Source organism: Pseudomonas sp. W5-36 (assembly GCF_046540455.1).
GTDB classification, from domain to species: Bacteria; Pseudomonadota; Gammaproteobacteria; order Pseudomonadales; family Pseudomonadaceae; genus Aquipseudomonas; species Aquipseudomonas graminis_B.
Genome location: NZ_JAXCIQ010000005.1, coordinates 114,684 through 172,354, shown reverse-complemented (window position 1 = coordinate 172,354; position 57,671 = coordinate 114,684). Strand labels below are relative to the sequence as shown.

Annotated in this window: 46 protein-coding genes (2 of these 46 cut by a window edge); 30 read left to right on the top strand and 16 right to left on the bottom strand. The window is 61.6% G+C overall.

The genetic code is table 11. The annotated features are described in order from the left end of the window. The 16 genes from SLW74_RS11290 to SLW74_RS11215 form a co-directional block, all read left to right on the top strand. Positions 1-828, top strand: the 3' portion of a protein-coding gene (locus SLW74_RS11290; RefSeq protein ID WP_410928905.1) for an ABC transporter ATP-binding protein. It extends 915 nt beyond the left edge of the window; only the last 828 of its 1,743 coding nucleotides appear in the window; its start codon lies beyond the left edge, outside the window; the stop codon is at positions 826-828. 262 nt (positions 829-1,090) lie between these two features. Beyond that, complete coding sequence (locus SLW74_RS11285) at positions 1,091-1,813, top strand: thermostable hemolysin (RefSeq protein WP_410928904.1); 723 nt, start codon at positions 1,091-1,093, stop codon at positions 1,811-1,813. Beyond that, positions 1,803-3,284 (top strand): AMP-binding protein, encoded by a 1,482-nt coding sequence (locus tag SLW74_RS11280; RefSeq protein ID WP_410928903.1) that lies wholly within the window; start codon positions 1,803-1,805, stop codon positions 3,282-3,284. Before SLW74_RS11285 ends, SLW74_RS11280 begins: the two co-directional genes overlap by 11 nt. Beyond that, positions 3,281-3,976, top strand: a complete 696-nt coding sequence (locus SLW74_RS11275) for a TenA family transcriptional regulator (protein ID WP_410928902.1) — start codon at positions 3,281-3,283, stop codon at positions 3,974-3,976. Before SLW74_RS11280 ends, SLW74_RS11275 begins: the two co-directional genes overlap by 4 nt. Then, a complete protein-coding gene (locus SLW74_RS11270) occupies positions 3,963-4,772 on the top strand; it encodes an SDR family oxidoreductase (RefSeq protein WP_410928901.1) in 810 nt (269 codons plus the stop codon). The genes SLW74_RS11275 and SLW74_RS11270 overlap by 14 nt, the downstream gene beginning before the upstream one ends. After that, complete coding sequence (locus SLW74_RS11265; protein ID WP_410928900.1) at positions 4,769-5,410, top strand: tetratricopeptide repeat protein; 642 nt, start codon at positions 4,769-4,771, stop codon at positions 5,408-5,410. Before SLW74_RS11270 ends, SLW74_RS11265 begins: the two co-directional genes overlap by 4 nt. A 10-nt stretch (positions 5,411-5,420) precedes the next feature. Beyond that, entirely contained in the window at positions 5,421-6,083 is a 663-nt protein-coding gene (locus SLW74_RS11260) for a response regulator (RefSeq protein WP_065988854.1), read from the top strand. Beyond that, positions 6,080-7,456, top strand: a complete 1,377-nt coding sequence (locus SLW74_RS11255) for an ATP-binding protein (protein ID WP_410928899.1) — start codon at positions 6,080-6,082, stop codon at positions 7,454-7,456. Before SLW74_RS11260 ends, SLW74_RS11255 begins: the two co-directional genes overlap by 4 nt. 127 nt (positions 7,457-7,583) lie before the next feature. Continuing rightward, the gene (locus tag SLW74_RS11250) at positions 7,584-16,229 is read left to right on the top strand and encodes a GH36-type glycosyl hydrolase domain-containing protein (protein WP_410928898.1); all 8,646 of its coding nucleotides are present in this window, start codon (positions 7,584-7,586) and stop codon (positions 16,227-16,229) included. A gap of 64 nt (positions 16,230-16,293) precedes the next feature. Next, complete coding sequence (locus tag SLW74_RS11245; RefSeq protein ID WP_192130315.1) at positions 16,294-17,016, top strand: Crp/Fnr family transcriptional regulator; 723 nt, start codon at positions 16,294-16,296, stop codon at positions 17,014-17,016. 95 nt (positions 17,017-17,111) lie between these two features. Continuing rightward, the gene (locus SLW74_RS11240) at positions 17,112-17,873 is read left to right on the top strand and encodes a YoaK family protein (RefSeq protein ID WP_192130314.1); all 762 of its coding nucleotides are present in this window, start codon (positions 17,112-17,114) and stop codon (positions 17,871-17,873) included. An 88-nt stretch (positions 17,874-17,961) separates the two neighbouring features. Then, a complete protein-coding gene (locus tag SLW74_RS11235; protein ID WP_192130313.1) occupies positions 17,962-18,237 on the top strand; it encodes a metal/formaldehyde-sensitive transcriptional repressor in 276 nt (91 codons plus the stop codon). 20 nt (positions 18,238-18,257) lie between these two features. Beyond that, complete coding sequence (gene dmeF, locus SLW74_RS11230) at positions 18,258-19,193, top strand: CDF family Co(II)/Ni(II) efflux transporter DmeF (RefSeq protein WP_065988848.1); 936 nt, start codon at positions 18,258-18,260, stop codon at positions 19,191-19,193. 35 nt (positions 19,194-19,228) lie between these two features. Beyond that, positions 19,229-19,582 carry a hypothetical protein gene (locus SLW74_RS11225; RefSeq protein ID WP_065988847.1) on the top strand — a complete coding sequence of 118 codons (354 nt, stop codon included), beginning with the start codon at positions 19,229-19,231 and terminating at the stop codon, positions 19,580-19,582. Between the two features lie 6 nt (positions 19,583-19,588). Beyond that, positions 19,589-19,759 (top strand): DUF1289 domain-containing protein, encoded by a 171-nt coding sequence (locus SLW74_RS11220; protein WP_410928897.1) that lies wholly within the window; start codon positions 19,589-19,591, stop codon positions 19,757-19,759. 142 nt (positions 19,760-19,901) lie between these two features. Then, entirely contained in the window at positions 19,902-22,361 is a 2,460-nt protein-coding gene (locus SLW74_RS11215) for a mechanosensitive ion channel family protein (RefSeq protein ID WP_065988845.1), read from the top strand. A gap of 32 nt (positions 22,362-22,393) precedes the next feature. On the opposite strand, the gene SLW74_RS11210 is transcribed toward SLW74_RS11215, so the two are convergent. Together SLW74_RS11210 and SLW74_RS11205 are read right to left on the bottom strand one after the other, a co-directional pair. Next, positions 22,394-24,031 carry an EAL domain-containing protein gene (locus SLW74_RS11210; RefSeq protein ID WP_410928896.1) on the bottom strand — a complete coding sequence of 546 codons (1,638 nt, stop codon included), beginning with the start codon at positions 24,029-24,031 and terminating at the stop codon, positions 22,394-22,396. Positions 24,032-24,129: 98 nt separating this feature from the next. Further along, complete coding sequence (locus SLW74_RS11205) at positions 24,130-24,534, bottom strand: hypothetical protein (RefSeq protein ID WP_296311974.1); 405 nt, start codon at positions 24,532-24,534, stop codon at positions 24,130-24,132. A 357-nt stretch (positions 24,535-24,891) separates the two neighbouring features. Between SLW74_RS11205 and SLW74_RS11200 the strand changes: the two genes are divergently transcribed. The 5 genes from SLW74_RS11200 to SLW74_RS11180 all read left to right on the top strand — a co-directional run bounded on the left by SLW74_RS11200 (position 24,892) and on the right by SLW74_RS11180 (position 30,915). Beyond that, positions 24,892-25,584, top strand: coding sequence for a bacteriorhodopsin (locus tag SLW74_RS11200; protein WP_065988843.1), 693 nt, complete (start codon positions 24,892-24,894; stop codon positions 25,582-25,584). A gap of 26 nt (positions 25,585-25,610) precedes the next feature. Beyond that, positions 25,611-26,444, top strand: a complete 834-nt coding sequence (locus SLW74_RS11195) for a Brp/Blh family beta-carotene 15,15'-dioxygenase (RefSeq protein WP_410928895.1) — start codon at positions 25,611-25,613, stop codon at positions 26,442-26,444. A 335-nt stretch (positions 26,445-26,779) separates the two neighbouring features. Continuing rightward, positions 26,780-27,631 (top strand): phosphate/phosphite/phosphonate ABC transporter substrate-binding protein, encoded by an 852-nt coding sequence (locus SLW74_RS11190; RefSeq protein WP_410928894.1) that lies wholly within the window; start codon positions 26,780-26,782, stop codon positions 27,629-27,631. Between the two features lie 31 nt (positions 27,632-27,662). After that, complete coding sequence (locus SLW74_RS11185; RefSeq protein WP_410928893.1) at positions 27,663-30,581, top strand: putative bifunctional diguanylate cyclase/phosphodiesterase; 2,919 nt, start codon at positions 27,663-27,665, stop codon at positions 30,579-30,581. A gap of 94 nt (positions 30,582-30,675) precedes the next feature. Further along, a complete protein-coding gene (locus SLW74_RS11180; protein ID WP_065988840.1) occupies positions 30,676-30,915 on the top strand; it encodes a hypothetical protein in 240 nt (79 codons plus the stop codon). A 21-nt stretch (positions 30,916-30,936) separates the two neighbouring features. On the opposite strand, the gene SLW74_RS11175 is transcribed toward SLW74_RS11180, so the two are convergent. The 9 genes from SLW74_RS11175 to SLW74_RS11135 all read right to left on the bottom strand — a co-directional run bounded on the left by SLW74_RS11175 (position 30,937) and on the right by SLW74_RS11135 (position 41,629). Further along, positions 30,937-32,091: an ATP-binding protein gene (locus SLW74_RS11175; RefSeq protein WP_410928892.1), complete on the bottom strand. Its 1,155-nt coding sequence runs from the start codon at positions 32,089-32,091 to the stop codon at positions 30,937-30,939. Positions 32,092-32,304: 213 nt separating this feature from the next. Next, the gene (locus SLW74_RS11170; RefSeq protein WP_065988838.1) at positions 32,305-33,138 is read right to left on the bottom strand and encodes a phosphodiesterase; all 834 of its coding nucleotides are present in this window, start codon (positions 33,136-33,138) and stop codon (positions 32,305-32,307) included. Between the two features lie 22 nt (positions 33,139-33,160). After that, complete coding sequence (locus SLW74_RS11165) at positions 33,161-34,192, bottom strand: ABC transporter ATP-binding protein (protein WP_410928891.1); 1,032 nt, start codon at positions 34,190-34,192, stop codon at positions 33,161-33,163. Then, the gene (locus SLW74_RS11160; RefSeq protein WP_410928890.1) at positions 34,189-34,983 is read right to left on the bottom strand and encodes an ABC transporter permease; all 795 of its coding nucleotides are present in this window, start codon (positions 34,981-34,983) and stop codon (positions 34,189-34,191) included. Before SLW74_RS11160 ends, SLW74_RS11165 begins: the two co-directional genes overlap by 4 nt. After that, positions 34,980-35,801, bottom strand: a complete 822-nt coding sequence (locus SLW74_RS11155) for an ABC transporter permease (protein WP_197985849.1) — start codon at positions 35,799-35,801, stop codon at positions 34,980-34,982. Before SLW74_RS11155 ends, SLW74_RS11160 begins: the two co-directional genes overlap by 4 nt. Before the next feature lie 48 nt (positions 35,802-35,849). After that, on the bottom strand, positions 35,850-36,854 hold the full coding sequence (locus tag SLW74_RS11150; protein WP_410928889.1) for an ABC transporter substrate-binding protein: 1,005 nt from the start codon (positions 36,852-36,854) through the stop codon (positions 35,850-35,852). Beyond that, a complete protein-coding gene (locus SLW74_RS11145) occupies positions 36,838-37,869 on the bottom strand; it encodes a substrate-binding domain-containing protein (RefSeq protein WP_410928888.1) in 1,032 nt (343 codons plus the stop codon). The genes SLW74_RS11150 and SLW74_RS11145 overlap by 17 nt, the downstream gene beginning before the upstream one ends. 279 nt (positions 37,870-38,148) lie before the next feature. Further along, positions 38,149-40,731: a M10 family metallopeptidase C-terminal domain-containing protein gene (locus tag SLW74_RS11140; protein WP_410928887.1), complete on the bottom strand. Its 2,583-nt coding sequence runs from the start codon at positions 40,729-40,731 to the stop codon at positions 38,149-38,151. Between the two features lie 151 nt (positions 40,732-40,882). Further along, a complete protein-coding gene (locus SLW74_RS11135) occupies positions 40,883-41,629 on the bottom strand; it encodes an SDR family oxidoreductase (RefSeq protein WP_065988831.1) in 747 nt (248 codons plus the stop codon). A 100-nt stretch (positions 41,630-41,729) separates the two neighbouring features. Here SLW74_RS11135 and SLW74_RS11130 point away from each other — a divergent pair, with 100 nt between their 5' ends. Beyond that, positions 41,730-42,635 carry an AraC family transcriptional regulator gene (locus SLW74_RS11130; protein WP_065988830.1) on the top strand — a complete coding sequence of 302 codons (906 nt, stop codon included), beginning with the start codon at positions 41,730-41,732 and terminating at the stop codon, positions 42,633-42,635. Positions 42,636-42,729: 94 nt separating this feature from the next. Then, a complete protein-coding gene (locus SLW74_RS11125) occupies positions 42,730-43,209 on the top strand; it encodes a DinB family protein (protein WP_410928886.1) in 480 nt (159 codons plus the stop codon). A gap of 133 nt (positions 43,210-43,342) precedes the next feature. On the opposite strand, the gene SLW74_RS11120 is transcribed toward SLW74_RS11125, so the two are convergent. Further along, a complete protein-coding gene (locus SLW74_RS11120) occupies positions 43,343-43,657 on the bottom strand; it encodes an RcnB family protein (RefSeq protein ID WP_065988829.1) in 315 nt (104 codons plus the stop codon). Between the two features lie 266 nt (positions 43,658-43,923). On the opposite strand from SLW74_RS11120, the gene SLW74_RS11115 reads away from it, so the two are divergent. After that, the gene (locus tag SLW74_RS11115) at positions 43,924-44,481 is read left to right on the top strand and encodes a GNAT family N-acetyltransferase (RefSeq protein ID WP_065988828.1); all 558 of its coding nucleotides are present in this window, start codon (positions 43,924-43,926) and stop codon (positions 44,479-44,481) included. Positions 44,482-44,583: 102 nt separating this feature from the next. Next, positions 44,584-45,762 carry an MFS transporter gene (locus tag SLW74_RS11110; RefSeq protein WP_410928885.1) on the top strand — a complete coding sequence of 393 codons (1,179 nt, stop codon included), beginning with the start codon at positions 44,584-44,586 and terminating at the stop codon, positions 45,760-45,762. A gap of 44 nt (positions 45,763-45,806) precedes the next feature. Here SLW74_RS11110 and SLW74_RS11105 read toward each other — a convergent pair whose 3' ends face one another. Next, positions 45,807-46,181: a MerR family transcriptional regulator gene (locus SLW74_RS11105; protein ID WP_065988826.1), complete on the bottom strand. Its 375-nt coding sequence runs from the start codon at positions 46,179-46,181 to the stop codon at positions 45,807-45,809. A gap of 68 nt (positions 46,182-46,249) precedes the next feature. Between SLW74_RS11105 and SLW74_RS11100 the strand changes: the two genes are divergently transcribed. Then, positions 46,250-46,705, top strand: coding sequence for a hypothetical protein (locus SLW74_RS11100; protein ID WP_369319631.1), 456 nt, complete (start codon positions 46,250-46,252; stop codon positions 46,703-46,705). Between the two features lie 52 nt (positions 46,706-46,757). Here SLW74_RS11100 and SLW74_RS11095 read toward each other — a convergent pair whose 3' ends face one another. Then, positions 46,758-47,645, bottom strand: a complete 888-nt coding sequence (locus SLW74_RS11095; protein ID WP_410928884.1) for a LysR family transcriptional regulator — start codon at positions 47,643-47,645, stop codon at positions 46,758-46,760. Positions 47,646-47,748: 103 nt separating this feature from the next. Here SLW74_RS11095 and SLW74_RS11090 point away from each other — a divergent pair, with 103 nt between their 5' ends. The 3 genes from SLW74_RS11090 (at position 47,749) to SLW74_RS11080 (ending at position 49,631) form a co-directional block, all read left to right on the top strand. Continuing rightward, entirely contained in the window at positions 47,749-48,411 is a 663-nt protein-coding gene (locus SLW74_RS11090) for an NADPH-dependent F420 reductase (protein ID WP_410928883.1), read from the top strand. Between the two features lie 95 nt (positions 48,412-48,506). Beyond that, on the top strand, positions 48,507-49,136 hold the full coding sequence (locus SLW74_RS11085) for a LysE family translocator (RefSeq protein WP_410928882.1): 630 nt from the start codon (positions 48,507-48,509) through the stop codon (positions 49,134-49,136). Between the two features lie 60 nt (positions 49,137-49,196). Further along, positions 49,197-49,631, top strand: a complete 435-nt coding sequence (locus tag SLW74_RS11080; protein WP_410928881.1) for a GNAT family acetyltransferase — start codon at positions 49,197-49,199, stop codon at positions 49,629-49,631. 87 nt (positions 49,632-49,718) lie between these two features. Here SLW74_RS11080 and SLW74_RS11075 read toward each other — a convergent pair whose 3' ends face one another. Further along, positions 49,719-50,069 (bottom strand): DUF305 domain-containing protein, encoded by a 351-nt coding sequence (locus SLW74_RS11075; RefSeq protein ID WP_410928880.1) that lies wholly within the window; start codon positions 50,067-50,069, stop codon positions 49,719-49,721. 453 nt (positions 50,070-50,522) lie between these two features. Here SLW74_RS11075 and SLW74_RS11070 point away from each other — a divergent pair, with 453 nt between their 5' ends. Then, positions 50,523-53,009: a PAS domain-containing protein gene (locus SLW74_RS11070; RefSeq protein WP_410929050.1), complete on the top strand. Its 2,487-nt coding sequence runs from the start codon at positions 50,523-50,525 to the stop codon at positions 53,007-53,009. 30 nt (positions 53,010-53,039) lie between these two features. Here SLW74_RS11070 and SLW74_RS11065 read toward each other — a convergent pair whose 3' ends face one another. Further along, positions 53,040-57,671, bottom strand: the 3' portion of a protein-coding gene (locus SLW74_RS11065) for a DUF4011 domain-containing protein (RefSeq protein ID WP_410928879.1). The gene runs 594 nt beyond the window's last position; 4,632 of the gene's 5,226 nt are visible here — the last part of the coding sequence; its start codon lies beyond the right edge, outside the window; it ends in the stop codon at positions 53,040-53,042.

Sequence of the window (57,671 nt, the reverse complement as noted above, 5' to 3'; positions counted from 1 at the left end):
GTCGAGGGCGTGAGTTTCGAGCTGCGTCAGGGCGAAACCCTGGGGCTGGTGGGCGAAAGCGGCTGCGGCAAGTCCACCACCGGCAAGGCCTTGATGAACATGCTCAGCTATCAGGGCAGCGTGAAATTGCTGGGGCAGGAACTCAACGGTTTGCAGGGTGACGCATTGCAGCGGGTGCGCCGCGACGTGCAGATGGTGTTTCAGGACCCGTACGCTGCGCTCAATCCGCGCAAGACCGTCTTCGATCTGGTGGGCGAGCCGCTGCTGATTCACGACAAGATGCCCGAACCCCGGCGGCGCGAGCGTGTGGCGCAATTGCTGCAGCAGGTCGATCTGCCACGGGACGCCCTTCAACGCTATCCCCATCAGTTTTCCGGCGGGCAACGCCAGCGGATCTGCATCGCCCGGGCGCTGGCGCTGAACCCCAAAGTCATCATCGCGGACGAATCGGTGTCGGCGCTGGACGTGTCGGTTCAGGCGCAAGTGCTGGCGCTGCTGGAACGGCTGCGTGCCGAGCATGGGCTGAGCTACCTGTTCATTTCCCACGACATGGCCGTGGTCGAACGCATCTGCCACCGCGTGGCGGTGATGTACGGCGGCCGCATCGTCGAAATCGGCGCCCGCGACCAGGTGCTGCACAATCCGCAACACCCTTATACCCGCCGCCTGCTCGCTGCAGTGCCGGTGCCGGAAGTGGGCCGGCGCCGGGATTTCAAGAGCCTGCTCAAAGAGCTGGAACGGCCTGACCCGATCAAGGCAGCGGATTTTGTCGCACCGGCACAGCGGTTTTCGGCGGTGGCGGCGGATCACTGGGTGGCGGTGGAGTGATGATGGCAGTGACCGCTTAACGCTTTTCAGCCGACCACGGCAGCATGCGGCCCAGGGTCTTGTCGCGGACCATGCCGGGGCGCTCGCTGAGTGGGGGAATGTTTCTTGATGCCGCGAACCTTGAGGCCCCTGTCTTAAGGCAGTCTGAAGACGTCGCAAAGATCAGCAGGAAAGCCAGGCCAGGCAAATTTCTCACCTTCAGACTTCGTTAAGAATCGACCCAGATACTCCACCCCATCACCACTGGGGAGGAGCCACACCCATGCAGGGTCTGGACTGGAATAACCGATTACCACCGAACTCAATGCCGTCCAGCGCGCTGCCTCTGGATTTCCTGCCTATGGAATTCGGCGCGGCGCAATCACCGGCACTCTCGCTCAATCGTGCGCTGTCTCAGGAGCCACTGCGCGACGCCTACGAGACGTTCATCCAGCATCGCTTCCGCCAGGCGCACAACGCCGAGATCCGTAGCTTCATGCCGGAGTTGTTCGGACTCCACGACAACACCGGCACGCTCTGTGCCGTGGCCGGCGTGCGGGTGGCGACCTCCGGGCCGCTGTTCCTGGAGCACTATCTCGACCAGCCCGTCGAGCACATGATCGAAGCCCGTGCCGGCCGGCCGGTGGACCGTCAGGGCATCGTCGAAGTGGGCAACCTCGCCGCCAGCAACCTGGGCAGCGCGCGGCTGAGCATCATCGCCGTGACCTGGCTGCTCGCCATGAGCGGCCTGGAATGGGTGGCCTTCACCGGCAACGCCGGACTGGTGAACAGCTTCAATCGCCTCGGCCTGCGCCCCCTCACGCTGTGCCTCGCCGACCCTCTGCGCTTGGGTGAAGACCGGCACGCCTGGGGCAATTACTACGACTCTCAACCCAGCGTGCACGTCGGCGACATCCGCTCCGGGTTCCTGCACTTGAGCAGCAGCGGCGTGTTTGAACGCTTCGGGTTGCCCCTGACCCTGGAGGACAGCTGCCATGTCGCCTGAACTGAGCAGATTCCGCCAACGCATCGCTGATCTCGCCGCCGGGCAGCCCGATGCGTGTGCGCTGTGGGGCGACGACCTGAAACTGAGTTATGCCGAGCTGGATGCCGAAATCAATCTGCGCCAGGAGAGGCTCAAGGACCTGGACGCAAGGGTCGTGGCCCTCGCCCTGGAGAATGGCCCGGACCTGTTGATCTGGGACCTGGCGATTCTGTTCGCAGGACTGGCCTGTGTGACGCTGCCGCCGTTCTTCAGCGCAGCCCAGCGCCGTCATTGCCTGGAGCAGAGCCAGGCTGACGTGGTCATTGCCGACGACGAGTACGCCAGTGAACTCGCCTCCTCGGCATTCCGTCATGAGGAGGGGTTCTGGCTGCGCACGAACCGTCAGCCGTCGCCCCTGCCCGAGGGCACAGCAAAGCTCACGTTTACCTCTGGCACGACCGGCACCCCCAAAGGCGTCTGCCTGGACGCCACCAGCGTGCTGACGGTGGCCATGGAGGTGCAGCGCGCCAGCGAGTCTCGCCAGCCCGCCCACCACCTTTCATTCTTGCCTCTGGCCATTCTGCTGGAAAACGTCGGCTGCTATGCCGCGCTTTACGCCGGGGCGATGCTGAGCCTGCCAAGCCAGCGAACCCTGGGCATTCAAGGGGCCAGCGGTGTGGAATTGCCGCGTCTGCTGTCGACGCTGGCGGTGCGACAGCCCCACAGCATGATCCTTGTCCCGCAGCTATTGCTGTTGCTGGTCAGCGCCTGCGAGATGGGCGCGTTTAACCCGGCAGCGCTGCGTTTCATCGCGGTGGGCGGCGCCAAAGTCACCCACGAACTGTTGCTGCGCGCCGAAGCCCTTGGCATTCCGGTGTACGAAGGCTACGGCCTGTCGGAGTGCGCGTCGGTCGTGGCCCTCAACCGCCCGGACGCCCACCATCCCGGCAGCGTTGGCAGACCCCTGCCCCATGTGCAGATACGCCTGGCCGAAGACGGCGAGGTCCTGATTCGCGGGTCGCGGATGCTGGGCTATCTCGGCGAGGCAGAACCCACACCGGAGTGGTGGCCGAGCGGTGATCTTGGTGAGTTTGACGCCAACGGTTACCTCTACCTTCACGGCCGCAAGAAGCATCAGTTCGTGACCAGCTACGGTCGCAACGTCAACCCTGAGTGGGTCGAGGCGGAGCTGACCCAACGCGGTCGGATCGCCCAGGCGTTTGTCTACGGCGAAGCCCTGTCACGCAATCATGCGTTGCTGTGGCCGCTGCGCCCCGACACCACCGACCTGCAGATCAAACAGGCTGTCGAGCAGGCCAACCAGGCACTGCCGGACTACGCACGCGTCCACAGCTGGACCCGTCTCGATCAGCCCTTCACCACCGCCAATGACATGGCCACCGCCAACGGCCGACCCCGGCGCGACACCATTCTGGCGAACTACCGACATCTTTTCACCGAGCCCACGCGAGCAAAGGATCTTCAATCATGAGTTTTTTCCAAACGCTGCAAGACGCTACCCGCACCGAGCGCGAGACCCTGTTCAACCTGCCCGTCATTCATCAGGCGCTGCACGGTGAAGTCTCGCTGGAGAACTATCGCGCTTTCCTGACCCAGGCCTACTACCACGTGCGGCATACCGTGCCATTGATGATGGCCTGTGGCGCGCGGCTGCCTTCCCGGCTGGAATGGCTGCGGGGCGCGGTGTGCGAGTACATCGAGGACGAATACGGCCACGAGCAGTGGATCCTCAACGACCTGCGCGCCTGCGGTGGCGATGCCGATGCCGATGCCGTGCGCGAGGGTACGCCCGGTCTGCCCATCGAGCTCATGGTCGCCTACCTCTACGACCTCATCGCCCGGGGCAACCCGGTGGGACTGTTCGGCATGGTCAACGTGCTGGAAGGCACCAGCATCGCCCTGGCGACCCATGCCGCCGGCAGCATTCAGCAGCGCCTGGCACTGCCGGCCACTGCATTCAGCTACCTGAGTTCCCATGGCAGCCTCGATATCGGCCACATGGAGACCTATCGCACGCTGATGGACCGCCTTGAGGATCCGGAGGATCAGGCGGCCGTGATCAAGGCCTCGAAAGTGGTCTACGGCCTGTACACCGACATGTTTCGTCAGTTACCCCTCGCCCATGCCGAACCGTTGAAGGAGCGCGACCATGCGGCTGTCTGAAGCGCGCGTGGTGCTGACCGGCGCCAGTGGCGGCATCGGCATGGCCATTGCTCAGGCGCTGTGCAGCCATGGCACCGAAGTGCTCGCCGTTTGCCGCCATCAGGAGCCGCTGTTGCCGTTGCAACAGCAGTACCCGCATCTGTTGCACTGGGTGAAGGCCGATCTGACCACCGCCGAAGGTCGTCAGCACGTGCTGATGACGGCGCAAGCGATGAGCGGGGTCAACCTGCTGATCAACGCCGCCGGCGTCAATCATTTCGCCATGCTGGAGCAGTTGCCCGGGCACGAGATCGATTCGATGCTCGACATCAACCTGAACGCGCCGATTCAGCTCACCAGCCTGCTGTTGCCGCTGCTGCGCCAGGCCAGCCGCGCCATGGTGGTGAACGTCGGCTCAACCTATGGCTCGATCGGCTATGCCGGTTACGCCACGTATTGCGCGAGCAAGTTTGCGCTGCGGGGGTTTTCCGAAGCGCTGCGCCGTGAGCTGGCGGATACGCGGGTGGGCGTGCTGTACGTCGCGCCCCGCGCTACCCGCACAACGATGAACAGTCCCGCAGCGCGCGCCCTCAACTCCGCCCTGAAAACCGCCGAGGACGATCCGCAGACAGTCGCCGCCGCGGTTGTTCGCGCCATTGTCGGCAATCAGCGCGAGCTTTACATGGGCTGGCCTGAACAGTTCTTCGTACGCCTCAACAGTCTGCTGCCTGCCGTGGTGGACCGCGGGCTGCGCAAACACCTGCCCCTCATTCGCCGCTTCAGCAGCGCCACTCACGAAAAGAGCACCAAGCCATGAAACGTCTACTCGTCGTACTGCTCGCCACCCTCGCCCTACCGGTATGGGCACTGGATGCACCGGACAAGCAACGCCTGACCGGGATTCAGCAGGAGTGGGCACGGATTCAATACCAGTTGCCGGAAGACCAGCGCGTCGCGGCATTTGAACAGTTGGCCGCCACGTCCGCCGCTTTCACCCAGCAGCGTCCCGCCGTCGCCGAGGCCTGGATATGGTCGGGCATTGTCACCAGCAGTTGGGCCGGTGCCCAGGGCGGACTGGGTGCCCTGAGCAAAGTCAAAACGGCCAAAGCCGACCTCGAGAAAGCCATGACGCTGGACCCCAATGCCTTGCAAGGCTCCGCCTACGCCAGCCTGGCTGCGCTGTACGATCGAGTGCCCGGGTGGCCCATCGGGTTCGGCGACCCGGATAAGGCCCAAGCACTCCTGGAGCAGGCGCTCAAGCTCAATCCCGACGGCATCGATCCGCTGTACTTCTGGGGCGATCATCTCTACCGCCAGGGTCACTATGCCCAGGCGAAGGACGCGCTGGAAAAAGCCTTGCTCGCCGCGCCCCGGCCCGGTCGCGAAGTGGCGGACAGTGGACGCCGTAAAGATATCCAGCTATTGCTGGTGGACGTAAACAAGAAACTGAAATGACGGAGCATTCATGCGTTTGCTGCTGGTTGAAGACGATGTCGCCCTCGGCGAGGGCATTCATCAGGCGTTGAGTCGCGAAGGCTACACGGTGGACTGGGTGAAAGATGGCGCCAGCGCCCTCCATGCCTTGTTGAGCGAGGTCTTCGATCTGGCCATTCTCGATCTCGGATTGCCCAGGCTGGACGGCCTGGCGGTGCTGCGGCGCCTGCGTGAAAGTGGCTCGGCGCTGCCGGTGCTGATCCTGACCGCACGGGACGCCACCGAAGACCGCATTGCCGGCCTCGACGCGGGGGCCGACGATTACCTGATAAAGCCCTTCGACCTGTCCGAACTCAAGGCCCGCCTGCGGGCGCTGTTGCGGCGCAGTGCCGGGCGCGCGCGGGTCACGATCGAGCACGCGGGCATCCGCCTGGACCCGACCACCCAGCAAGTCAGTTACAAGGATGATCCCGTCGCCCTCACCCCCAAGGAATATCAGCTGTTGTACGAACTGCTCTCGCCACCGGGCCGGGTGATGACCCGCGAACGCTTGATGCAGTTGCTGTACGGCTGGAACGAAGAAGCAGAGAGCAACACCCTCGAAGTGCACATCCATCACCTGCGCAAGAAGTTTTCCAGCGAGCTGATCCGCACCGTACGCGGCGTCGGCTACCTGGTGGAGGATCGCCCGTGACGTCGATCCGCCGCCGCACGCTGACCCTGATCCTTGGACTGGTGCTGATCGGCCTGCTGATCCTGACCCTGGTCAACCTCCATGACAGCAACCACGAAATCGCCGAAGTCTACGATGCCCAGCTCGCCACCAACGCCCGGTTGCTGCAGGGCGTGATGCGCATGCCCCTGGCGCGGCAGGAGCATGCGCAGTTGTACCAGGCGTTCAATCAGGCCCTGGCTCAGGCCGAACCGCGAGTCGATGGCCACCCCTACGAGAGCAAAATCGCTTTTCAGGTCTGGGACCTTCAAGGCCGGTTGCTGGTGCACACCCCCAGCGCACCGACCCTGACCCATGCGCCTCAATACACCGGCTTCAGCGACATCAATGATCTGGGCAAACATGAATGGCGCACCTTCGTGCTCAGGGATGAGCAGCATGACCTGGTGATCTGGGTCGGCGAGCGCGACGACGTGCGCTCGGACCTGGTCAACCGCATCGTCCGCCACACGGTGATCCCCAATCTGATCGGCAGCCTGCTGCTGATGGGCGCGATCTGGCTGGCCATTGGCTGGGGCCTCAAGCCGCTGGCCGATCTGGCCGCCACCCTGCGCGGTCGTCATCCGGGCTCCCTCGAACCCTTGCAACTGGCGCCCCTGCCCAGCGAGCTCGAACCCATGCAAGCGGCCCTGAACCGATTGCTCGGACAGATTCAGGAGGTGCTGAGCCGTGAACGGCGCTTCATCGCCGACGCCGCCCATGAAATGCGCACGCCGCTGGCGGTGCTGCGGGTGCATGCACAGAACGTCCTCGAAGCGCGCGACGACGCGCAGCGCAATGAGTCCCTGAGCTACCTGATCGTGGGCGTTGATCGGACGACACGCCTGGTCAATCAACTGCTGACTATCGCGCGACTGGAGCCCGGCGCGGGGCCCGTACCGACGCGCAGCGCTGACGTGGTCGCTGCCGTGCGCGACAGCCTGGTGCAGATGACGCCGTGGGTATTGAGCCGAGGGCTGGAACTGGTGTTCGAATGCGCTGAGCCGTCCCGTGAGGTGACGACCGATTTCGCTGCCATCGACATCGCGCTGCAAAACCTGTTGACCAATGCCGTCAATTTCTCGCCTGCAGGGGGGCAGGTGAGTGTGACCCTGGGCTTCGGCGAGGGCGCTTTCCGGCTCAGCGTTGCCGACGAGGGGCCTGGCATCGACGAAGCCGAGCGGGAGCGCCTGTTCGAACGCTTTTACAGCCGCGGCAATGATCAGGGCGTCGGCCTGGGCCTGACCATCGTGCAAACCATTGCGCGGCGCCTGGGCGGGGAAATCATCATGGAGAACCGCGCCGGGAAAGGCTTGCGCGCGACGCTATGTGCGCCAGCGAACAGACAGCCCTGAGAAAGCGTACTCACACTGTCGTGGTCTGAACGCATCGTTCACCAGGGCACATCAGTGCCGGCGCTCCGCTGCGCACACCGCCCAAAACGCTGCGTCCGCCGGAGTGCAAGTCATTTCAGGGAAACTAATGACGAGCACATGGACACGCACCAAACAGGCGATCTCACGGGTCAGGCTGGCGGGTCGCGCCGGGGCCCACCCGAAGCTGGCGTTCGCCTACGAGCGACTGCTGCGCGCCGAACTCTTCAACGCCGACCAGATGGCCAGCCACGGCATAGACCTGGCCACTCAGCATCAGCTCGGTGCAGTGACCACGCGGGACTTCCTGCTGGGCAGGCTGGATGACAACGAGGCATTGCTCAAGGAAAGCTGCAGCGCGTTGACTGAGGCCCAGGCCTCCGACCGCCGGATCACCCCCGCCGCCGAGTGGCTGCTCGATAATTTTTTCCTGATTGAAGATCACATCCGCACAGCCAGGTCGCACCTGCCCCAGGGTTACAGCCGTGAGTTGCCGCGCCTGAGCAATGGGCCCTCCAGCGGTTTGCCGAGGGTGTACGACATTGCCCTGGAGACCATTTCCCACGGTGATGGCCGCTTTGACGAACTGAGCCTTACGCGCTTCGTGGTGTCGTACCAGACGGTCATGCCGTTGGCGCTGGGCGAGTTGTGGGCCATCCCGATCATGCTGCGCCTGGCGTTGATCGAAAACCTGCGGCGGGTGGCCTCCCGGGTCATGGCCAACTGGGACGATCGCAACCTGGCTGATGACTGGGCCGAGCGGCTCATCGAGGTGTCCGAGCACGACGTGAAAAGCGTGGTGCTGACTGTCGCTGACATGGCCCATTCGTCCCCGCCCACGACCGCTGCTTTCGTTGCCGAGTTCGCCCGTCGGTTGCAGGGTCAGAGCGCTGCCCTGGCGCTGCCGCTCAACTGGATCGAGCAGTTGCTCGCCGAGACCGGTTCGAGCATCGAGCGGCAGGTACAATTCGATGCGCAGCAGCAGTCGGCGGATCAGATGTCCATCAGCAACAGCATCGCCAGCCTGCGCCTGCTGTCAGCGACCCCCTGGCGTGAATTCGTCGAAGGGATGAGCCATGTCGAGCAGACCCTTCAACAGGACCCGGCCGAGGTCTATCCGCGCATGGACTTCGCCACCCGCGACAGCTATCGCCACGTCATCGAACGGCTGGCCAGGCGCAGTGGACGCACTGAAATGTCCGTCGCGCAGACCGTTGTGGCGCTCTCCCGAGAACACCGGGACGCGTCAGCCGGAGACGATCTTGCCCGCCATATCGGGTATTTCCTGGTCGGCCCCGGCATTGGGGTGCTCGAGCAAAAGCTGGGCGCCCGTGTGCCCTTTCACGAACGCTGGAAACGCCTGCTGCAAAGCTCACCGCTGACGTTTTACCTGGCACCTGCCGGTGCCCTGACCATTATTTTTGCGCTGCCGCTGCTGTCTTCGGCACACCGGGACGGGCTGCCCGATCTCGCGCTCATCGCACTGGCAGTGCCCTGCCTGGTCATGACCAGTCGCCTGGCCTTCAGCCTCATCAACTGGCTGGTCACCTTCAGTCTGCTGCCCGCTATGCTGCCGAAGATGGATTACGCCAACGGGATTCCCGATGAAGCGCGCACGCTGGTCGCCATTCCGACGCTGATCGGTTCGCGCGCGGACGTCGACGACCTGGTGGAAGGCCTGGAAGTCAGGTTCCTCGCCAATCGCGACAGCAATCTTTTCTTCGCGCTGCTGACCGACTTTCTCGATGCGCCGGCCGAAGTGCAGGCAGCGGATGCAGACCTGCTCGACTATGCTGCGGCGGCGATCAACCGACTCAACGGCAAGTACGCGGACGAACTGCCCGCGCGGTTTTTCCTGTTTCACCGCCCGCGCCGCTGGAACGCCAGTGAACGCGCCTGGATGGGCCACGAGCGCAAACGCGGCAAGCTGACTGACCTCAACGCCTGGCTGCGGGGTGCGGACGACAACCGTTTTACCACCATCGTGGGCGACACCTCTGCCCTTGGCGCAGTGCGTTATGTGCTGACCCTTGATACCGACACGCTCCTGCCGGGAGAGGTTGCCCGCCAGTGCGTGGCCGCCATGATGCACCCGCTGAACCGCCCGGTGTTCGACGCGCGACGTGAGCGTGTCATTTCCGGGTACGCGCTGTTGCAACCCCAGGTCGGCATCAGCCTGACCAGCACCCCCCGCTCGATCTATTCGCGCCTGTTTGGCAGTGGCGGCGGCGTTGATCCCTACACCCGGGCGGTCTCGGACATTTACCAGGACCTGTTCAAACAAGGCTCGTTCATCGGCAAGGGCATCTACGATGTCGACGCGTTCACCAGTGCGCTGGAGGGCTGTCTGCCGGACAACCAGGTCCTCAGTCACGATTTGATCGAGGGCTGCTACGCCCGGTCGGGCCTGCTCAGCGATGTGCAGTTGTACGAGCAATACCCGTCTCGCTACAGCGTGGACGTCAAGCGACGCCATCGCTGGATTCGCGGCGACTGGCAGCTGATCCCCTGGATTCTGCCCTGGACCCTGAATACCCGCGGCCAATGGGCACGCAACCGTCTCGATGTCATGGCCCGCTGGAAGATTCTTGACAATCTGCGCCGCAGCCTTGAGCCGGCGGCAGTGTTGCTGATGCTGGCCTGGGGCTGGTTCGCCAGCAGTGAACCGCTGGCCTGGACCTTGGCGGTGGTCGGCTTGTTGGTCATGCAACCGTTGCTCAGGACCCTGACCGACGGGTTGCAACCGCCGTTGAACGTGCCTTACCGGCAATACCTGGCCGCGCTGTGCAGGAGTCTGGGGCAGGACCTCGCCCAGATCGCTGCCACCGTCGCATGGTTGCCGTTCGAGATGTATTACAGCGTGGGCGCCATTGCCCGTTCGCTCTGGCGCATCCTGTTCAGCCGTCGCCTGTTATTGCAGTGGCAACCCTCCCGGGAAGTGGAGCGCAACACGCAGAACCCGCTGCCGGGGCTCTACCGCGAAATGTGGGCAGGCCCTGCCCTCGCCCTCTGCGGGTTGGCCGGTTTGATGAATGACCCGCTGGCTCTGCTGATTGCCATGCCGTTCCTGCTCGCCTGGGCTGCCGGCCCCTGGATCGCCTGGCGCCTGAGCGCGATGCCGGAAAATGCCGTGTTCGAGCCCTCGGTGGACGCACTGCGCTTCCTGCAGGTGCTCTCGCGGCGGACGTGGGCGTTCTTCGATGACTTCGTCGGGCCCCAGGACAACTGGCTGCCCCCTGACAATGTTCAGGAGGAGCCGAAATCGGTAATCGCCCACCGGACCTCGCCGACCAACATGGGCATGGCGCTGCTCGCGCATCTGGCCGCCCACGACTTCGGTTACCTCAGCACCGACCGACTGCTGCAGCGCTTGTCCGCATCGCTGGACACCATGGACAGCCTGGAGCGGTACCAACGACATTTCTACAACTGGTATGACACGCAGACACTCAAGCCCCTGCGCCCTCAGTACATCTCCACCGTTGACAGCGGCAACCTGGCCGGGCACCTGCTGACCCTGCGCGCCGGCTTGATCCAGCTGCCCGACGCTGCGATGTTCGATGCCGCCATGCTCAAGGGCCTGCGCATCACGCTGGACACGCTGCTTGAAACGACGGACACCGCTGGCACGTTGACCGCGCTCTACCCCCTGCTCGACGAGCCCGCCGGAGCCGATGACACCGGTGCGCTGTTGACGGCGTTACAGACCGTCCGTGCCCGGGTTGCAGCCATGGCAGCCGGTGGCAGCGAAGACAGCGTGTATTGGCAAAACGCCTTGCTCGCGCAGTGTGATGACTGGCTCGCGGCCCTCGAACGTTATCGACTGCCGCCGCCTTTGGCCGGCCGCCAACCCCGTCGCCGCACACTGCGGGCGCTGTCCCGGCTGGACGAAGCTGACTGGGCTGCGGAGGATCACCCGCGCATAGCAGCAGTGCGCAGAACGGCCCTCGACGCGATCGCCCGGATCGATCGCCTGATTCTGCTGACGAGCGATCTGGCGCAGATGGACTTCTCCCTGCTCTATGACAACAAGCGCGACTTGTTCGTGATCGGCTACAACGCCGACGAGCGTCGTCTGGACACCGGTTATTACGACTTGCTGGCGTCAGAAGTGCGCCTGACCAACTTCGTGGTGATCGCACAGGGGCAGATTCCCCAACGGGCGTGGTTCACCCTCGGGCGACTGCTCGGCGACTCCGCTGGCGTACCGACCTTGATGTCCTGGTCCGGCTCGATGTTCGAATACCTGATGCCCATGCTGGTCATGCCTAACTACGACGGCAGCCTGCTTGACCAGACCTGCCGAGCGGCGGTGGCCGTGCAAATCGAACACGGCAAACGTCTGGGCATCCCGTGGGGGGTGTCGGAATCGGGCTATTACACACTGGATGCGCACTTTAATTATCAGTACCGGGCGTTCGGCGTTCAGGCCCTCGGCCTCAAGCGCGGCCTGGGCGACGACGTGGTTGTCGCGCCTTACGCCAGCGTCCTGGCCTTGATGGTGGACGCCGACGCGGCCTGCAAAAACCTGCAGCGTCTGGCCCGCAAAGGCGCCTCCGGGCGCTACGGATTCTACGAGGCCGTCGATTACACCGAAGCGCGTCTGCCGCGGGGCCAGCGTTACGCCTGGGTGCAGTCCTTCATGGCGCATCATCAGGGGATGAGCCTGCTGGCCTTGACCAGCGTGCTGCTCAACCAGCCGATGCAACGGCGGTTTGAGTCGGACCCGGCCCTGCAATCGGCCCTGCTGCTGTTGCAAGAGCGGGTGCCGAAAGTGGCTGCGCCTTACCTGCAAACCGCCCAGCAGCCCGCCGCCAGTGATACCGGCGCCGGGCAGGAGAACGACCTGAGGGTGTTTGCCAACCCGGGGCATAAGCGCCCGGCAGTGCAATTGCTCTCCAACGGCCGGTACCACGTCATGCTCAGCAGCGCCGGCGGCGGGTACAGCCGCCTCGACAACATGGCCGCCACCCGCTGGCATGAAGATGCGACCCGGGACAACTGGGGCATGTTCTGTTACTTGAGAGACGTTGCCACGGGCGCCGTCTGGTCCAGTGCCTTTCAGCCGACCTTGCACCGGGCCGAGAGCCACGAGGCTATTTTCAGCGATGCCCGCGCCGAGTTTCGCACCCGGGAACTGGGTTTCGACACCCACATGGAAATCGTCGTCTCCCCTGAAGACAACATCGAACTGCGGCGCCTGCACGTGACCAACCGCGGGGAGTCTACGAAGACGCTGGAGATCACCACCTACGCGGAAGTGGTGCTGGCGTCACCGGAAACGGACGCCATGCACCCGGCGTTCAGCAAGTTATTCGTGCAGACCGAATTGCTGTTGCCGCTGCAAGCCATCGTCTGCAGCCGTCGCCCGCGGGCCAGCGATGAACACACGCCGTGGATGTGCCACCTGCTGGCGGCCCATGGCGTTGATATCCAGGCCATCTCCTACGAGACCGACCGCGCCCGCTTCATTGGCCGAGGCCGCAGCACCCAGTCGCCGGCCGCGCTGGACCCGGACTGCGAGCAACTGTCAGGCAGCGCCGGCCCGGTTCTGGACCCGATTGTCGCCATCCGTTGCCGGATTACCCTGCAGCCCGGGCAGCAAGGCACCATCGATCTGGTCACGGGCGTGGCCGACAGCCGCGAAGACTGCCTCTCGCTGATCAACAAATACCGGGACCGACACCTGGCGGACCGGGTCTTCGATTTGTCATGGACCCACAGCCAGGTGCTGCTGCGTCAGCTCAACGTTTCCCCCGCCGACGCCCGTTTGTTTGAACAGATGGCCTCTTCCCTGATTTACGCCAACGCAGGCTTGCGCGCCGACAGCACCGTGCTGACGGCCAACCTGCGCAATCAGCAGGGCCTGTGGGGGCAGTCGATTTCAGGCGACCTTCCCATCGTGCTGTTGCAGGTCAGAAGCCTTGAGAACATCGAGCTGGTCCAGAAGATGATTCAGGCCCACGCCTACTGGCGTCAGAAAGGCCTGCTGACGGACCTCCTCATCTGGAACGAAGATCAAGTGGGTTATCGCCAGCAACTGCAGGACGCGATCATGGGACTGGTCACTTCCGGCAGCGAAGCCACGCTGGTGGATCGGCCGGGCGGCATATTCGTGCGCATGGCGCAGCAGATGTCCAACGAAGACCGCACGCTGATCCTGTCCGCCGCGCGGCTGGTGTTTTCCGAAGGCCTGGGCACCCTGGCCGAACAGGTTCACCGCCGCCGCGTCGTGCGGGTGCACGCGCCGTTTGTCGCTACCGTGGTTCATGTGCCAGCGCCATTAAAGGCCCTTGCGCCGTTGCCCGTTTCGCTGCCACTGAGCAACGCTTACGGTGCGTTCAGCCAGGACGGCGATGAGTACATCATCAACGCCCCGGCCTCCCATCCCACGCCAGCTCCTTGGGCCAACGTGATTGCCAATGCCCAGATGGGCACGGTGGTCTCGGAGTCCGGCAGTGCTTACACCTGGGCTGAAAATGCCCACGAATACCGTTTGACCCCCTGGCACAACGACCCGGTGAGCGACCCCGTCGGCGAGGTCATTTACCTGCGCGATGAAGACACCGGCCACTTCTGGTCGGCCACCCCGCAACCCGCTTCGGGCACTGGCGCTTACCGAACCCGCCACGGCTTTGGTTACACCGTGTTCGAGCACGTGGAAGACGGCATCCACAGCGAGCTCTGGGTTTACGTGGCGCTGGATGCACCGATCAAGTTCTCCAGGCTGGTGCTGCGCAATGTCTCGGGGCGAGAGCGCAACCTGACGGTGACCGGCTATGTGGAGTGGGTGCTGGGCGATCTGCGCAGCAAATCAGCCATGCACGTGGTCACCCATTCGGACCCTGCCAGCGGCGCACTGTTTGCGCGCAACGCCTGGTCGGTGGAATTCAGCGAGCGCGTGGCGTTTTTCGACACCGACACCGTCGATCACAGTGTCACGGCGGACCGTACCGAATTCATCGGACGTTGCGGCAGCCTGCGGTCGCCCGCCGCGATGCGGCACAAGGGGCTGTCGGGAAAAACCGGTGGCGGTCTGGACCCGTGCGCTGCGATACAAGTGACGGTGGCGCTCGCACACGGGCAAGGCACCGAAGTCATTTTGCGCCTGGGTGCGGAGAAAAATCCCCAGGCCGCCACCCAGTTGGCGCAACGCTACAAAGGCGTGCAGGTGGCAGCGGAGCAGTTGCAGAAAGTCAAAGACCACTGGCGTTCGGTGCTCTCGGTGGTTCAGGTGAAGACCCCGGTACCGGCCCTGGACGTGATGCTCAACGGCTGGTTGATGTACCAGGTGATCGCCTGCCGGTTTCTCGCCCGCAGCGGTTATTACCAGTCGGGTGGCGCCATCGGCTTTCGCGATCAGTTGCAAGACAGCATGGCGATGATTCATGCCGATCCGGCGGCTGCGCGGACGCATCTGTTGCTGTGCGCCAATCATCAATACGCCGAAGGCGATGTTCAGCACTGGTGGCACCCTCCCCTCAATCGAGGCGTGCGCACGGCCTGCTCCGACGATTTCCTGTGGCTCGTCGCCGCCACCAGCCGCTACGTCGAGGTCACCGGTGATCTGTCCGTGCTGGACGAACCCGCCGGCTACCTCGAAGGGCGCGCGCTGGGGCCGGGGGAAGAATCCTATTACGACCTGCCCGGTCTCTCTCCCTTGCAGGAGCCGCTGTATCGGCACTGTGTCCGCGCCATCGAGCACAGCCTGAGCCGTGGCGAACACGGTTTGCCGCTGATGGGCAGTGGCGACTGGAACGACGGCATGAATCGCGTGGGCTATCTCGGCCGGGGTGAAAGCGTCTGGCTGGGCTTCTTCGGGTGCCATGTGCTTGAGCGCTTTGCGCGGGTGGCCGAACGCCACGGCGACAGCGAATTCGCTGCACGTTGCGGTGAACAGGCGAAACAGCTGCGCGACAACCTGGAAGCGTCTGCCTGGGATGGCGCGTGGTATCGCCGCGGCTGGTTTGACGACGGGCAACCTCTGGGCTCATCAGTCAACGATGAGTGTCGGCTGGACTCCATCGCCCAGAGTTGGTCGGTGTTGTCCGGCGCCGGATCACCCGCCCGGCAGCAACGGGCGATGCAGGCGGTGGATCAGTATCTGGTCAAGCCGGACATCCGCGCGGTCCTGCTGCTCGATCCGCCGTTCGACAAAGGCCTGCAAGACCCGGGCTACATCAAGGGTTATGTGCCGGGCGTGCGCGAAAACGGTGGGCAGTACACCCATGCGGCGGTCTGGGCGGCGATGGCGTTCGCGCACTTGGGCGACACGGCCAAGGCCTGGCAATTGCTGCACATGATCAACCCGGCCGACCCCCTCAACAGCCCCAGGATCGACACGTATAAAGTCGAACCCTATGTGATGGCGGCCGATGTCTACGGCACTGCACCCCATGCGGGGCGCGGCGGCTGGACCTGGTACACCGGCTCCGCTGGCTGGATGTACCGGTTGGGCGTCGAGTCACTGCTGGGGCTTCAGCGCAGCGGCAATCTGCTGCAGCTGAACCCGTTGATGCCGGAGGACTGGCCGGGGTTCAACCTGAGTTACCGCTTTGCAGGGACGCAGTACCACTTCGAGGTGGTCCGTGGCGAGACGGCCGGCAGCTCGATGACGCTGGATGCCACGCCGGTGGACGGAATGACACTGACGCTGGTGGACGATGGCGTGGAGCGCTGGGTTCGCATCCAGTGCGGCGGTTCGCAGCCGGCAGCCCCCAAGCCGGTGGATTACGCGAAAGCGGCCGATGATTGACCTCCAGCGCCGGCGCTGCACTGGAGTACTCTCCGTTGGTCGTCCCCACTCCTGGAGCTCCACCATGTACACCGCGCCGCAGCCCGTCGACAACCACCTGCTTGCTGCGCTGGCCGATGAAGAACTCGTGCGTCTGGCGCCGCACATGGAGTGGGTGCAATTGGTATTGGGTGAGGTGCTGTATGAGCCCGGGGACATTTTGCGTCAGGTGTACTTTCCCACCGACTCGATCGTGTCCCTGCTGCAGGTTACCGAAAGCGGCGCCTCCGCAGAGATCGCCGTGGTCGGCAACGAAGGGCTTGTCGGCATTGCCGTGTTCATGGGTGGCGAGAGCACGTCCAGCCGCGCGGTGGTGCAGAGTGCCGGAGGCGCCTTCCGCCTGCCCGGCCATAAACTCAAGGAAGAATTCGATCGTCACGGCGAGCTGTTGCTGCTCATGCTGCGCTACACCCAGGCCTTGATTGCGCAAATGTCACAGACCGGTCTGTGCAATCGTCACCATTCGATCGACCAGCAATTGTGCCGCTGGTTGCTGTTGTCGCTGGATCGACTGCAAGGCAATCAGCTGACCATGACCCAGGAACTGATGGCCAACATGCTCGGTGTGCGCAGAGAAGGCGTGACCGAAGCGGCGGGCAAGCTGCAGCGCCAAGGCGTGATCGAATACACTCGGGGCCAGATCAAGGTCCTTGACCGCCCGCGACTGGAACGGTTGAGCTGCGAATGCTATTCAGTGGTGAAGGCCGAGTCCGACCGCTTGCTGAGCTATACCCGACGACGTGAGTGATCAGGTCATTATCAGGGTCTTGAAGGCTCAAGGCGGTGATTGCACGGATCGGATGAAAACGGCGTCAGGAACTTCAGCAGCCACGGGACCCTTTGATGGCGATCAGATACATCCGCAGCCTGACCGGCCGAAGACGCACACCGGACGCTAACCGCCACCTCGGGTTTGTCCTGGCCTTTGTGGCCGGCGCCATCAACGCCGGGGGCTTTCTGGCGGTTCAGCAGTACACCTCGCACATGACCGGCATCGTTTCGTCCATGGCCGATAACGCGGTGCTGGGTGCGTACGACCTGCTGCTGCGCGGGGGCAGCGCCCTCTTGTCTTTCATGGCAGGCGCCGCCTGTTCGGCCATCATGGTCAATTATTCCCGCCGCAGACGCCTGCACAGCGCGTTCGCCTTGCCCCTGTTGTTCGAGGCGTTTTTACTACTCTGCTTCGGCTTTCTGGGCCCCAGGCTGGCGGCCGTGGACGGATTGGTCGTGTCCCTCACGGTCATGCTGCTGTGTTTCATCATGGGCCTGCAAAACGCCTTGATCACCAAGGTTTCCAAGGCTGAAATCAGAACCACGCACATCACCGGCATCGTCACCGACATCGGTATTGAACTCGGCAAGCTCGTCTACTGGAACGGCGCTACACCGCCCGGGCAACCGCGAGTGGTCGCGAACCGCGGGCGGCTGAAGCTGTTGACTGCTCTGGCATTGAGTTTCTTCACCGGCGGTGTGGTGGGTGCGTACGGGTTCAAACACGTGGGGTACACCGCGACCGTACCGCTTTCGCTGGTCCTCGGCATGCTGGCGGTCGTGCCTGCCCTGGACGATGTGCGGCGGTATTTCCGGCGTGCGTGTCGGGGGTGATCCATCGTTGATCCGTGCGCGAGTCAACCCTTGCATAGGTATAGGGGGTACCCCTATGCTGCATCCCGTCTAGCCAGGGGTGTATCCGATGGGTCATGTCGCAGCCAACAAAAACGATCTTCTCAAGCGTGTCAAACGCATCGCCGGACAACTCCAGGCCGTCGAACGGGCGTTGGAGTCGGACCTCGACTGCGCCAAGACGCTGCACCTTGTCGCCGCCACTCGCGGGGCCATCAACGGCCTGATGGAGGAGATCATTGAAGACCACGCGCGCGCGCACGTGGCGGATCCTGGTCTCAGCGAAGCCGAGCGCAACCAAGGTGTCGAAGAGCTGCTTGAAGCCATTCGTCGTTATTCCAAGTGAACACATCCAGGCGCCCGCTTATGCAAAGTCCGAACATCAACTACCTGCACGACCACGTCTTCCTGGGCTCGGCGCACGATGAGAACGCCAGGCGTACGCTGTGGGTGGTGGCGCTGACGGTGGTGATGATGGTCGGTGAAATCACCGCCGGGTATGTCACCGGCTCGATGGCGCTGCTGGCCGATGGTTTTCACATGGCGACGCATGCCGGTGCATTGGGCATCGCCGCGGCCGCCTATGCTTACGCCAAACGCAACGCTTCCAGCCAGCGCTTCAGTTTCGGCACAGGAAAGGTAGGGGATCTGGGCGGCTTCGCGTCGGCACTTATTCTCGGCATGGTTTCCCTGGGGATCGGCGTTGAATCCGTCATGCGCCTCTTGCAGCCCACCGATGTTCAGTTTGGCACCGCTACCCTCATCGCGATTGCCGGGTTGATCGTCAACATCGTCAGCGCCCTGTTGCTGGGCCACGGGCACAGCCATGGACACGATCATGACCATCACCATGATGATCACGGCCATCCCCATGCCCCTCATGGCAACGACAACAACTTGAAATCGGCCTATGTCCACGTCCTCGCGGACGCGCTGACCTCGGTGCTGGCCATCGCTGCATTGCTCGCCGGTCGTTATCTGGGCTGGGTATGGCTGGACCCGGCCATGGGCATCGTTGGCGCCCTCGTTATCGCGCGGTGGGCCTGGACTTTGATGGGCGTCACCGCAGGCGTATTGCTCGATCAGACTGACGCACACGTTGCCGAGGAGATCCGCCAGTTGGTTGAAGAACCGGGAGACGCCACCATCACCGACTTGCACGTCTGGCGGGTCGGCCCCCAAGCCCATGCGGCCATCGTCAGCGTCCTTGGCGCCGCCACTGCGGACGCCGACACCATCCGTGAACGTCTCCAGCCGGTCCATGAAATCAGGCACCTGACGGTCGAATTTCGACCGGCCTGATTGAGCGCTTCTGCCCTGCCCCAGAGGAAATTGCCATGCCACCCGGCAAACGTGAACTGGCGCGAATCGAACGCCGGTTAATCGCCACGCTGACCGAAGCGTGCGAAACAGCAAAAAGTGAAATCAAAGGCTTCACCTGGCTGACCCACACGGCTGACCTGAACGCGTTGGCTGACACCCTGAAGGTGATCTGGGTGTTCGAAACGCGGGCGGACAAACAGCGCGCTCAGCTTGAAGCGAAGGCGCGCATTTTTGAGCTGACGGCCATTGCGTTGAATGAAGCCTGCATCGACCTGAAACTCTCGGATCGCAATGTTCGCCTTGACTCCGAAGAGGAATGCCAGCGCGCTCATGAGGGCAACTGGCAAAAGCGACTTGGTCAAGGGTGACTGACGATGGCCAAAGAAATTGAAAACCCATGCATCGCGGTGTGCCAGCTCAGGGGTGATCTGTGTGTGAGTTGTGGCCGGACGAAGGACGACATCAGAAAGTGGAAACGCATGAAGCGGCCTGAAAAAATGGCGGCGGTGCAAAGGGCGAGTATGCGTTTGAAGGCGCTGAAATAGGCCTGTGGAGGGTCGTTCGCCATGAGGCGGCGCCGTAGGTAGGCCAGATGTTCCAAGCCAGGTTTGTATTGGTCACCGGTATATCTGTACTCTCGAAAACGATACAGCCAGTTGACATTTCTACGGACGGACACCCCATTCAATGCGCGTATTGCCAAACTCTGCTTTGTCTTCCGTCGTTCGGCGCTGGTTAACGGGCGCATTGATGTGCTTAGCGACTATTGCCCATGCTGATGCCTTGCCTGGCAGCACTGCGGCATCGGACTTGCCCTCAGCGAAGGCATCACCGATCGCACTGACGGATATTCTTGATCGCGCCGCCGAGGATCAACAGCGCGTGGATATGGCCAAGCGGCTGCTTGCCTCGCCGGACCCGGTTATCCACCTGAGCCGCTCACTCGACGATATCGCTCGTCCTGCTCGCGCCAAACAAAATACGGCTCACAGCGTCGTGTTTGGTGAGTTGCCTGTCATGCGAATTGAAAGCCTGGCTCGGCACTGGGAGTTTGACGCTCGCCGCCTGGAGCGTTGGGATATGCAAGCGCGTCGAGCCTTTGGCCCTTACTCCGACGCTGCCTTGCAACTGGCGCAACGCCGGGCGGTCTGGGCGTCGACCCAGACCGCAGGCCTGCTGGACGGGCTGCCGCCGGTGCTCTCCGCTCGCATCACCAACATGCTCACGCAAGTTGACTCTACCGAGGCGAATCTGGGTGTGGAGCTTTCGCGGCAGTTTGCACTTATGCAGCAAGCAAGCGAGCTTAAAGCCACGATCGAAGCTGGCGGCAACGAAGTGGCCCTGGCGCTCGACACTCTGGACCGCCGGCTGCTACGCATTGATGTTGCGCCGCTCTGGCAGGGCCTTGGTTCGAGCATGGATCAAGCCTCAACCTGGGACGCCATGTGGCGAGGTTTAGAGATCGAAGTGCAATTCGCCCGCGACTACCACTCGGCTGGGACCCGCAATCAGCAGGCCCTGACGCTGGTGCAGATACTGCTGCTGCCCCTGATTCTGTGGTTAGTGGTCCGCAGCCGGCGCACGCGGCGTCTTCAGGAGAATCCGGACAAGCTGACGCGCGCATTACGTCGTCCTTTTTCCACTTGGCTGCTGCTGTGCATGCTTGCGGTACTTGTACTGGAGCCGGATGCTCCGCTATTGGCCCAGGAAATTGCGCTGCTGGTGGCCTTGATTCCTGTGCTGCGATTGCTGCCCAGTGGTGCCCTGCGCGCGCTTGGCGTATGGCCTTATATCGCTGTTTCCATGTATGGGCTGGATCGATTGGGCATTCTGGCTGCCGATAACGGCGGGATTTACCGGATCTACCTCCTCGCGGTCAACGGCCTTGCCTTGGTGCTGACCCTCTGGCTGCTTTGTCGTGCAATCCCGGCGATGCAGAGTCCTGACAGTCGCTTGCAGCAAGTCATGCGTCCCATCGGCTGGATAGCAGCTGCCTTGCTGACCGTAGCGCTTGGCGCCAACGTCGTCGGCAACACCTCGTTGGCCGAAACGTTAACCAGTGGCGTGATCGATAGCGGTTACATGGCCCTGCTGCTCTATGCAGGCATCGCCGCATGCGTGGGGCTGTTTCAGGCGTTGTTAGGGCAACCGGAGCTCGCCAATCGCCACTTCGTTCGACATCAGGAAACGGCGTTGCAATCTGGATTCACTCGCCTGCTGATGCTTGGCGCTGCCATCGGCTGGCTTCTCTACAGCATGGATCGATTTCGCGTGCTGCGGCCGCTCTACGGCGTGGGCAGCACGGTCATGGAGTTTGGTATCGATGTCGGTGAGTTTTCCCTGAACATTGGCCATCTGCTGGTGTTCCTGCTGTCGTCCTGGCTCGCTTTTTGGGCGGCTCGCACCGTAAGGCGATTGCTTCGTGCAGAGCTGCCCAATCACGCAGGCTTGCCGCGAGGCGTGGGAAATAGCATCGCATCACTTAGTTATTATGGTGTTCTGATGCTTGGCCTGTTAGTGGCACTGTCTGCGGCAGGGTTCAAGGTCAGTCAGTTGACGCTGATCTTCGGTGCGCTGGGTGTGGGTATCGGATTCGGGCTACAGAACGTCGTGAATAACTTCGTCTCTGGCTTGGTGCTTATGTTTGAACGGCCAATCCAGCCGGGCGACCTGATCGATGCAACGGGGACCTCAGGCACGGTACGCGAGATCGGCCTTCGTGCGACAACCATCCGCACCTCAGATGGCGCCGACGTGGTTGTGCCGAATGGCCTGCTGCTCAATGGCAACCTTACCAACTGGACCCTGTTCGACAAGAGTCGGCGTATCGAAATCCCCATAGCCGTCGCACACGGCTCTGATCCTTCCACAGTACTGTCAGCGTTGGCTGCAGTCTTGCGTGATACACCGGGCGTGGCTGAACAGCCTGCGCCGGTCGTCGTGTTGACCGGCTATGGGGATAACGCCCTTAATTTCACGATAAGTGCCTGGACACACGACATCGGTAGCTGGGTAAGGCTGCGCAGTGAAGTACTTGCGCGGGTATTGGTCGCTCTCCAACAGGCGGGGGTTTCGCTTCCCCATAAGCAGGTTGAGGTGAATTTACACACCGTGCAGGATGAGCAAACGCGTTTCCCGTTATCCTGACAGGTCTGCGACACCTGATTGGCAGCGGCGGCTCACCCATCTGCTTTCGCAACAGTGCGTTCTTCCGAGCCCACATAAGAGATGAACCCTTCTGCGCTCATCGCTTTGGCGAACAGCCAACCCTGTGCATAGCGAACGTTGCGGGAACGCAGATAGGCCAACTGTTCTGCTGTCTCGACCCCTTCTGCCACAACAGCCAGTCCCAACGATTCAGCGATGTTGATCAACTGGTCCAAAAGGACCGCTGCCTTTTCAGCGTGGGCAATGCCAACGACGAAAGACTTGTCGATTTTCAGGATATCCAGCGGTAGCTGTTGCAAATACTGCAGACTTGAATACCCGGTCCCGAAATCATCCAGCGCCATCACATAGCCCGACGCCTGAGCTCTGCTGATGGTGTCTTTTGCCGCGTCCAAGTCCATGAACCCGGTTTCGGTTGCTTCCAGCCAGATCTGTGATGGCAGTATCCCTGCCCGCTCTCTCATCCCGTCCAGCACGGCGATGAACCGGCCACTGCTTACGTCAGCTGCAGACAAGTTGATGGCCACATGCATTGAACGATCATTCACCAGCAGAGTGCCGAGATCGTATATCACTTGACTCATGACCTGATCGGTCATGGCCAGGATCAATCCGCTCTGTTCTGCCAACGGAATGAACGCATCAGGAGGGACGGATCCATGACCTGGCTTGATCCACCGTACCAGCGCCTCGGCACCCACGCAGCGTCCATGTGCCAGCTCGATGATGGGCTGGTAATGGACCACGAACTCATGGTTCTTCACTGCGCGTTCAAGTTCTGCCAGAGGTGAAAGACGGCGCTTAGACAGGCGGACAATACCGAATACCGGCACAACTGCCAGTAACAGACCCAGTGGGATCATGTACAGCGCGTGGCGGACAAGCATGCGCATCAGTTCGGCACGGGGAATCGCCGCAACTGCTATCCAGGAGCCCTGGCGGACCGACGTATACAAGTAGCCGTCCTTAAGTCCTTTTGTCGGGCCCGAATGCGCCAAGGTGACGATGCTTTGAGTGCCGTGATCGCTCGAACGTACGAGATCGCCGTTACGGGTGGCTATCGCCAGCCTGACACGATGATCGAACAGCACATCCAACAGTTGCTCTGAATCCACCAGAACGTTAAACGCCGTGTATTCCAGAGCCATCATCGGCTTGGATGATTCAAACAAGGGCGACACGCCGATCGAGATCTTTACGCCATCGTCAGTCGTAAAATCCGCGGGCCATGCCTCTATTTTCCTGCCGATCATTCCCCACGAGCCACACACGAAGATGTCCTCGTGGATATAACCCACCGATTTCACTGACAGCGTGTTTACCGCAACAAGACGCATCTGATCGATGCTCTCCGGGCTACAGGGGCGCAACTCGCTGGCGGCAACTGACTTCAGTGCATCGGAAGCCTGTAACAGCGTCGACTGGGCACGCTGCGACAATAACACCGCAATTTCTTCCAGCTGGCGCTCGGTGCTGTGCAGCGTTAGCAGCCATCCCACTCCGCCCATCACGCCTACTGTCAGACACGTGACGAGAGTACTTGCAATTACGCCCTGCCAGATTACAGACGACCGCATCGGCCCCGCCTTGGTGATAGAGAAAAGGACTGACTGCTTACTTCGCAACGATAGCTTATCCCGGCCGAACATTACTGGCCCGCTCCTCGGCCATCCATCGTTGTCAGTGCGCAGGAATCCGGCGTCACCAAGACAACTTTCAATCCATATCAGCGGCCAGTTGCGGCAGATCAGTCGATGCTGAAGGTGATCGCATAGGGCACCGCCTCACCACGCCTGGCTGATGCGCGCATCTGAAACACCTGCACCGTGTACTTACCCGACGTCGGTAACGCCCCGGACCAATCCGCATCAACACCACCACTGCCCAATGCTGCGGATTGACCGGGCTTGTCGCCAGGCGCAAACACGTTGAAGTTGGCATTGCGACTGCCCGTGATCCGTACCGTCATGTGCTGACCTGACCTGGCAGACAGCGTGTACTGGACGCTGTCATAGCCGTTGAATGATCCGTTGACCTTCGTACTGTTTGTCCCCTTGGCAAAGCTGACCGGCACAGTCGTCACTTTATCGGCAGCCCAACACAGTGAAGAACTGAACGTGAGTGCAAGACCGTAAAGTATCGCTTTGTTCATATGCGCCCCCTTGGAAAGTGGCTTGAAGCAGCACCTGCGCAACGCCTTGTAGGATGCGCTACGCAGAATCCGATAGCTGATCACCGGCCGACACGTTCAAGCCAGACAGGCGAGTTATCTGTAGCCATCATAGCGTCACTTTTTCGGGCTGCTCGGATCGACGACGTTGATCCCGGAGCAACCTGGTGGTGAATGTGGGGAATGCAGGCCCAGGGAGCGGAGTCTGTCAGCACCAGCGAAACATCTTGAACCATTTTAGTCCGTGACTTCTCTATCTGACTGCAGCGCTCGGCAAAGCCCCTCTTAATTGGAAGATGGTGTCGCCAAGCGGATCTCATAGACTATCTGGACACCCCAATGACCCCAATACCTCTGCTCCTGGGCTTCGTCATCATGTCGCTTGCCTCGTTGGCCATCTACGCCAAAGGCGCTCACAGCGGCCCATTGCGCGGCCACACACTGGTCCACTCCGCCGTCCCTTTCATTGCGGCAACGGCCTACCTCTGCATGTACCTGGGCGTGGGCAACCTGATCAAACCGGACGACAGCGTTACCTATCTCGCTCGCTACGTCGACTGGGCCTTAACCACGCCTCTGCTGCTGGCCGGGGTCGTTAGTTCGGCGTATCTGGGCGCCCGTGAGCAGGAAGGCCAAGCCGGCTTCGTGGCGTCTATCGTGACCCTGGATGTGATGATGATAGTGGCCGGTCTGATCGCCTCGTTGGCGCCTTACGGCACTTTGAAATGGGTATTTTTTGCCTGGTCGTGCGCGGCTTTTGTCGGTGTGCTTTATCTGCTGTGGAAGCCACTGGCGAATATCGCCGGGCAGCATCCGGCCATTGGCGCGGCGTACCGTAAAAATATCGGTTTTCTCACTGTGCTCTGGTTGATCTACCCGGTTGTTTTCGCCATCGGGCCAGAGGGGATATGGATGGTAAGCGATGCCGCAACCATCTGGATCTTCCTGGTACTCGATGTTCTGGCCAAGGTCGTGTACGCCTTCACCTCCGAGCGCAAGTTGCACGCCGCTCTGGCGAAGTCAGGCGCCTGAAAGTGAACAGGATGGGCTGGCTAGTCATGCTGTCGACCGCCGTGATTGCCAGCCTGGCCGGGGCAGCGACGCAGATGACGTTTGCGCTGGCGGTAGGGTTGGGCCTGGGGCTTCTCCACGGGGTAAGCGATATGCATCTGGTGGCAACTGCACGACGCCCCGCTTTCCTCTTTTCCTACCTGGCGACAGCCCTTGGCTGTCTACTCTGCTGGCAGCTGGCAAGTGCGACAGCACTCCTGTTGTTTCTGCTGCTGTCGGCCTGGCATTTTTTCCATGAAGATGAATTGTTCCACGAGCGGCTGACATCGCTGGCGTTGGGGCTCTTCATCATTGGCGGTCCGGCAGTGGTGCATGGCACAGAGGTCGCCCGGTTGCTCGCGTTAACCATCGGCTCGGGCGAACCCCATGGACTGGCGGAACGGCTGACGTGGTTGCTCGCCACAAGCGGCGTCATCGCGCTACCGGTATTGCTGCTGGCCTCCTGGCGCCAACGCAGCCTGTGGTTAGCGGCCACGCTGTTTGCCGTGGTGCTGTTACCACCCCTCGTCGGCTTCGCTGTTGGATTTTATAGCTTGCACGCCGCGCCTCAGACCCAGGTTCGCCAGCGTCTGTTGGGCGCGCCTCACCTGTCTGCCTACCTGCGCCTCACTTGGCCAATATGCCTGGGCGCTGCCCTGTTCATCGTGGTTGGAGGTCTTGTCTTCCTGCTGCAGGAGGGCACCGGAATCCGCGCGCTGTTCGCTGTATTAACGGCCTTTGCAGTACCGCACATGATCGTATTGCCGCGTTTTCTGCCAGTGGGTAGAGCGGCGGGTATAGACGGCCCGCCACCCTCGGAAGCGCGAGTGGTTGAGCGGTAACTGACCCGCAAACTAACTCTTTGACCCACTCAGGTCGCCTTGCTTCTACCAAGACGAATGCCCGGGCGGGCCAGACGCGTCACCATCAGGAATGCATCCACTGTCGGAATAACGGCTCTTCCTCCAATCACCTCCCTCATCCAAACGAGTATGGGGTAACGGCCTTATCACAAGGACCAATGCGGGCGGATTAGTGGATCCAATAGACTTAACTAATTATTTAAGCAAAGGGTGCTTAAGATCCCCCGCGCCCGGCCGATTATATTGGATTGATGAGTTTGATTTAACTTTAATCACCGTTGGGTCAGAAGCTAGTCTACCGCTGGAGTGAACACGTGACGTTACGCCTAACCTGCAAAGCTTTTATTATTGCGCTGTCTTTTGGGTTGTCAGATGTGGCGAGTGCCGAAGACGTTAAAGTCTACAATTTTTCGCCGGTCAATCAATACAACCTTAATCTCTCAGCCAGTTTCTGGAACCCGATCATTCGGTACGTGTCCGACAAAAGCGGCGTGAACCTGACCCTGAAATTAGGGCGTACCTCCTCCGACACCACCAGTTATGTGCTCGCACAAGAAGTTGATTTCGCTTTTACCAACCATCTTTTCAGTCCAGAGCGCGACAAAATGGGTTGGAAGGTGTTTGGTCGCCGTGACGCCCCTCCCCTGGAAGGGCAAATCGTGGTACCTGCCGATTCCCCCATCCATAGCCTTGCTGAACTGGAAGGCCAGGAAGTCGTGTACCCGGGACTCGAAGCGTTCATCGCTTATAAAGTCACCAGCGCCGAATTGGTAAAGAAAGGGATAAATACGTCTACGGTGTTTGCAGGAAACATGGATGGTGCGTTCAGCCAGCTGATCAGTGGCAAGGCCCAGGCAATGGGGGTTAATTCACAGCTGGTCAGCGGCTACACCGAAAGAGAAGGCAAGTCGTTCCGCGTACTGTGGAACTCGTCCTTGTTCAACGATTTAGCCCTCATGGCCTCCCCCAGAGTGTCTCAAAAAGAACTGACGGCGGTCGCCGATGCATTTTTTAATATGCAATATGATAGTGAAGGCAGCAAAATTCTTCATGACGCGACTGAGCTCGTCCATGCACCTGAACCGATCAAGTTTATTCCTGCGACGGAAGCGGATTATGCGTCCTATCGTGATTTTTATAACAGCGCTCCAGCAAACCATAAGTAATCAATCTCACACCTAGCTGGAGAGGCTGTTAATGAATTTCTTTAAAAGCCTGATGCCCAGATCACTGACGTCGCGCATATTGGCGATGCTGTCCTTTTTGATCGTAGTATTTCTGACAACCGGGCTAGGTCTTTTTTATAAAAACCAGATGCTCCAGCACATTGAAGAGATACAAGACAGCGCTAACATGCTGATAGAGGTGGCGGCACAGGCCGTTGAAGAAAGTGTCATCATCGGCGATTACGACACCATCAAAAGGACCCTCGAAAAAACCCTGTCTCGCTCACCGTTCAAGTCGGCCATGTTTATTGACCTGTCAGGTGGCGTCATTCGTCTGCAGGCACCCAAGGCGCCTGCTGGAAGAGCCCCCGCGTGGATAGAATCCGAGGTGGCTGCACGGTTATTCGATGTCAACCGTCCGATAACGATAGGGGGCAAAGATTATGGCGTGATGCGCCTGTCTTTCAATGCCGAGAAAATAGCGGCTGAACTGTGTACGTTGGTGGTGCAGGCGACCGTACTGGCAGTGCTTTTTCTGCTGACCAGTTTGCTGTTGATGGGGTTCATGATCAAACGGTCGCTCGCACACCTGGACAAATTTCACTCTTATGAAGCGGAAATCGCTTCAGGTGCGGTGGCAGCAGAAGCGATGTTGGTGGCCGATGCGCCCGTGGAAATACAGGAGGCCATAAAGGCGGTAAACCGTACGGCAGCCAGTATGCGCAACCACTTTGGTCAGCGCATTGAGTCGTTGATGAACACATTGGTGCAGCATAAGAATGCCCTGGATGAGGTTTCGATCGTTTGCGAATTTTCACCCTCCGGCCGTATTACCTATGTTAACGAACGATTCGTATCCAGCGCCCAGCGTTCTCGCGCTGAGCTTCTGGCGTTGACGATCGATGAAGTCTGGAACGGCATGTATTGCGCCACTCAGCCGTGGCAATGGACACCTGAACGTGAAGTGTGGAACGGTGAGGTCAGGCTTTCGGGTCGTGCCGGGACAGATAAATGGCATCAACGCACCATCATCCCGATCCTCGATGACAGGGGCGGCGTTGAAAAATATATCTGCATCGACATCGATATCACCGACCGAAAAGAGTTTGAGGTCGCCATTCTGGATAACTCCAGAAGACAAAACCTGATCGCCTTGTTTGGCCAGCAGGCATTGACCGAGGAAAACGTCAGAGCCCTGGGTCAACTGGCCACGCTAACGGCGGCGCAGGGTTTGAAAATGAGCAAGGCAGCGTTATCAGTCGTTGACCAAGTGAGTCACGGGGTGATCCTCAGCGCTGAGATTGGCCTGACCCACGATGACATCCGCCGCAGCTACGCAAGCCAGGTGTCCAGCCGTATGGGCGCTTCGACTGAGCTTGCCATTATTTCCGATGGAGCTGATAACACCTACAAGCTGTTGACTGATGACACAGTGGAAACCCATGGCATCAGAAGCACCCTGGAAGTTGATATATCGTGCAGGGACGTTTTCAAGGGCGTTCTTGGGGTGTATGCCACCACTGACTACGTGTTCACCCGTGAAGATGTTAGCTACATCCAGACATTGGCAAACCTGTTGGCAGCCGCGCTTGAAAGGGATGACGCGAAGAAAAAACTCACCCATCTTGCCGAAAATGATTCGCTCACCACCTTGCCCAATCGCTGGTTTCTCAATAATTACCTGCACGCTGCAATCAGCCGCACAGCCTCCGCGCCATCTGCAATAAGCGTCATCTTTATCGATCTGGACAGATTCAAAACCGTGAACGACACCATGGGGCATTCCGTGGGCGATGAATTGCTTATCCAGGCGAGTCGACGTCTGGAAGAGTACATCGATGAGAACAGCATGGTTGCGCGACTGGGCGGGGATGAGTTCTCGATTGTGGTCACACACCCTGTCTACTCGGCAAGTTTCATCAAATCCCTGGCGGCCCATGTTGTTGACGCAATGGAGAAGCCGTTCAACCTTCGCGGCCAGGACATATTTGTTTCAGCAAGCGTGGGCATCGCCAATTATCCGTTTGACGGAGATGACGCCGGCGTCATCCTCAAGAATGCGGATACCGCCATGTACCATGCGAAAAAAAGTGGGCGTAATAATTTCAAGTTTTATAACGCCGAGATGAACGAAAGTGCCGTTAAACGCCTGCAAACTGAAACACTCTTACGGGGTGCGCTGGAACGCGATGAATTTATTCTGCATTTCCAGCCAAAGGTCAGCCTCGCAGATGGCAGCATCAGTGGCCTGGAGGCTTTGTTAAGGTGGAATCATCCCTCGCTCGGCCTGGTGTCTCCCGCTGATTTTATTCCCATGCTTGAGGAGACCGGCCTGATCATTCCGGTGGGCGAATGGGTCATCCGGAAAGTCTGTGAGACGTTGAAAAGCTGGGAAGACAGTCATATCAGACTGGTACCCATCGCCATCAACCTGTCCGCCAGGCAGCTTCAGGTAAAAGGCCTGGCCAACATCGTCAAACATATCCTGGAAGAATACGGTATCAACCCTACTCTTTTAGAGTTCGAGCTCACTGAGTCGGTGTTGATGATTGAACCCGAGTCGGCGGTTGAAATACTTCGAGACATCAAGTCATACGGGATAGGCCTTTCGGTCGACGATTTCGGAACGGGTTATTCCAGCCTGGCCTACTTGAAGCGATTCCCTATCGACATCCTCAAAATAGACAGAATGTTCATTAAAGACATCATGAGCAATCATGAAGACGAGGCGATCACCCGAGCAGTCATCGTATTGGCGCATGAACTGGACTTGAAGGTCATTGCCGAAGGGGTCGAAACATTCGAGCAACTGGAGCTGCTGGTGAAGCATGGCTGCGATCAGATACAGGGTTATCTTTTCAGCAGACCCGTACCGAGGGATGAGTGCGCTGCGATGATCAAGTCGTCACGTACGCTGGACATAAGATTTGCCGAGCCTGATGTTGCGTAAACCCGTGATATTGAGGTCGCCACACTCTCCAGTTATTGACACACTGTGTGGCAATCTCCTCGGGCACCCCGCCCGACTTCTACCTGGACGTCACATGACACCCAACGCAGAACTCTATAACCCCTCCACCGAATACGCTGACAAGCTGATCTCGCGAATTGGCCAAACACCTTCGTGGATCGCAAAGCGTATCGGTGTGACTGACAAGCGCATCCGCTACATCCTGGATGGCGAAAGGACCGTCAAGGGCGAGACCACCCCGATTCAGATGACCTACACCGAGCAGTTTGCCCTTGAGTGCCTTGTCCAAGAGGCCATAGCCCTTAAGAGGTGACGGTTGCGGGCTGCCGCGACGCTACAAGCCGTCAAGCAGCCCGTCGGCACGGAGCAGATCAACGATCACGTGCTCATCCACCGCGTAAACGCCCCGGGAAGCCTTCCAGACCAGGTTCTTTTCCTGCAAGGCAATGAGCGCTTGTTGCACCCCCGGCACCTCAACCTTGATGGCACTTTCGGCAACGCCTGACTGCTTCATCGCTGTGGCGTACAACGCCATGGTGGGCGCCTCGAACGGGGCGAAGTTATCGCCCATGCTGCCCATGACGCGAATGACGGCCGACTGGATCGGGGTCAGGCTGTGGATCACCTTCTTGAGGTTCGCGTTCAGCTCATCCGCCTGCGCCCGGACCAGCTCGGCAAAACGCTCAGGTACATTTTCAGGGTCGATGAAAAAGTCGAAGCGAATAGCATCAGCTGCTGCGCCAAGCAATTCGGGCCGATAGCCACTTTCTTTGAACAGCTGGAACACTTCTGCCGGATCGAGCGGAGATGGCAGGTCGATATTGGCGCACAGCCAGTCGATGTAGTTCTGATCGAGCGTCGGGAAAGGCACCATCGACGCGCCGAAGAACGCCTGATCCTTGCTGTTGCGCAGCATGGCCAGCTTGTCCCTGTTCGAGCCGGTGCAGACGATACGGAGGCCATGGTGCCGGGAGCTGTTGAGTTCGTCCCTCGCCGCCTTGAGTGCGAACAGCGCCGCCACACCCGCCTCGGTAGTGATCGCGTGTTGCGCTTCATCGATCATCAGCACGATGAGCTTCTTTGATTCGTCGGAGAGCGCCACCAGCGCCGTGGTGAGGTCGATGTCCCTGCCAAGCCCGATTTTATCCACGCTGAAGTTCAAGCCGCCGACAACGACCTTCTCCACGCCGGACGCCTTGGCCAGCCGTGTGATGAAACCGTCGCTGCGACCTACCGCTTCGCGGATCGCTTCCACGATGACCAGACCTGGGTCTTTGGTGAGGTCTTGCCAGAGGTCGGCATACAACACAATCGCCCCCGCTTTTTCCAGCGCAGGCCGCAGGTCTTCACGTGCGAAGGTGGATTTGCCGGTACGCCGTGGCGCTGCCAGGAAGACGCCGGAGCTGGCGGAACTGCCCACCGACACCTGCATGATCAGCTTGGAGAGCCGGGTGGCCAGCTCGGGACGGTGGTAGAGGATTTCAGGCATTTGTAGATCTCTGCACAGCTCTATAGGCAATTATAGAGTGACTATAGACCAATTATAGATATGGGTGAAATCTACGTTTATAGGCGATTATAGAACGACTATAGACTTATTATAGGTAACTCACTTCAGTCGTACGCCAACCATCAGCGCCCGCAGAACATTCGGGCGCCGCCAGGCCAAAGCGTAAGGACAGTCCACCGAGATGGGGCGTGCCTAATCGATCAACCCCTGAGCGTCGTAAAACGGGTACGGCCCCGGGTAATCACCGAACACGCCGTTGTGGGTCACCAGGCCCTGCTCCGCTTCCCAGCGATGCAGCAGATAGCCCGCCGGCTCGAGGTTGAAATGCGCCGGGGCGTCGTCGCGCAGGTCGAGCACGATCTGGTGCGAGGTGCCCGGGCAGGTGCAACTGATGCTGCCGCCGAAGCGCCGTTGCATCGGCCGATGCAAATGACCGCACAGCACCCGTTCGACTTGCGGGTGCCGTGTGATGACCTGCTCAAGCGCCGCCCCGTTAATGAACGCTTCGCGCTCCATGTGGCCGATACCGGTGACAAACGGCGGGTGGTGCATGATCACCAGGGTCGGCACCTCCGGGCGCCGACCGAGCACGTCATCCAGCCAGGCCATCTGGCTGTCCAGCACTTGGCCGCCGTGGGCACCGGGGATCGTCGAGTCCAGTCCGATCAGACGCACCGGGTGCTCCTCGACGACCCAATCCAGGGGCGACTGGGGACAGAGCGGCAGGTAAACGTGATCGGCAAATTCGGCCAGCAGGTGCTCGCGGACGTCGTGATTACCGGGCACCAGGTAATACGGCATGCTCAGGCGCGCCAGCTCGGGGTGCAGGACGGCGTATTCATCCGGCCGACCGAAGTCCACCAGGTCGCCACTGATCACCACGATGTCCGGCCGCGGCGTGCTGGCGTTCAGATGATCGACCGCGCGACGCAAGGCGCCGAGGGTGTCGACCACGCCATAGGTCAGCTTGTTGCCGGCTTTAAGGTGCAGATCGCTGATCTGCGCGATGAGAAACGGGGCGTTCACATTCAACTCACTTAAACAAGGATCACGGGTGCAGGGCGAACAGCGCCTGCGGCTCGATGGCCAGGGCAATGAGATCGCCCGGCGCATGAATAACGCTGTCGGCGCTGTCGACCAGCAGCGGTTGCGCGGCGCCGACCTCAATCAGCAAACGGCTTTGCGCGCCCTGAAAAAACTGTCCCAGCAAACGCCCGTGCAGGTGCCCTTCGCGCGTCACCACCCGCAGATGCTCAGGCCGGCAATACACCGTGGATGGCTCACTCGTCTCAGCCCAGGGCAGCTCGCCGCCGCTGACTTTCAGGCCGTTGACGGTACGGCCTGCCACCGAAAAGGCATTGAGGTTGCCGACGAAACCGGCCACGAAAGGATTGGCCGGCTGCTGATAGATTTCGCGCGGCGTGCCGAGCTGGGCGATGCGCCCTTGCTGCATGACCAGAATCCGATCGCCCAGGGCCATGGCTTCGCCCTGATCGTGGGTGACGAACACTGAGGTGATGCCGAGGCTGCGCAACAGCTGATCGAGTTCGCTGCGCAGGCGTTCACGCAGTTGCGCGTCCAGTGCCGCGAGGGGTTCGTCGAGCAGCAGGACTTTCGGCCGTGGCGCCAGCGCGCGGGCCAACGCCACCCGCTGACGCTGTCCGCCGGACAGCTCATGAATGCCGCGTTTGGCGTGCTCTTGCAGGCCGACCAGTTCCAGCAGTTCGGCGCAGCGTTTGTTGCGCTCGGCAACAGACATGCCGCGCACCTTCAGGCCATAAGCAATGTTGCCTTCCACGGTGAGGTTGGGGAACAGCGCGTAATTCTGAAAGACCATGCCGACGTCGCGACGCTCGATGGGCAGACGGGTGACGTCATGATCACCGAACAACACCTGGCCTACGTCCGGCCGCTCCAGCCCGGCAATCATCCGCAGGGTGGTGGTTCTACCGCAACCGGACGGGCCGAGGATCGCCAGGGTCTCCCCCGCCTCGATGGTCAGGTTAAGGTCGTGAACGGCAACGGTGCCGTCGGCGAAAGCCTTGCGGCAGCCGATCAGGCGCAGCGTGGTTCCAGTCATCTTTGCTCTCCACGGGAAAGGCGCGCGCTGATGGCCTGCAACGCCACCAGCAGCGGCACGATCATCAACAGAAATATGAGGGTGTAGGCGCTGGCGACTTCCAGTCGCGCCGAGGCGTAACTGTCCGCCAGACCCACCGGCAGGGTTTTGGTCATGGCCGTGTGCAGCATCCAGGTCAGATTGAATTCGCCCAGGGACAGCGTCACCACCATGAGCACGCCTGCGAGAATCCCCGCCCGGCAGTTGGGCACCACCACGCTGAAAAACCGTCGAAACGGCCCGGCACCGAGACTGGCGGCGGCCTCTTCCAGCGTTGGCAGGTGCTGACGCTGCATCACCGCCATCACTGGCCGCACCAGAAACGGCAACGTGAACAGCACATGGCCGACGAGGATGAACAGCCAACTGCTGCGAAAACGGCCGAACTGGCCGTAGGTCAGCAGCAGGGCCAGGGCGCTGGCGAGGCCGGGCATGGCCACCGGCAAGACCATCAATTCCTCGAAGGCGCGACTGAAGCGGTTGTTCATCCGCACCAGCGCATAGGCCGCCGGGACGCCGATCACGCAGACGCACACCGCACACGCCACCGCCAGTTGCAGGGACAGCCACACCGTCGGCGAATAGGCCTGCCAGACTTGCGCGATCCAGTCGAAGGTCAGTCCGCTGGACACGCCCTGAAAGTAATTGCGGGTGAGCCCGGCCACCAAGGACATCAGCACCGGTACCAGCATGAACGCGCAGACCAGCAGCGTGAACAGCAGCTGCGCGATGAACAGCGATGAACGCTTCACAGGACCGTCCTCGATTGCTTGACCATGCGCCGCGCGAGCAGCAACACCGCCCAGGTCAGCGCGCCCAAGACCACCGACAGCGCTGCAGCGACGGTGAAGTTGGCGTAGTTGGTGAACACGTTGTAGATCGCCACCGGGGTGACGTTCAGCTGGGTGCCGAGGGTGAAGGCGGTACCGAAGGCGCCCATGGACGTGGCAAAGCAGATCGCACCGCAGGACACCAGCGCTGGCGCGAGCCCTGGAATGATCACGTCACACACCACGCGCCAGTGCCCGGCGCCGAGGGAGTGGGCGGCCTCTTCCAGGCTGCGGTCGAGGCTTTCGCAGGCGGCCATAATCGTGAGGATCACTCGGGGAATCGAGAAATACAGGTAGCCGAGGAACAGCCCCGCCAGGGAATAGGCGAACACCCAGCGCTCACCCGCCAGCTTCAGGCCGAGCATGGCGAACAGCCCCTGCCGCCCTGCCAGCAGAATCACCAGAAAGCCCACCACCACGCCAGGAAACGCCAGCGGAAAGGTCAGCAGCGCCACCAGTGTGGTGCGACCGAAAAAACGCTGACGAGCGAGAAACACGCCGGTGATGCCGCCGACCAGCAGCGCGGCGAGGGTTACCACAGCAGCCAGCACACAGGTTTGCGCCAGGCTGCCCAGATACTGCGGGCTGCTGAGCACTTGCCAGTAACCGCTGCCGGCGCCGTCCCGTTGCTGTCCGCCGAGCACTATCAGGTGCGCCAATGGCAGCAGCCAGAACGCCGCCAGTACTGCCGCGGCGGGTGCGAGGGCCCAAGCGGCCGTCGGGCGCAAACGCCGTTTCAACAACCCACCCGCAGCCACGTTCTGCGCCTTCAACACCGTGCTGCTCACTTACTTGACCTCGCTCAGGTAACGCGCCGAAAAGGCTTCCTGCACGTCGGCCATGTGCTGGTAATCCACCACACCGGCGCGGGCGTAATCGCTGTCAGGCAGGAATTGCGCGGCCACGTCGGCCGGCATTTTCATCGCACGAACAGGGCGCAGATACGCTTTGGCCCACAGCGCCTGGCCCTGCTCGGAGAGCACGAAATCCAGCACCTTCTCGGCGTTGACCTGATGGGGGGCATTGGCGACCAGGCTCATCACGTAGGGCACGCTGATGCTGCCTTCCTTGGGGATGACGAAGGCGACATTGGCCTTGTCCTTGTAGCGGGCGCGGTAGGCGTTGAAATCGTAATCCACCAGGATCGGCAGCTCGCCTGAAAGCACTCGGGCGTAGGCGGTTTGCTTGGGCACGATCGGCGCGTTCTTCGCCAGTTTCTGGAAATAGTCGATGGCCGGCGCGAAGTTATCCAGGGTGCCGCCCATGGCCTGATTGATCGCCACGGCCGACACGTAACCGACGAAGGCGCTGGACGGATCCAGGTAACCGACCATGCCTCTGTATTCCGGCTTGAGCAGATCGGCCCAGCTCTGCGGGACCGGCAAACCGCCCAGGGCATCGACATTGACCATGATGCCGAGGGTGCCGGAGTGGATCGCGAACCAGTGGCCTTCCGGGTCCTTCAGGCCTGCGGGAATGTCCTCCCAGCCTTTGGGTTTGTAGGTGCCGACCACGCCGGCTTTCTGCGCCTGCAAACCGAAGGTCACGCCGTAATACACGACGTCCGCCACCGGCGCGGCTTTCTCGGCCACCAGTTGCGCCAGGGATTGGCCGGAGTTCTTGTTGTCCAGCGGCACTTGCACGCCGGTGCTGTCGGCGATCGCCTTGAGCTGGGTGCCCCAGTCCGCCCACTCTGGCGGGCAGTTGTAGCAAATCGCGGTTTCGGCGGCCTGGGTCAGGCTGGCCACGCCACACAGCAGCAGTGCCGCCAGGGTTTTACTGAAGCGGATCATGGAGCGTCTCCTCGTAGGGCTGATTGTAGGGTTGAGTACTTTCACCAGGCCGGATGTGGCACGGCAGGCAATGGGAAGTCGGGGCGGCGCCGGCGATCTGCGCCAGCAATTGATCGATGACGGTGGTCGCCAGCGCGGCGATGGGCTGGACCACGCTGCATAGGGTCGGGTGCATCTGAGTGCCGATGTCGATGCCGTCGAAACCGATGATCGACAGCTGCTGAGGGACCGCCCATCCGTCGCGGCGCAGTTCGGCGATCAGGCTGATCGCCAGCAAATCGTTGGAGCAGACCAGCGCAGTCAGCGCTTGGGGGCCGCTCAATAACGGCGCGAGCGCGCTGAAGTCGGCCTGGGTGTGGCTGGGCATTTCGATGATAGGCATGGCGGCCAGGCCGTGTTCAGCCAATGCGTCGCAGTAGCCCGCGTAACGCTGCCGCGCCCGGTCGGACTGCAGCGTCGGCCCCGCGACCATGCCGATGCGTCGATGACCCGCCTCCAGCAGATAGCGCGTGGCCAGGGCCATGCCGGCGCGGTTGTCCACCGAGACGGCGCTGTATTCGGTGCTGCCGGGCTGGTGATAGGCGAGAACAAAGGGCGTGTCTTCGGTGCTGAGGCTTTGCAGGACGCGGTTGCTGTGGGCGTCCGTGACCGTCAGCACCAGGCCGTCGACCCGTTGGCGCAGCAGCTCTTCAACCACCGCGCTTTCCCGCTCGGCGCTGTAGTCGGTGGTCGCCAGCAGCAGGTTGTAGCCCCGCAACCGCGCGGCGCGCTCCATGGCTTGAAACTGTTCGGCGAACACCGGGTTGAGCAGGCTCGGCACGACGACGCCAATGAGCTGGGTGGTTTGAAGGCGCAACTGACGGCCGAGCAGATTGGACCGAAAACCCAGTTCTCGCGCGGCGGCGAATACCTGGTCACGGGTTGTCGGGCGTACCACTTCGGGGGAGGCGAAACAGCGGGCGGCGGTCGCTCTGGAAACCCCGGCCACCCGTGCGACGTCTTTCAGGTCACTCATGATCACTCGCTTGAGATCGATCTCATTGGCGAGGACATTACGGTGTCAATGTGGCAGTTCAGGGGCGAGGATGTGACAGATTGGAGTCATTGGGTGAGGCAGGACTGACCGCCAGGCGGAAGTCGGACTGGCTCAACCCACTGTAGGACCGGCTTTAGCCGGGAAGGCGTCAGGTGTCACACCGTTAATACGGGATGTCAGGACTGACCTCTTCCCGGCTAAAGCCGGTCCTGCAATGAGATCGCGTGCAGCTTGAGAGACCGCATGAATTGACGGCGATCAGGCGTCGGACAGCACCACATGGTCCATCGGCGCCGCCACGCCCACCACCTTGATCTCAGCCGCATTAACGGCGGCGCTGAAGGCAAAGTCCTCGGCCTTCAGACTGTGGCTGTAATCCCCCGCCAGGGTGACCTGGAATTTCTGGCCAGCGCTGTCCGCTTCGTTGCTGCGCACGTAGGTGCGGTCGCTGTTGGCGTTGTAACTGACCTGCAGAGTGTCGTTACGCCCGTCGCCCAGGCCGGTAAAGCCAAGCGCCGAAACATCCAGCGTGTCGTGGCCAGTGGTGAAATCAGTGATCAGGTCCGCCGCCCCGACGTAGCTGTCGCTGATGTGATCAAAGCGGAAGGTGTCCTCGCCCGATCCGCCGGTGAGCTTGTCGCTGCCGGCACCGCCAACCAGTACATCATCGCCGACGCTGCCGGCCAGCACGTCGTCGCCCGCCAGGCCAAACAAGGTGTCGTTGCCCCAGTCGCCATACAGCGTATCGGCGCCGGCCGTGCCGGTGGCGTTCACCGAGGTCAGCGGCTGGGACGAATCGGTGCGCGTGTCATCGGGGTTGGCGAACAGCACGTTGCTGGCGGTCAGGTCATAGAGGTGATTGCCGCTGAGCAGGATTTCGAAGCGGTTGCCGTCGGCGTCCGGCTCCAGCGACTTCAATGCCGTTTGATCGCCGGCGAGGTTCAGCACCACTTTCAGCGTGCCGTCGTAGCCGTTGCCCAGGCCTTTGTAATTCAAGGCGGTGAGATCCAGGCGATCATGGCCGTTGCTGTTGAAATCCGTGATCAGGTCGCGTTGCGCGTAGCTGCCGCTGGCATCGTTGCGCAGGCTGTCGCTGACGCGGGTGTAGACGAAGGTATCTGCGCCTGCGCCACCGGTCAGCGTGTCGCCGCCGCTGCCGCCGATCAGACGATCCGCGCCGCCGTCGCCGGACAACGTATCGCGACCTGCACCGCCGAGCAGCACGTCGTCGGCAGCGGTCCCCAGCAGCTTGTCGTCATTGGCCGTGCCGGTGATCGACGAAAAGAAGTTCGCCGCGCTCAGGGAGCTCAGGTGGTTGCCGTCCAGTGCCAGTTGAAAACGGTTGCCGGCGGCATCGGCGTCCAGGCTGGCGAGGTAGGTGATGTTGGTGCCAGCGTTATAGGTCGCTTTCAGCGTGCCGTCGTGGCCATTGCCCAGGCCGGACAATCCCAGCAGGGTCAGGTCGAGACGGTCGCTGGCGTCGTTGAAATCGGTGATGCGATCGGTGAATGACGTGGTGGCCGTGCGGTAGCTGTCGCTGACCGAGGTAAAGCGAAACACGTCGCTGCCCGTTCCGCCGCTGAGGCGGTCCGCGCCTGCACCGCCCTGAATGACATCATCACCGGCGCCGCCATCGATGCGATCGCGCCCTGCCCCGCCACTGATGAGTTCGTCCGAGCGGCTGCCGATCAGCGTGTCGGCGCCCGCACTGCCGCGCACGATCAGCACATCGCTGTTGTTGTAGACCTGGCTTGCGTTGCCCGCCGCGCTGATGTCGCCGGCTTGAGTGCCGTTGATGACGTTGCCGAAGATCACGCTGCCTTCCACGCTCGCCACGTCCGACGGCACCTCGGCCACGCCCCAGGTCGATCCGGCGCCGCCGGTGATCAGGTTGTCGTAGACGAAATTCTGCGTGCCGTTATCGCTGCCCAGGTTGCGGATGGCCACTTCCGGCACGTCATTGCCTTGCGCATTGGTGTGGATGACGTTGTTGGACACCTCGATGTGGGTCGTGCCTTGCAGATTGACACCCGAGCCGCCGTTGCCGTGGATGTCGAGGCGATACACGCCGCCGTATTCGATGCCGCGCATGTGCACGCCATCGCCGCCGTTGCCGGAGACGTCGCCACCGATGACGCTGAAAAAGCCGGTGTCGACGCCACTTTCTTCATGGACGTAAATCCCGTCGCCAGCGTTGCCGGACGCCTGGTTGTCGGTCAGCGAAACCGCTACGCCGCCCAGGCCGACATTGATGCCGTTGGCGCCGTTATCCAGCGCGCGGTTGTCCTGAAAGGTCAGTGCGGGCAGCGAACCTCCCACTGCAAACCCGTCGGAGGCGTTGTCGGTGGCCGTGCTGTTGCGCACTGTCAGATGCACCGACGCGCCGGTCAGGTCGAAGCCACTGCCGCTGAAGTTCGTCGCGGTGACGCCGTCGATCAGCAGGTTGGTACTGTTGGCCCCCGACTGGGACCAGCCACTGACCTGCCCACCGCCGTTGGCCTGATTGCCATCCAGCGTAAGATTGCTGACGGTGGCGTCTCGCACGGTGCTGCCTGCCACCACGCCCAGCAGAGACGTGGTGTTCGAACCGGTGCCATCGGCCAACTGGAGCACGCTGTCACCGGCACCATCACCGGTGAGGGTGACGTTGCTTTTCAGCGCGAGCGCGTTGCCCGAACCGTCGCTGTCCGACACCCGCCAGGTGCCGCCAGGAATGTAAACCTTGCCCCCACCCGCGGCGCTTGCGGCATCAATTGCCTTCTGGATGGCGACGGTATCGTCAGTAGTGGCATCGCCCTTGGCGCCATAATTGCGGATATCAAAAGTGGGGGTGATGCTCATGCGCTGCTCCTGCCTGGAAAACTGACGACCTGTGAGCCGGTTGTCACAACCGGCTCGGGGAACAGCTTGGACCGGTGGAGTTCCTGATTGTTAGTTCCCTTGAAGGGGCTTTCGTCGGATGGGCAGCATGATCCGGGATAACAGCGGATCGTCAGTCCGCCTCCCCCATCAAGGCGACCGCATCCGCGCCCGCCGCGATGCGCATCGGCGAACCAGGGTCGTTCGCCGCCCCCCAGATGGCTTCGGCGACATCCTGGGCCTCGGTCACCAGTGTCGATTGCGACCACTCGCTAAACACGCGTTGAGCCAGATCGGCATACGCGTCCGGAATGCTGCCCTGCATGCGGGGCTGTGCGTTTTTGCCGAAGTCGGTCCCCGGTGCGCGCCCCGGCAGTACCAGGTTGACGCGAATGTTGAACGGCTCAAGTTCCAGCGCCAGGGATTCGGTGAACGCATTTACCGCCGCCTTGCTCGCCGTGTAGATGCTGAGCAATGGCAGTGATTTGATCGTCACGCTGGAGGTGACGTTGATGACGACCCCGGCGCTGCACTGGCGGAACTGCGGCAGTACGGCCTGAGTCATCGCCATGGTGCCGAAGGTGTTGGTGTCGAAGATGCTGCGGATCTTCTGCATCGAGCAGCCTTCGAGGGCGCCCAGCAGTCCGATGCCGGCGTTGTTGACCAGAACATCAATCGGCCCGGCAACGTCGATCGCGTTCTGGATGCTGTCTGGGTCGGTGACGTCCACCGCGAGCACGCGCAGATGTTCGGACGTTTTGAAAAGCGCTGCATCCGGCGTGCGCATGGTCGCGATAACTTTCCAGTTTCGGTCGATAAAATATTGGGCGGTAGTCAGGCCGAAGCCCGAAGAGCAGCCGGTGATCAGAATGGTTTTCATGGTGTGTATCCATCGCGTGATTGACAGTGACGCAACGATAAGCTGTGGTAACCGGACTGAATATCATCGCCCATCCGCTATTCTTTTGCAGGAGTCCGGAATGCTCGATCCGCTCGCTGAAGTGGTCACCCTGCTGCAACCCAGCGCTTCACTGTCCAAAATCGTCAACGGCGCCGGCGCCTGGCGGGTGCAGCGCTCCGTACACGGCCAGCCTTTTTACTGCGCGATTTTACAAGGGGAGTCGAGGCTTTCGGTGGCCGGGCAGTTGCCGATGACCCTGCAGGCAGGCGACTTTGTGCTGATCCCGGCGGCTTACGATTTCGAGATGATGAGCCTTCAGCCCGTTCTGGAGGGTGACGCTGAACGGGTTCCCGTCGAGGTCCGTCCACGGGACATTCGTGTCGGCCCGCCCGATGTGCCCGTCGACGTTCAGTTGTTGGTAGGTCACTGCACCTTCGGATCGCCGGACGCTGCTTTATTGGTCTCGCTGCTCCCGCAACTGATCCACGTGCGCGGCGAGCCCCGACTGGCGACGCTGGTTGGCTTGGTGACCGGGGAAGCCCGGGCTCAGCGGCCAGCAAGGGACGTGATCCTCGCCCATTTGCTGGAAGTGCTGTTTATAGAGGCGCTGCGTTGCACCGCCACCGAAGCGGCGCCGCCCGGATTATTACGCGGACTGGGCGACGAACGCCTCGCGGTGGCATTGCGGCAAATGCACGGGCATCCGGGCCGCCCGTGGACCGTGGAACAACTGGCGAGGGAAGCCGCCCTGTCGCGTTCGACGTTCTTCGAGCGTTTTCAGAACGCATTGGGTATGCCACCCATGGCGTATCTGTTGGCGTGGAGAATGGCGCTGGCAAAAAAGCTGCTGCGTGAGCGCGTGGAGGACATTGCCGGGATTGCACAGCGCGTGGGTTACGGCTCGGTGAGCGCGTTCAGCGTGGCATTCAACCGCTACACCGGGCGCGCGCCGGGTCGGTACTCGCGGGAAGGAGACGGTGGGTGACTGACCGCCCGCACATTCAATACGATTTGTCGTTCCAGCCATCTACACGGGGCCCTCGGATGAACAGCTATCTGGCGCAGGCACACAATAATCAATGGTCGAACCGGCGCTTGCTCTCGGCATGCCTTGGCTTAAGCGACGAAGAATACCTGGCGCCGCGAACAGGTTTTTTCCCTCGATCGAGCTGACATTGCGGCACATTCTTGATGTCGATCAGTTTTACCTGGCGGCACTGACGTTTGATCTGAAGGGCCAACGACAGAACCTGCCCGAGAATCTGTCGATTCAGCAACTGGTCCAGCTCCAATCCGGGGCCGACGCCCGACTTGTCACCTATTGCGAAGGCTTGAGTGAGAACGTCTTGAGCAGTCGAGCGCGCGTGGTGCGGGCAGCAGGCATTATTCCTGAACGGGTGGATCGCTTGCTGCTGCACTTATTCCAGCATCAGATTCACCACCGTGGACAGGTTCACGCCATGCTGTCCGGTACCCGCATATCACCGCCACAACTGGATGAATTTTATCTGGATGGGGATTTGCCCTTGAGGGCCGCCGACAGGCCTCTTCCCGGCTAAAGCCGGTCCTACCAGACCACACACATCTAGTCAGGCTAGCGGTGAGCCCACTATAGGACCGGCTTTAGCCGGGAAGGCGTCAGACGTCACGCCTTCATTCGTTGACTGAGAAATGGGGTCTCAACCAACGGCGTTACTTGTGCCCCTTGGCCTTCGGCACCATCTGTTTGATCGTCCCGGTAGGGATGTCAATCAACGCGTATTTGTCCTTGATTTCCACCCACTGCTGGTTCTTGTCCGGTGCAGTCAGGTGGCGTGCGCGCCAGTCTTTAACGGCGAGGCTCGGACGTTGGTACTGGTCAGGGGCGTTATCGCCTTCCTTGATTTCCTTGACCCCTGCTCCCGGCCGATCCATCGTCACGCTTGGCTGTTCGGCAGCGTACGAAAAGCTGCTGACGGCGCATACGGCGGTGAACAGCAGATGAGGGAGGTATTTCTTTCCGAGCATGATCAGATCCTCTGGCAGACGAGTGCCATTTAATGAATAAAGGGTGACGGTGCATCCGTCATGCTCAGACCGGGACTGATTCGGAGGAGTTCGATCGGATCAGGTGCCATACGCTCCCATCGACTTTCGTGTGCTTGCCAGCGGAGCAACAGCCGAGACCAGAAGCTGGCGATCAACAATGTCCGGGAGCCAGTGGCCGGACGCTTGTTCTCTGCCCAATGAATAGGGCATCAATGTCGCTGCACTGTTTGCAGGGAGAAACCCACATGGACAGCCCCACGCTCCACACGGCTCGACTGATACTCGCCCCGCTGCTGTTGACAGATGCGCCCGCGATTCAACAGGTGTTTCCCCAGTGGGACGTGGTCCGGTATCTGGACAGCCATGTGCCATGGCCCTATCCCGAAGACGGCGCACTGACCTACATCCGCGACGTCGCGCTTCCTGCTGCGGCAGAGGGAAGCGAATGGCACTGGACGATACGCCTGATCGGCGAACCGGCGCGGGTGATCGGCTGCATCAGCCTGCACGATCAGCTCAAAAACCACAGGGGTTTCTGGCTCGCGCCGCAGTGGCGCGGCCAGGGCTATATCCAGGAGGCGTGCGAGGTGGTCAACGCCTTCTGGTTCGAAACGCTGCAGCGGCCAGTGATGCAGGTGCCCAAAGCGGCGGGCAATGATGCCTCGCGAAGGATTTCTCAGCGCGAAGGCATGCGACTGATCGAGCGCCGGGACGGCCATTTCGTCTCGGGTCCGATGGTTCAAGAACTCTGGGAATTGACCCGCGAGGAATGGCTGGCGATGCAAGCGCGGGCCTCGGGATGATGCAACAGCCCCAATTTTCCAGGGACAGTGACTCGATTGCCTGTTGACCTGCCCCGTCTCAATCCCTAGGGTAGCCGGCCTTCTTTACCCCTCGGGAACCCCATGTCCAGCCGCAGCAAGCTCCCCTCCACCGTCTACCTTCTGGGCCTGACGATTTTCTCGCTGGTGACGGCCGAGTTCATGGTCGCCGGCATGATGCCGGCACTGGCCGACGCGTTCTCGGTCAGTCTCGCCCAGGTCGGCAACCTGATCGCCTTTTACGCCTTGGGCATGGCGATCGGCGGCCCGCTTGTGACCGTCCTGCTGCTGTCAAAAGGCGTCAGCAACAAACGCTCTTTGATCGCGCTGCTCGTCTGTTATGTGGTCGCCGGCGCAGTCGCAGCGGCCGCGCAAAGTTATCTGGTGCTCGCTGCTGCTCGCGTGGTCATGGGCATCTCCAGTGCCGTCTGCATCGGTTTGTGCATGACGGTGTGCGCAGGCCTCGTGACGCCGGAACGTCGCGGTCGGGCGGTGTCGGTGGTCCTTGCCGGGCTGATGCTGTCCCCGGTCGTAGGCGTGCCGCTGACTACATGGGTCGAGCAACACTTTGGCTGGCGTGCGAGCGCCTGGCTGGTGGTGGTGCTGGCGATGCTGTGCACGGTGCTGGCGAGCAAGCGCCTGCCGGCGAGCGCCAACGGCAGCGAACCGCCACTGCGCCAACAAGTCGCCGACATGAAGAACCCGCCCCTCTGGGCGGCGTACGTCACCAGCGGGTTGATCATCGGCGCTACGTTTGCCGCCTTCAGCTATTGCACGCCCATTTTGATTCAGGAAGTCGGCGTCGCGCCGAAATTCGTCGCACCGCTGCTGGCGCTGTACGGCGTCGCGAACGTGCTGGGCAACTGGGTGGTGGGCCGGCTGGCGGACCGCTACATGATGGCGATCGTCGGCTGGGGCTTGGCAATCATGGTGCTGGCGTTATCGGGCTTCGCCCTGGCTGGGGATCATCTGTGGCTCAACCTGATGTGCTTCCTTGCCCTCGGACTGACCGGTGTGGCACTGAATCCTGCGATGGTGGCGCGCGTCATGAAAGCGGCCGAGCCCGGTGCGTTGGTGAACATCATGCACACCTCGGTCATCACCGCCGGACTGGCGTTCGGTAGCTGGGCGGGCGGTGTGACGATCGACGCAGGCCTGGGCTTGCGCTCGCCGCTCTGGGTCGGTGCGGCCATGGCCCTGGCAGGATTGCTGAGCCTGGTGCGGCCGATAGCGACGCGTCGCAGCCAGGCGCTGTGCGACTGAAGGCGGCGTTACGGACGGCCGGGCATTGCCAGGTGATGCGCCCTTCAGGGCGAGTCAGCGGCGCCATTGCCCAACAGCGGACAGACCTGCCCGGCCCGCTCGGCCAACAGATTGCGCAGCGCGTGCATCTGCCCGATGCGCTCGTCCAGCAACGCGATTTTCTCGCTGAATAATCGAGCGAGCAGGTCGCTGGAGACCTGCTCGCTGTTCCACAGCAACGGCAGGTTTTCGCCGATTTCCTTCAGCGAAAACCCCAGCTGCTGCGCCAGCTTGATGTACCCCACCAGCTGCAGGGTCTCCTGCGGATAATGCCGATAGCCATTGGCACTGCGCCGGGGCTTGATCAGGCCTTTCTCCTCATAAAACCGCAACGCGTCCACAGACACGCCAGCGTGCAGTGCCACTTCACCTATTTTCATAACGTTCAATGCTCACGTTGACTCTGGACCTAAGACCAGGCTTTAGCCTGCGGGCTCAACTGTGAGGGATGATCATGATCAACGCAAAGACCAACCGGCACCTTGTCAGAGGCAGCGCCGTTTACGACTTGATAATGACGGCAGGCTTCATGACGCCCTGGACTGCAACATGGGTGTTCAGCGCCTTTGCCGCGCTTTCGGCCGCTCTGGCACTGGAGCGGCCCGTGCCTGTGCTGGACGTCAGCGGGATGCTGTTCGCCAACCTGCTTGGCAGCGTGGTGGTGGTCTGGTCGTTGTGGCGCCTCGCGCAACCGAGCCGCCGCATCGGGTTATACGACGCACTGGCGAGAACGCTGTTCGCGATCTGGCAGCTTTATGCAGTCGCTCAGGGAGCGAGTTTTCTGATTCTCGGGTTTACGGTTTTCGAGGTGCTGTTTGTTGTTGCACAGGTCTGGCCGGTCTGGCATTCAGGACAAGCCAGCCAGAGGGAGAAACAGGCGCCAGCGTCGTCCGGGGGGCACTAAACGGAATAGCTGAGTCCTCGAACCAAGCGCGGCGCTCACCTGCACGAAGCGCTCAACCGAACCGCAGCAGCGCCGCATCAATAAACCGGCGCAGCTTGGCCGTTCGCTGCCGGCTGCCGGTGTACAGCATATGCAGAGGCCGGCTCGGCGCCTCATAGTCAGGCAATACTCGCACCAGCTCGCCACTGCGCAAAGCGGGCTCCAGGAATATCAGCGGGCCGAGCACGATGCCGAAACCGTCCAGCGCGGCCGAGAGCAGCGCGCGGCTCTCGTTGACTCTCAATCGACTGGCCACCTGAACCCGCGCCACCGTTGAGCCCTTGCAGAACACCCACTCGCGATCAATCGGCCGCGACCACCAGGCGTACCCCAGGCACTCATGCTGGCTCAGGTCTTGCGGACGTTGCGGCACACCGCGTTCTGCCAGATAGCCAGGCGCCGCGCAGGCCACCAGTTGGTAAGGCGCCAACGGCCGGGCGGTCAGGCTGGACACCTCCACCGGGCCGATCCTGAATGCGATGTCAAACCCCTCCTCCACCAGATCAACGAAGCGATCGGTCAATTGCAGATCGATTTCAATCTCGGGATGCAGCCGCAGGAATGTCGTGACGAAGGGCATCAGGCGAGAGGAGCCGAAGGTGATGGGCGCGCTGATTTTCAGCTTGCCGCGCGGGGTGTCATTCATCATTTCCCCAAGGGAATCCGCCGCTCTCGCTTCACTGAGAATGTGTTTGCAACGCTCCAGATACGCCTGGCCCAGTTCGGTCAGGCTCTGGCGTCGAGTGGTGCGGTTCAGCAACCGCGCGCCGAGCCGATGCTCTAGCGCAGCGACATGTTTGGCCACCATCTGCGGCGACAGCCCCATTCGCTCGGACGCTTTGGCGTAAGACCCGCACTCCGCTGCCGTGACGAAGGCTTCCATGCTGCTGAGACGGTCCATGATTCAACACTCCTGGTAGCGAGACTATGTGCCTGATGATTATTTATCTGCCGCTGGTTCGCAATCATCATGGCCGCTTCCAGCACATCATCGGAGTTATCACATGCGCATCGGCATCATCGGGGCGGGCTTCATCGGGCGCGCAGTGGCGCAGTTGTTCATCACGGCTGGCCATGAAGTCATGATCAGCAATTCGCGCGGGCCTGAAACCCTGGAAAATGTGGCCACCGAGATCCCGCAGGCTCAAATTGGCACCATCCAAGATGCAACACGCTTTGGCGATGTTGTTCTCGTGGCGATTCCCTTCAAGCACTACCCAACCCTGCCCGCCGAATGCCTTGCGGGTAAAACGGTGCTGGATGCCAACAACTACTATCCCGACCAGGATGGCCCTATCCCGGCGCTGGACAGGTTCGAAACCACCACCAGCCGATTGCTCGCCGAGCATCTGCCTCGCGCCCATGTGGTGAAGGTGTTCAATGCGATCCTTGCCGATGACCTGATCCGCGATGCTCGCCCAGTTAAAGCGCACGACCGACGTGCCTTGCCGGTGGCCGCCGATGACCCTGGGGCAAAGGCGCTGGCCTTCCGGCTACTGGACGAGGTGGGATTTGACGCGGTCGACGCCGGCAACCTCGATGAAAGCTGGCGATTCGAACGGGCCAAGCCCGCTTACTGCATTCCGTTAAGCAAGGAGGCGCTGAAGGCCGCGCTGGCCAAGGCAGAAAGGCGCATTGAATTACCCCATGGGTCGTGGCGCCACTGAATGACGTCATCCCGCAAAGCCCTCCAGAGAAGCGCCACCGTCCGGTAACATGCGTGCCTGCACTAGCCGTTTACATGACCTCGGGAAGGGACGTGATGATTGATCTCTCGGTATTACTGCTTTTCGCTGGCGCCTGCTTGGCGCTCACGCTGACACCGGGCCCGGACATGCTGTTGATTGCATCGCGGAGCATGAGCCAGGGCAGAGCATCAGGTTTCGTTTCACTGGCGGGCATTCAGGTGGGCACCTACTGTCACGCGCTGGCTGCCGCACTCGGGCTGTCGCAATTGTTGATCAATGTGCCCGCCGCTTACGACGCGGTGCGGTTCGCGGGGGCTGCCTATCTGGTTTTTCTCGCCTGGAAAGCGTTCAGCGCCCCGTCGCCGCTGCATGCTGATGCCGACCTTGCGCCCACGCCGCTTCTGAGTATTTTCCGGCAGGGATTGGTGACCAATCTGCTCAACCCGAAAATGGCACTGTTCGTCTTGGCGTTATTTCCGCAGTTCGTTGATCCAACGAAAGCCTCGCTGGTCGTGCAGATGCTGATATTCGCCACGGTTTTGAATGTCATCGGTTTACTGGTGAACGGCGCAGTCATCCTCCTGGCCAGTCGGATCGGGCACAAGCTGGCGACCAATGTCCGTATCGCCAAGCGCCTGAATCAGGTGCTGGGTGCGGTTTTTTTGGGGCTGGCCTGTCGGCTGGCACTGGTCTCGGGACGATAAGTCGCGAGTGCCAGCGCAGAAAATCCCTTCGCCCACTACCGCTGAATAAGGAGCCTGACCATGGTTGCCATTACCAACTACTCCGACGCGCTTCATCGGCCCGCCGTGATCGAACTCTGGAACGCTGTATTCGGCTACGAAACCGCCCATAACACGCCCGGCCTCGCCATCGACAAAAAGCTGGCCGTCGCGGACGGTCTGTTCTTTGTTGCCCTGACGGACAATGAGGTGGTGGGTACTGTTCTGGCCGGGTACGACGGGCACCGCGGATGGCTGTATGCGGTGGCGGTGCACCCCTCACATCGCAGAAAAGGCGTGGGCGTGCAGTTGGTTCGTCATGCCGAGCACGCCCTGACATTGCGGGGGTGCATGAAAATCAACCTGCAGATCGTCAGCACCAATGCCAGCGTCCAGGCGTTCTATGAGTCTGTGGGTTACTCAACCGAACCGCGCATCAGCATGGGCAAGAAAATCGACGCGAACATCACGAATTGATGCGCACGCAGCAGCGCCTGCGTTGCCCTGCCACGCCGCATGGGCGGACATCAGCGCCCCTGATCAGGGGCGCAGGGTTTTGCCGCTTTACTTGGCCGGATGCGCTTTCAGCCAGGCCTTCATCTGCGCAATTTCCGCCGCCTGCGCCGCCACAATCTTGCGCGCCAGTTCCAGCATCTCCGGATCCTTGCCGTATTTGAGCTCGATCTTCGCCATCTCCACTGCGCCTTCGTGGTGAGGCAGCATGCCCGCCGCGAAGGCAACGTCAGGATCGTCGCTCATCATCCCGTGATGCATGTCGTCCTTCATGGCGCCCATCGATTGCTGGTAGGCCTCATGCATCTGTTTGACGTCCTCCGCCTGATCGGCCCTGACGGCGGTTACGGCGGTTACGGCAAGCAGAGCAATCACGCTGACAACGGCAGCAATCTTTTTCATGACGAAGCATCCTGGATGAGGGTTGAGACGAAGCGGTCACGCTAGACCTTTCCACTGCGGCAAGGTCAAGGGCATTGAGCAGCCCATCGCCGCAGGATCGGTCAAACCCGCCAAAACCAACGGAACAGACGCCCCGTCCGGGCCTGGCAAATCACCCCTGTGGCTGGAACCTTTGGCTTTCTGCGCGAGTCCTTTCTGAAGCCGAATTGCATTCTGCCAGCATGCAGCGTAAAACGCTGGCCGCCGATACTGCTGGATCAACCGGCTGATGCAGTCCCGGAGGGCCGATGGCGCCCCCCGGTCTCAGGTCATAACGTTACGTTTACAGGTGGACACTTGAAGCATTTGACCCGGGAAGCCCTTGAGGCTGAAGTCATCCAGTTGCGTTCGGCATTGAAGAAAAGTGAAGCCCTCAGGCTGGAAAGCCTGTGCACCGGCATTCGACAGAATGCGATGGCGGGCTCGATCGACACTGCGGTTGAGCCCGCAGTCGACGGCGTGGCCGAGCAAGCGATCGAAGAGGCTCAGACCCGCTACCGCCTCGCGGTAAAGGCCACCAACGATGCCATCTGGGACTGGGACCTGAAAGACAACCACGTCCTGTGGAACGACGCCCTGGAACGGGTCTACGGGCATCCGCTCGCCACCATCGCCATGACCGGCGACTGGTGGATGGCACAGATTCACGCCGATGACAGGCAGCGCATCGTCACCTCGATCCACGACGTGATAGACGGCAGGCTGACAGGCTGGAGCGAGGAGTACCGGTTTCGAAGGGTGGACGGCACGTACGCCCAGGTCCTCGACCGCGGGCACGTCATCCGGGATGCTCAAGGCCAGGCGGTGCGCATGATCGGCGCGATGCTCGACCTCACGCCCATCCGCGACACCGAAGCGGCCCTGCGTCAGAGCGAGGAGCGGTTCAGGACCATTCTGGAAACCATCGAGGCCGCCTTCGCCATCGTCCAGGTCAAGTTCGACGCCAACGAAACCCCTGTCGATTACCGCTTTGTCGAGGCCAATCCGGCCTTTGAACGCGAGGCTGGGGTCAACCTGCGCGGGAAGTGGGTCACGGAGTTTGCGCCCGACCTCGAGCAGTTCTGGTTCGACACCTACGGACGTGTGGCCAAGACGCGCGTGCCGGCCACCTTCGAAAGCTATGCCAAAGCCTTTCAGCGCTGGTTCGACGTGCGCGCCGTGCCCGTCGGCGATCCCGCCGAATGTCAGATCGCGATCATCTTCAATGACGTGACGGGGCGGCGGGATGCCGAGGAACGTTTGCGCCAGAGCGAAGCCATCGCCCGCGCCAACGTCGAGCGCGTGCAGCTGGCGCTTGAGGCCGGGGCGATTTTCGGCACGTGGCACTGGGACCTGCCCAGCGACAGTTTCACCGTGGACGAAGCCTTCGCCCGGGCCTTTGGACTCGACCCGATGCTGGGCCACGAAGGGCTCAGCCTGGAACAAGTGGTGGAAACTGTGCACCCGGAAGACCGGGCCGGACTGATGGCGGCGATCAACGAAGCCATTAGCCGCGGCGGCGCCTACGCCCATCAATACCGGGTGCGTCGGGCGGACGGCAAATACCACTGGATCGAGGCCAACGGGCGCGTCAACTTCAGCGAGGACGGCGTCCCCCTCAGTTTTCCGGGTGTCTTGATCGATGTGGAAGAGCGGCGTTCGGTGGAAGCCCAGCGCGACCTGGCGATCGCCGCCCTGCGCACCCTCAACGACACCCTTGAACAGCGCGTGGCTGAACGCACCGCAGCCTTGATGCAGGCCGAAGAGAAACTTCGCCAGTCGCAGAAAATGGAAGCAGTGGGTCAACTCACGGGCGGGCTTGCCCATGACTTCAATAACTTGCTCGCGGGCATCTCCGGCTCGCTGGAATTGTTGAGCGCACGGTTTGCCCAGGGTCGTCTGACGGATGTCGACCGGTACCTGACGACGGCGCAAGGCGCCACCAAGCGGGCTGCCGCCCTGACCCACCGACTGCTGGCGTTCTCCCGCCGGCAAACACTCGATCCCCGCCCTACCGAGATCAACAGCCTCGTCGAGGGCATGACCGAGCTGATTCAGCGCACCGTGGGCCCCAGCATCACCGTGCAGACCGTCGGCTCGCCGGACAGCTGCGTGGCCTTGGTCGACGCGAGCCAGCTGGAAAATGCGCTGCTGAATCTGTGCATCAACTCGCGGGATGCCATGCAGGACGGTGGCAGCATCACCATCGAAACCCGCTGGCAGGTCGTGGGCTCCGCCGAAGCGCCGCTGCTGGAGGTCTCCGAGGGCGAATACCTGACCCTCAGCGTCACAGACACCGGAACCGGCATGCCGGCCAACGTCGTGGCGAAAGCATTCGACCCTTTCTTCACCACCAAACCCATCGGCCAGGGCACGGGACTGGGCCTCTCGATGATTTACGGTTTCGCCAAGCAATCCGGGGGGCAGGTTCGCATCGCCTCTGTGGTCGGGCAAGGCACCACGCTGTGCATCTACCTGCCCCGCCACCACGGGAATCCCGGCGCCAATGAAGCGCACATCCCGAATGCCGCCACCCAGGCGGCTGGCGTTGGCGAGACGATCCTGGTTGTGGACGATGAACCCACGGTGCGCATGCTGGTGACAGAGGTGCTGGGCGAGCTGGGCTATTCCGTCATGGAGGCGGCGGACAGTGCCAGCGGACTGACGCTGCTTCGCTCGGACGTGCGCGTCGACATGCTCGTCACCGATGTGGGTTTGCCCGGCGGGATGAACGGACGCCAGATGGCCGACGCCGCGCGCGAACTCCGTCCGGGACTCAAAACGCTGTTCATCACCGGCTACGCGGAAAGCGCGGCCATCGGCGCCAACCAGCTTGAGCCTGGCATGCATGTACTGACCAAGCCCTTCGCCATTGAAACACTGGCCGCTCGCGTGCGCGAACTGATGAACACGCCGATGTAACCCTCACTCCGCACGCGCCGATCAGGCCCCTTACACCGGGTCCTTGTCGGCCACTGCCGGCGCAGCGACGGCTTTATCAACCCGTTCGGCCGCGCTGTCCCGTCGTGATTGATCCAGCAGATCGTTCAGCGCGACGTGCAGTTTTTGCAACGCCCCGTGTTTATCCACCCACCAGTCGGTGGACCACAGCCGCAGCAGGTTCCAGCCCAGTCCGGTGAGAATCGCCCCGCGCACTTTGTCCCGGTCCCGGGCAGTGGCCGCGCTGTGATAGGTGGCACCGTCGCACTCGACACCCGCCAGGTAGTCGCCCGGACGATCAGGGTGAACGATGCCCAGATCGATGCGGAAACGTGACACGCCGATCTGCGGCACGACCTGCCAGCCCAGACGCCGCAGCCCTTGGGCGACCGCCTCCTCGAACGGCGAGTCATAGCCGCCGACCGAGCCTTGTATCGCCTCGGCCAGCGCTTTCGGCCCACGTTGAGCGAACTCGATGAAGTGCTTCAAATCCCGCACGGCCCGCGCGTTGGTCCGATTGAGGTCGATCATCGACGGATCGAACGAGGTGAACACCAGCATTTCCCGCCGGGACCGGGTGATGGCAACGTTGAGCCGGCGCCAGCCGCCGTCTTTGTTGAGCGGCCCGAAGTTCATTGACATCACTGGCGCACCGGGTTCGGTGGGGCCGTAACCAATGCCGAGCATGATCAGGTCACGCTCGTCGCCCTGGACCGTTTCGAGGTTCTTGACCACCACCGGCTCGGTCTGGGTGTCCTGGAAGAACGGCTCGATCTGCGGGTATTGCTTGCGGGCCGCGTCCAGCAGGTCGTTGATCAGCTTCTGCTGATCGGAGTTGAGGGTGATGATGCCGATGGAATACCCCGCCGCCACAAACCCGGGGTCGGTGAGGCGCTTGACGGTTTCATCGACGATGGCCTGGGCTTCGGCCTGGTTGTAACGCCCCTTGCCTTTCGCGTAGACGCCCTCGACCTTGCGCCACTCGACCGCACTGACGCGGGTTTCCGCGGCCGGGAAGGTGATCAGGTTGCTGTCGTAATAACGGTGATTGGAGAACGCAATCAGGCTTTCATGGCGACTGCGGTAGTGCCAGCTCAGACTGTGACTCGGCACCCCTGCCCCCAGGCATTCGTCGAGGATGCTTTCCATGTCTTCGGCGGTGTCGTCGTCACCGGCGTTCGGGCCACGGTTGAAGAAGTTGGTGGGCGGCATCTGCCGGGGGTCACCGGCGATGATCACCTGCTTGCCCCGGGCAATCGAACCAATGGCGTCCCACGGCGCGATTTGCGACGCCTCATCGAAGATCACCAGGTCGAACGGCGGCTGATCGGCGGGCAGGAACTGCGCAATCGACAACGGGCTCATGAGCATGCAAGGGGCCAGGCAATTCAGCGCATCGCCCATCTCGATCGCCAGCTGCCGGACCGGTTTGTGCCGGCGCGACTTCTGCAGCTCGTGTTTGAGAATGGCAAAGCCGCTGCTTTTGGGAATGTCGTTCTTGGACGGAATCAATCCGCAGAGTTTGGCGCGGATATAGCGCACGGTCAGTTTCGCCAGCTCGTCGTCCAGGCGCACGAAGGTGCTGATGTCACTCATGTGCTCGGCCGCGACGAAATTGCGCAGCAACGGTTCGCCGTCGATGCCCTGGGTGGCGAACCAATGGGCATAGGCCGTGACGAAGGTCTCCTCGGTGGCAGACGGCAACAGACTGCCGACTTCCAGTTCCTTGGCAAGATTGGCCAGGCCGGCCTCGGCCGCCTGTTCGCGCACCCGGCACCAGTCGCACCAGGCCTTGAGCTGCTCTTCCTGCTGCTGGATGGCAAGTGACGTCGTCCGAAGTGTCGCCACGCTCAGGGACGTTTGAGTGCTTGTGCACGCCAACCCGGCGAACAAACGCACGGCCGCCTCAACGCGGGACAACGCCTGCTGCAAGGTCGATACGGCGGTAGCGAGTTGGCCATTCGGCGCCAGCATGTCGTTCGCGTCGATTACCAGACGCGCCACGGCGCCGCGCAGGGCAACCAGGTGCTCGGGGGAGTCGGCCATCCCGATCAGCCTGCCGCGCAACCCCTCGGCCAGGGTCACGGCCTGCAGCGTGCGCACCGGGTCGCTCTTCAGCCCTTGCCAGCCAGGGATCGATTGCATGTCGCTGGCCAACGCATCCATTTCCAGCAGCTGGGCGTGCAGGCGTTCAAAAATAGCGAGGTCGCCGACGGTGTCCGGCAGGCCCGCCGCGCCACCGAGAGAGGCGAGTTTCTTCGCCACCTTTTTCTGGGCCAGCGTTCCCAGGAACCAGAACTTGCCCTCGGCGTCGTGCCACTCATTGCGCAGTTGCGCGACCGGCACACGGCGGCACGCTTCATCGGCGTAATCCAGTGACAGGGTCTCTTCAAGCTCCCGATAGCTCTCGAGCAACTGGCAACTGCGCCGGGCGGCTTCGATACGCGCGGCAGCGTCGGGTGCAAAGGCAAACGACAGGTTCAGGCCATGGGATTCAAGGATCAGGGAGACAAGATCATGCAGCTGCTGGACCTGAGCCACTTCAGCCACCGGCAACGGCACGTGGGTCAGTGCCAGCAGCCGCTCACTGGCGGCGTTCAATTCATCGAGGGACGGGGGCACTTCCCGTGCGGCACCGGCAATCTGTGCCTGCCAGGCGTTCGACCATTGGGTCTGCGCCAGGGCGCCAAACTTACCTGACAGGTCGCGGGCGGCACTGCCATTGAGTCCCAGGCGACGGGCGAGATCCAGCAACCCGGCGTACTCGGCCCCATCGTGTTCCGTGCCCGTTTCCCAGGCCAGCCTTGGCGTCTGCGGGCTGTGGTCGCGAACCACCCGGCCGATCGACTGGTGCAGGGTCAGGCCGTTGTCCCAGCGTCGGTGCAGCACGTCGACCAGCTGATTGAGCCGTGAGCGCAGGGTCTGCAACCGCGCGGCTTCACGCTCCCATTCCTCGGCGCTCAACGCTTCACTCACGTCCCAGGCGCGGTCCAGCTGCTTAAGCACTTCAACCTTCGACGCCTTGCTGGAATGCAGCTCCAGACAGAACTCGCCGAGGCCCTTTTCCGCCAGGCGCCTAAACACCACGTCAAGGGCCGCGCGTTTCTCCGCCACGAACAGCACGCGCCGGCCGAGGGCCAGGTTGTGGGCAATCATGTTGGCGATGGTCTGGGATTTACCGGTGCCGGGCGGACCGTCCATGACAAAGCTATGGGTGTTGGCCGATGCCACCACCGCTGCCACTTGCGACGAATCGGCCGGCAAGGGTGCGAACAGCTGCGCCGGCGTAACGGTCGTATCCAGACGCTCGGGCCGGGGGAATTCGGCCGAACCGGAAAAGCCTTCTCCCGCCGCTTCGGGGTCCAGCAGATGCTTGACCAGAGGGCTTTGCAGCAGCTGCGCCGCGTTGGCGTTCAGGTCTTTCCACATCAGGTATTTGGCGAACGAGAAGGTGCCCAGCACCAGTTCGGTGCTCACCTCGAATCCGGGGATATCGCGCACGGCCCGGCGCACGCTGTTCCAGATGCCGGCCACATCAATGCCGCTCCCGTCGCTGGGCAGCTCACCGTCCAGCCCGGGAATGATCAACTCGAAGTCGTGGCGCAGCAGCTCAAGCAAGGTCAGGTTGAAACGCGGCTCTTCGTCGAGCAGGCTCAGGGTGACGCCGGACAAGGCGCTTTTACGCTCGAGTTTGACCGGCAACAGAATCAGCGGCGCGGAATAGGTTTTCGGGTCGTCGGCGCTTTTCTTCCACTTCAGGAAGCCGATGGCAAGGAACAGCGTGTTGGCCCCGCCTTCCTCCAGATCGCTGCGGGCCTTGCGAAACAGGTCGATCAGCGTGGCTTCCAGCTTGACCTTCTCCAGACTGGCCAGGACTTCGCCGCGCGCCAGTGCCTGACGGGCCACTTCGTCGACCAGGCTTTCGTTGTTCTGCTGTTCATACAGGGCCTCATCGCGGCCGCCGCTTTTCAGGTCTGGGACGGCCACCACGCGGATGCGCTGACCGCTGGAGAGCAGGTCTTCGAGGGCCGCAGGGTCGGGGCACAGCAGACGCACGCCTTTGGCGCTGTCCGGCAAATGCAGCAGACGATTGCGCGTGGTCAGGTCGAGCAGTTTGCGTTGCCACAGCGTCAGTTTCCCGGCCGGGCCCGAGGCGTCTTCATTGATCTCGACATCGAACCCCGGCAGCGACGGCGCTTCCTCCAGCCCCTCAAACACAGGCGGTGCATCGTCGGCCCCATCGACCGGGACAGCTGACACCAGCGCCATCGGGCGAATCTTCTGCATCCGGGCGCGGTGCACATCCACGGCCATGATGAACTGCTCATCGTCGAGCTCCCGTTCGGCGGCAGCCACCGCACGGGAAAAGCTCGGCGCCGGCGCCTGGGTCGCCAGGGTCGTCTCGAACACCAGCATTTCTTTCAAATCGAGACGCTTGCGCACGGCCGACGCTTCATCGGTCAGCAACTGGGAAAATTCCTGCGGCTGCAACCAGACACCGGCGAACGCGTGCCCCTTGGTCATGACCAGCAACGCATTCAACCCGGCCTGCTCCAGCGCGGCCGCGAACAACAGTGCGGTATCCAGGCACGTCGCCACGCCGTTTTCCAGCACCACACTCGGCGGTCGGATTTTCTGGCCCTG

Excerpts from the sequence above, each read along its gene's own strand:
- SLW74_RS11130 (WP_065988830.1), top strand. The coding sequence starts at position 41,730 with ATGCTCGATCCGCTCGCTGAAGTGGTCACCCTGCTGCAACCCAGCGCT.
- dmeF (WP_065988848.1), top strand. The coding sequence starts at position 18,258 with ATGCAAAGTCCGAACATCAACTACCTGCACGACCACGTCTTCCTGGGC.
- SLW74_RS11225 (WP_065988847.1), top strand. The coding sequence starts at position 19,229 with ATGCCACCCGGCAAACGTGAACTGGCGCGAATCGAACGCCGGTTAATC.
- SLW74_RS11175 (WP_410928892.1), bottom strand. The coding sequence starts at position 32,091 with ATGCCTGAAATCCTCTACCACCGTCCCGAGCTGGCCACCCGGCTCTCC.
- SLW74_RS11140 (WP_410928887.1), bottom strand. The coding sequence starts at position 40,731 with ATGAGCATCACCCCCACTTTTGATATCCGCAATTATGGCGCCAAGGGC.
- SLW74_RS11100 (WP_369319631.1), top strand. The coding sequence starts at position 46,250 with ATGATCATGATCAACGCAAAGACCAACCGGCACCTTGTCAGAGGCAGC.
- SLW74_RS11075 (WP_410928880.1), bottom strand. The coding sequence starts at position 50,069 with ATGAAAAAGATTGCTGCCGTTGTCAGCGTGATTGCTCTGCTTGCCGTA.
- SLW74_RS11080 (WP_410928881.1), top strand. The coding sequence starts at position 49,197 with ATGGTTGCCATTACCAACTACTCCGACGCGCTTCATCGGCCCGCCGTG.
- SLW74_RS11180 (WP_065988840.1), top strand. The coding sequence starts at position 30,676 with ATGACACCCAACGCAGAACTCTATAACCCCTCCACCGAATACGCTGAC.
- SLW74_RS11120 (WP_065988829.1), bottom strand. The coding sequence starts at position 43,657 with ATGCTCGGAAAGAAATACCTCCCTCATCTGCTGTTCACCGCCGTATGC.
- SLW74_RS11070 (WP_410929050.1), top strand. The coding sequence starts at position 50,523 with ATGGCGGGCTCGATCGACACTGCGGTTGAGCCCGCAGTCGACGGCGTG.
- SLW74_RS11145 (WP_410928888.1), bottom strand. The coding sequence starts at position 37,869 with ATGAGTGACCTGAAAGACGTCGCACGGGTGGCCGGGGTTTCCAGAGCG.
- SLW74_RS11125 (WP_410928886.1), top strand. The coding sequence starts at position 42,730 with ATGGTCGAACCGGCGCTTGCTCTCGGCATGCCTTGGCTTAAGCGACGA.
- SLW74_RS11250 (WP_410928898.1), top strand. The coding sequence starts at position 7,584 with ATGACGAGCACATGGACACGCACCAAACAGGCGATCTCACGGGTCAGG.
- SLW74_RS11260 (WP_065988854.1), top strand. The coding sequence starts at position 5,421 with ATGCGTTTGCTGCTGGTTGAAGACGATGTCGCCCTCGGCGAGGGCATT.
- SLW74_RS11195 (WP_410928895.1), top strand. The coding sequence starts at position 25,611 with ATGCTGTCGACCGCCGTGATTGCCAGCCTGGCCGGGGCAGCGACGCAG.
- SLW74_RS11210 (WP_410928896.1), bottom strand. The coding sequence starts at position 24,031 with ATGTTCGGCCGGGATAAGCTATCGTTGCGAAGTAAGCAGTCAGTCCTT.
- SLW74_RS11285 (WP_410928904.1), top strand. The coding sequence starts at position 1,091 with ATGCAGGGTCTGGACTGGAATAACCGATTACCACCGAACTCAATGCCG.
- SLW74_RS11275 (WP_410928902.1), top strand. The coding sequence starts at position 3,281 with ATGAGTTTTTTCCAAACGCTGCAAGACGCTACCCGCACCGAGCGCGAG.
- SLW74_RS11235 (WP_192130313.1), top strand. The coding sequence starts at position 17,962 with ATGGGTCATGTCGCAGCCAACAAAAACGATCTTCTCAAGCGTGTCAAA.
- SLW74_RS11220 (WP_410928897.1), top strand. The coding sequence starts at position 19,589 with ATGGCCAAAGAAATTGAAAACCCATGCATCGCGGTGTGCCAGCTCAGG.
- SLW74_RS11110 (WP_410928885.1), top strand. The coding sequence starts at position 44,584 with ATGTCCAGCCGCAGCAAGCTCCCCTCCACCGTCTACCTTCTGGGCCTG.
- SLW74_RS11245 (WP_192130315.1), top strand. The coding sequence starts at position 16,294 with ATGTACACCGCGCCGCAGCCCGTCGACAACCACCTGCTTGCTGCGCTG.
- SLW74_RS11205 (WP_296311974.1), bottom strand. The coding sequence starts at position 24,534 with ATGAACAAAGCGATACTTTACGGTCTTGCACTCACGTTCAGTTCTTCA.
- SLW74_RS11105 (WP_065988826.1), bottom strand. The coding sequence starts at position 46,181 with ATGAAAATAGGTGAAGTGGCACTGCACGCTGGCGTGTCTGTGGACGCG.
- SLW74_RS11165 (WP_410928891.1), bottom strand. The coding sequence starts at position 34,192 with ATGACTGGAACCACGCTGCGCCTGATCGGCTGCCGCAAGGCTTTCGCC.
- SLW74_RS11240 (WP_192130314.1), top strand. The coding sequence starts at position 17,112 with ATGGCGATCAGATACATCCGCAGCCTGACCGGCCGAAGACGCACACCG.
- SLW74_RS11270 (WP_410928901.1), top strand. The coding sequence starts at position 3,963 with ATGCGGCTGTCTGAAGCGCGCGTGGTGCTGACCGGCGCCAGTGGCGGC.
- SLW74_RS11085 (WP_410928882.1), top strand. The coding sequence starts at position 48,507 with ATGATTGATCTCTCGGTATTACTGCTTTTCGCTGGCGCCTGCTTGGCG.
- SLW74_RS11135 (WP_065988831.1), bottom strand. The coding sequence starts at position 41,629 with ATGAAAACCATTCTGATCACCGGCTGCTCTTCGGGCTTCGGCCTGACT.
- SLW74_RS11280 (WP_410928903.1), top strand. The coding sequence starts at position 1,803 with ATGTCGCCTGAACTGAGCAGATTCCGCCAACGCATCGCTGATCTCGCC.
- SLW74_RS11090 (WP_410928883.1), top strand. The coding sequence starts at position 47,749 with ATGCGCATCGGCATCATCGGGGCGGGCTTCATCGGGCGCGCAGTGGCG.
- SLW74_RS11200 (WP_065988843.1), top strand. The coding sequence starts at position 24,892 with ATGACCCCAATACCTCTGCTCCTGGGCTTCGTCATCATGTCGCTTGCC.
- SLW74_RS11265 (WP_410928900.1), top strand. The coding sequence starts at position 4,769 with ATGAAACGTCTACTCGTCGTACTGCTCGCCACCCTCGCCCTACCGGTA.
- SLW74_RS11215 (WP_065988845.1), top strand. The coding sequence starts at position 19,902 with ATGCGCGTATTGCCAAACTCTGCTTTGTCTTCCGTCGTTCGGCGCTGG.
- SLW74_RS11115 (WP_065988828.1), top strand. The coding sequence starts at position 43,924 with ATGGACAGCCCCACGCTCCACACGGCTCGACTGATACTCGCCCCGCTG.
- SLW74_RS11185 (WP_410928893.1), top strand. The coding sequence starts at position 27,663 with ATGAATTTCTTTAAAAGCCTGATGCCCAGATCACTGACGTCGCGCATA.
- SLW74_RS11095 (WP_410928884.1), bottom strand. The coding sequence starts at position 47,645 with ATGGACCGTCTCAGCAGCATGGAAGCCTTCGTCACGGCAGCGGAGTGC.
- SLW74_RS11150 (WP_410928889.1), bottom strand. The coding sequence starts at position 36,854 with ATGATCCGCTTCAGTAAAACCCTGGCGGCACTGCTGCTGTGTGGCGTG.